This is a genomic window from Lysinibacillus sp. NPDC059133 (assembly GCF_042755925.1).
Taxonomy (GTDB): Bacteria; Bacillota; Bacilli; order Bacillales_A; family Planococcaceae; genus Lysinibacillus.
Window position 1 is genome coordinate 57,672 of record NZ_JBHZDH010000007.1, and the last position, 57,671, is coordinate 115,342.

The following is a 57,671-nucleotide window of genomic DNA, read 5'->3' on the forward strand; positions in this document are numbered from 1 at the left end:
TTACGGTTAATATCAATTCAATCGGTCCATGTGGAATACCACTTTCAATGATGGCACGCATCGCCTCGATATAGGAGGCAAGTGCTGCACGATCATCAGCCCCTAAAATCGTAGTACCATCTGAGTAAATGACCCCATCCTTTATAATTGGCTTGAGATCCTCCGTCGGTAATACTGTATCCATATGAGTAGAAAAGAATAGAGGTGGAATGGTGTCATCCGTTCCTTTATGCCAGGCTATTAAATTCCCTACTTCTCCATTGAAATTTTTATGTGCTTCATCAAACGTTAATTGAAAATCTAACTTCGTTAATTCATCCTTTAAAAATGCTGCAACTAGACTTTCCTTGCTACTCGGACCATTTATTTTTGCCATTTCTAAAAATAACTTAACTAATCTTTCCTCATTCACTTTTTCTGCTGCCCTTGACGTAAAGTTAACGTTCAATCTTACCTCTCCCTTCTAAATGAATGTGTTCTCCTTTGACCAAGTACCTTCATTTATCACGACACGACCGCGTTTGATAACCGTTTCTACAATATTCGTTCCAAGCTCATATGCTACATGCTTATAGGTTGGTACATCCCATATTTGAATATCTGCAATTTTGCCGATTTCTAACGTACCGCGATCTGTTAAATTCAATGCCCTAGCCGCTACTTTTGTCGCAGCTTTAATCGCTTCCTCTACCGTAAATTGGTAAAGTCGGCAAGCTAAATTGATGACGAAGGACATAGAACTTGTATAGCAAGCTGGACACATGTCTGTCGCTAAAGCTATTTGCATACCGCTATCTAGCATTTTACGGGCAGCAAAGGGGCGCTTATGGGCAACAGCAAAATCTAAAGCCGGCATCACTACACCGATGACACCTGCTTCCGCTAATTGTGTCATTAATGATTCTGGTGTATAGTTCAAATGATCAATCGAAACCATCTTCATTCGCGCTGCTAAATCTGAACCTCCAATATACGAATAGGCATCAGCATGAATTTTAGGTAATAATCCGTACGCTAATCCAGCTTGTAAGATGCGCTCGGATTCTTGCTCAGTGAAATAGCCTTCATCACACCAAACATCACAGAATTCCGCTAAGTTGTTTTGTGCTACTTGTGGAATCATGACTTCAATAATCTCATTGACATATTGTTTCTTCGTTAAATGATCCGGAATACCATGTGCCCCTAAAAATGTATTCACAACATCAAGAGGGGTATTCTCGTGTAATTGCCGGCCTATGCGTAAAATCTTTAATTCACTTTCAGGTGTTAGTCCATAACCACTTTTACTCTCAACGGTAGTTGTGCCATGTTTAAGCATTGTCATAATACGTTTTTTTGATTGCTCATAAAGCACTTCCTCAGCAGTATCTCGTGTAAGCTCAATCGTACGATTCGGCCCTACTGTCATCGCTAGATTTTTTAGATTTTCCTCAACGTTGCCAGATAATTTAGCAGCATACTCCTCGACCCTACTGCCATAAAAAACCAAGTGCGTGTGAGCATCGATATAACCTGGAGCAACAACTTTACCTTCTGCATCAATAATGTTTGTACCGTCCATTACATAACGTTGCTTTAGTTCCTTATCCGAACAAATATCAATTATTCGTTCACCCTCAATAACGATTGCTGTATCAGTCAAAACTTGAAAATCCTGCATCTGATCACCTGTACAAGGCAAAATTTGTGCTGCATTTTTAATAATATAGTCCGGTCTTTTTAGCACATAATCACTCCTTTACAATAATAAATAGGCGATTGGTGTAACGATAATTAAGGTTAAGACGCTACGCACAAACCATATTCCAATCATTTTTCCTAAAGAAATTGGAATTTCCGTTGATAAAATACAAGGAATAAGTGCAGAGAAAAAAAGAATAGCAGAAATAGATAAAGTACCGACAATAAAACGTGTTTCGATAGTGCTCTCAACCGCTACGAGTGATGGTAAAAACATATCTATTAAATTGACAACTGCTGCCTTTGCAACGATTAACGGCTCAGCCATTTGTAATACATACGTTAAAGGTACAAACAAATAAGCTGCATAATCAAAAATAGGTGTATGATTGACAAGCCATAAACCAATAAGACCAATCGACATAATCGTCGGCAATATCCCCATGGCCATCACTAAGCCATCTTTAACATTCTCTTTTATACTTTGCCACAGGTTTGGAGCTTTCTCTGCGGTCTGCATCGCTTCCTTCCATGCATGCTGTAAACGATTTTCTTTTACGATTTTCTCCTTATCGCCTTCAATATTGTTGTAGTATTCATTACTTATATTGCGAATTGGCCAAATGCGCACACTAATCGCTGTTACTAAAAATGTCACTATAAAAGTAATCCAAAAATAAAGATTCCAAATATCCATCAAGTTTAAAGTTTTTGCTACAACAATCATAAATGTTACAGAAACAGTGGAAAACCCTGTAGCAATAATGACGGCCTCTTTTGTGGTGTACTTCCCCTCCTTATAAATACGATTTGTAATTAATAACCCAATTGAATAACTACCGACAAAGGAAGCTACAGCGTCAATGGCAGATCTACCAGGTGTTTTCCAAATTGGGCGCATAATAGGTTGCACTAAAATTCCTACAAATTCTAGTAAGCCATAACCGACAAGCATCGCTAAAAAAATTGCGCCTATCGGAACCAAAACGCCAATTGGAGTAAGGAGTGACTTATACCAATATGGTCCCATATCTTCAGCCAATAACCAGCTCGGACCAATATTAAAAACGACAAGAACAGAAGCAATAGCACCAATTATTTTCAATGTTGAAATAACCATCTCTACTATCGATTTATTCCAGGTTTTTTGATAAATAGGATAAATAGCTCCCGCAATGACGATTATCAAAATGTAATAGACAATCACTGATGAAAACTGTGTACGGATAAACGTCACTAAATGGTCAAGCGGTATTGTCTTTTTTCCATTTAACGTAATAGAGATAAAGAACATAAAAATGCCAAATAAGCTAAAGCCAAAAAATTTGTAGACCGCCGATTTCGGATAAATATAAGGTGTTTTTTCTAAAACATTGTCAAAATCCATGACATTCCTCCTTCTTTATAGGAAAAGAGACCAGGTACTGTTTTTACTGATTGCACTGGCCTCTGATCAATTATGCCTCGGCATAATTGCGTCCGGATTCGGCTTTGTGTTTGCACAAAGAACTCCTTTCCGAATTCCGTGACATCCGCCGGGGGCTTTAACTTCTTTACACTTGTTCTTTGACTAAATCTTTAGGGCCAAAGGTTGCTGTTGGTTCCCACCATAGTGGGATTTTAATGCTTTCATCTGTTAATTCCCCTTTGCCATTCGCTACATCTTTGGCAGTCTCATAGCCTGCTTGTGCATGACGCACAACACCAATACCAGAGTCCACCGTCATTGCCACTTCCAGGCGCATATCAGATTCCTCTGTTCCATCTGCAATCATCGTTACACCTGTATGAACGGCCTCACCCATTGAATAGTTAGCTTGCAGTGCAATTAAATCGCACATTCCAACTGCATTGAGTAAGCCATTTAATATAGGCCAGTCAGAAATTAAATCCCCACCATCCTTCATATTTTCAGATTCAAATGTTGGATTAACGATAGAACCTGAGTCCAAATTATCGCGAGAGAACGCAACTGGCCCACTAAGTTCTCCTCGACGAATCATATCATTGACTTCTAATGCAAACTTTTTACGTTGTCCGAAGCCCATATAACAAATCCGGGCAGGCAAAGCTTCAATTGGGATATGCTCTTTCGCTAGTTTAATCCAGCGTGTAACTAGTAAATCATCACTAAATTTTTCTAAAATCATATCGTCAATTTTACGTAAATCTTCCGAATCTCCCGACATACAAATCCAACGGAACGGTCCACGCCCTTCGCAGAATAACGGACGTATATATTCTGCTACAAATCCTGGTAAGCGCTTCGCCTCTTTTTCGTCAAACCCAGCGTCAATACATTCTTTCCGAATACTTGTGCCATATTCAAATGAATGCACCCCTTTATCGAGGAGAGCTATTAATGCTTTTAGCTCGCGAATCATTGTTTGTCGCGCTTTTTCTAAGTATTCAAGACGATCTCGATCACGTAACTCCTCAGCTTCTTTAACCGTATAGCCTGCCGGTAGATAGGCGATCGGGTCATGTGCAGGTGTCATTGATGTCGCGATATCTGGTAAAAATCCAATTTCTAAGGCTTTCTCAAATACATCAGCTGCATTTCCAACTACAGCAATACCAAGTGCTTCACCTGCCGCCGCTTTTTCTTTAGCAAGCGCGATTGCCTCCTCTAAAGAATCTACAACTACATCGATAAAGCCCTTTTCAATTCGTCGATTAATAATTTCAATATTGGAGTCACATAAAATTGCAACACCACCATGCATTGTCATTGCACGTGTTTGGTTGCCACCCATCCCTCCGGCACCAGCTGTTAATAGAATTTTTCCGACAAGTGAATCATTGTAATGCAATCTAGCTATGGCAGATAATGTTTCAAATGTTCCTTGAATAACTCCTTGCGTGCCGATATATTCCCAAGGTGCAGCTGTATAATTGGCATACATCGTTAAATTTTTCTCTTGTAAGTCGTAAAATGTTGGCCAATCTGCCTTCATAATATTTGTTGTTGCCATGACAACAGTTGGTGCGTATTTATGTGTTTTAAAGACAGCCACAGGCATCCCTGACTGCACAACTAGTGTTTCATCATCTTCTAAATCTTTCAAGGAATCTACAATCGCATGATATGACTCCCAGTTACGAGCGGCTTTACCAATCCCACCGTAAATCACTAGCTCTTCTGGCTTTTCAGCATTTTCCATATTATTTTCTAGCATGCGTAAAATTACTTCTTGGCGCCATCCTTTACATCGCAATGTGCTTCCTCGTTGAGCTTTTACTGAATATAAGATTTCTGGTTTTGTCATTTACAATTCCTCCTTTTTATATCTACCCTTTAATAATGCAAATAGCATGCCAACTTTTAAAAATCCTATAAATATTCTTATGAAAAGCGATAAGGATAGTGTTTATGAAGTGAATTCCGAAAATAGAGAGAGACGTTAAAAATCTTAAAATGCGCAGATAAATTTTGCACCAACCATTTTTTCTGTATATTCATACTATTCAGTAAACATATATGGTACGATTTATGACAAAAGCAGAAATTTTTTGCATGCAAAATAATGTGAAAGAAGGTTTTTTGTGTGAACGAGGAATTAAGACGCTTTGCAACTATATTGGGAACTAATATCATTACATTAGATAGTTCATTTCAAGTGATTTGGTGGCATCTCAACGATAGTATTTCGTTAGATTTAAAAAAGAATATGCCTATAGATACAATCGCTGACATAGACGTCACGTTATTTCATCACCCACAACAGCTATTAACTCAGGAGCAGCATTTATCTTTTACTATTGAACCCTTCTATTTTACAGAACAATATTATTTTGTTTTAGTGGAAAATTTAGTTGATTTTCAGCACTCATTACAAAATAAAGTTTTTGTATTAGAAGAAATTATGGAACATTTAGATGAAGGGATTATTGTCAGTAACGAATATGGGGATATTGTTTATTACAATGAGGCACTTGCTAAGATGGAGGAACATAACAAGGAAGACATGATTGGAAAGAAACTTTGGAATGCTTACAACTATCAAGATCGTCGCTTATCGGAGCACAATCATATTTTAAAAACAGCTAAGCCAATCTATACGAAATATCGAGCCCATGCCTATTCAGAAAATGAGCCGAAATTTGTTGGCTATAGCTCTTTCCCTATTCAAAAGGATAATAAAACAATAGGTGTATTTTCTATTACACATACCGAAACAAGCCTACGTAATCAGTTGCGTCAAACGATGGATTCAAAACTTGAGTCTATGGAAGTACCAGAAGTTGTAAAAAGAAATAATGGCACAATTTATACATTTCAAGATTTAAAAGGGAACAGTCCAGAGCTCCTACAAACTATTGCTGAGGCTAAAAATATTGCGAGCTATAATACTGATACACTTATTATTGGTGAAACAGGTACAGGTAAAGAATTATTTGCACAGAGTATGCATAATATAAGCCCCCGAGTGGCAAAGCCCTTTGTAGCAATAAACTGTGCCGCTATCCCATCCACACTGCTAGAAAGTACACTATTTGGCTCTGTAAAAGGGGCATTCACTGGGGCTACAAATCAAGAAGGGCTTTTTGAATATGCGAAAGATGGCACACTTTTTCTTGATGAAATCAACTCTTTACCAATGGAACTTCAACCTAAATTGATGCGGGTTTTACAAGAACGAGCTGTTAGACGTGTAGGGAGTAATACACTCATTCCTATCGAGTGTACAGTCATTAGTGCTTCCAACGAAGATCCTGAGCTACTGACAGCTGGTGGCCGAATGCGTCTTGATTTATTTTATCGTATCGCACATTCGAGTATATACATCCCTCCTTTACGTGAAAGACCAAATGATATACTTTTCTTTATCCAACATTTTTTACATAAAAATGTTCTTAAGTACACGAAAGCAGATATTACAATAAAACCTGAGCTCTACCAGCTACTTTTAGATTATGATTGGCCTGGTAATGTTCGTGAATTAGAACATTTGATTGAAAACCTTGTAATTCAAGTAAGCTCAGAAAGTTGGATTACAGAAGATATGCTACCACGCTATTTAAAAAATAAACTATCAATGAAAGCCGTCCCATCTAATAAACGTCCACTAAAAGCCCTTATGCATACAAATGAGGAGCAATACATTCGCAAAGTTTTAAAGCATTGTGGCGGAAATATTTCAGCCGCTGCTAAACAATTAAATATTTCTCGTCAATCTCTACAATATCATATGAAGAAACTAGCTATTCAGAAAGAAGAGTTTATATAATTCAATTCACAAAAAAATCAAAACCACAATACGCGGTTTTGATTTTTTTGTGTGTACTTAATAACATACCATTCCTACACAAATGCCAGTTAGCACGAGTAAATAAGGTTGAATTTTCCAACGCATCAAGCACCATAAAAAAAGGGCTGCGATTACGATGTCTAGTCCATTTTGAATTGTCTGTGTAACAATTGGATGAATAAAAGCTGCAGCTAACATTCCAACAACTGCTGCATTTGCACCAGCCATCGCCCCTCTTAATCCAGCAAAACGATTAAGAGCGAGCCAAAAAGGCATTGCCCCTACTATAAGCAAAAATGCCGGTAAAAAAATCGCTATCGTCGCTATAATAGCCCCAGGCACTCCAGCAATGACCATACCTATATAGGAAGCAAACGTAAATAATGGACCAGGGACTGCCTGCGTCATTCCGTATCCTGCTAAAAATTCAGTAGAACTCATTAATCCACTTTGGACAAATTGTGCTTCTAGTAAAGGCAATACGACATGGCCTCCACCAAACACTAATGCACCTGATAGATAAAACTTTTCAATCATCGTAAACCACTCATATTGAAAAAGTGGGCTAACAATTGGTAAACCAACAAGCAGTATAACAAACAGCGCTAAAAAACATACACCAGTCATTTTTGAAATAGGGACCAACGTTTCTTTTGGGTCATCTCTTTGATTAGTCATCTTTAATAAGAGATAACCTATAGAAGAAGCAACAATAATAGTAGTTACCTGAGCAAGTGGATGGACCCATAAAAGCACTACTATAAGGGCCAATAAAGCGATGATAAAATGGCGAATACTAGGGATTAATTTTTTTGACATATCAAAAATAGCTTGCGCAACAATCGCAACAGCCACCAATTTTAAGCCATGAATCCAGCCCATACTCATCTCTGTATGTGCAGAAAAATACGCAAATGCCATAAGTAGCAAAACTGACGGTAATGTAAAACCAAGAAATGACACAATACTCCCCAACAAACCGCCTCTTAATAAGCCAATACCCATCCCTACCTGGCTCGATGCTGGCCCAGGTAAAAATTGACTGAGCGCAACAAGCTGACTGTAGTCATGATCAGATAACCATTTTCGCTTTTGAACATATTCATTTTGAAAATACCCTAAATGTGCCGTTGGACCCCCAAAAGATGTACAACCTAATTTAAGCGAAACTAGAAAAATCTCACATAACCTTCGCAATATCTTCAACTACTTTCCATTCCATATATAATCATATTACATGGGGGAATCATCCTTTTGGTTTAAGATATTGTAAAGTTTTTACTATAAAAATCAAATTTCTTTATTTATCTCCAATTTTAATAGCAGAACCAAGCTCACTTCCATTTGCAGCTATCGGAATGAGCTCATAGCTCTTCCCCGTTAAATATAATGCATCGAGGCGGACACCCCACTTCGTATACTCTTCATTCAAAGGATATGCTACGTTAAATAGCCATGATTCCCCTGTTGCTGATTGAATTTTAAAATGTATCGCCTCATTTAATAAACTTTTCTCTGAATAAAAGTAAATCGTTGTTGATATTGGTGTAGAAACAACCTTTTCTATTGTTATTTCCTGACCATCTAACAGCTGTACTTTTTTCTCAACAGGGAAAACCTTTCTATCATCTTGTAATTGCTTTTGTGAAGCTTCTACTTGAAATTCCCATGGCTCGTCAATCTTTTTTTCCCCGTTCCAGTCGTTATAACGTATATCTAAATTCAATGTTTTATCCGCTGGTAGTTCACTTAATTTCACACTACTATAAATTGTATAGGTTTTATCAGATTGTTTGATTGTCTGTCCGCCATTTCTAACCGTGAACTCATTTCCATTCACAAAAACCTGTGGAAAGAAAAAAATTTGATGGTCGAAATTTATGTCCTTTCCTGGCTTAAAGGTAGCATTCAATAATATTTGGTTATCGTCAATTATTATTTCATTTAACGTTAAACGTCCGAGACTATTTTCAGTAGTTTTACCGACAACTGTTTTGTAGGTTTCAAAATTCGAATCTTTATTAAACAAAAAATAATAAACAATGACACAAGTAGCTACCAATAAAAGCAATACTACAACAAACCATATTTTGCGTCCTCGATTTCCCTTTTGCTGATTCTCAACTAGAAGCATATCGGACATCATGTACACCTCATTTTAAGAAAGTATGTCTGCACAAATCCTTTTTATTTATTGTAGTTTTTAGTTGAACATTATATAACCTCTAACGATGTCTAGGTTTGGCTGATTTCACTATGTATCTAAAGGAATAATTTATATTCCTTTAATGTTGTTGCAAAACTTGAAGAACAAAATGGTCAAGATAATACTTGTGATTGTTGCAGCGCATTAAATTAGTGATTTCTCATGCCTGAAGATATATGCTATGTGAAGTGGTTGATTGGAGTGGAGACTGGGTGACTCCTTGGGGATCAGCGTTACAGATGAGACCCTGCAGCGAAGCGAAGCGGCTCATCGGACGCCCCCAGGAAAGCACCCAGTCGGAACGGAAATCAACCCCTCTTTTTGCCGAAGAGCTATAACCCCTTACTCTTGATGACGAGCCTTTTTAGCCACTTCCATTAAATAATCTACAAACAACTCATCTTTCACTAACCATGATTGATAATTTCTTTTTAAAAACCATTCCGCTTCATAAAAACTTGTAAAGATTTGATCTAACGGAAGTTTATTTTTTTCAATGATCCAATCAAAATCACTTATAGAATATAGAAGGAACATTTCTTCCTTAAGGTTTTTATACATTGTCCCAAAAGAAGAAAACCTAAAATTATAGCGATTTCGTTTTGCGTCCTCTGGTATTGGAGCTATATGAAATGTTTGGGTCACATACTGCTCATAAGCTTCATCTGTTAAAGAGCAACCAGCTGCTTTTTGATGCCCTCCCCCTCCGAATTCTGCTGCAATAGCCGAAACATCTATGTGATCATGAATCGTACGAAAAGAAATTCTTTTGCCACCCATATTTAATATAGCTATAAAATCAAGGTGTACATTTTCTTTCCCCAATTCATTACCAAGCTCTGAATGATAAGATTCTGCATACACTATACCTGTAAAGTATTCTCCTATTGATGTTTGTACTAGCTCCCGTTTTTTTCGGCGGATGTACCGTTCTATTTTCTCTTCTTCCATACTCAAAATTTTCTTTTCAAATTCATCAAAGTCAAAGTGTTCGCTTGTCTTTAAACGTTCAAGCATTTTTTCTTCAAATTCATCAATTGATACTAAAAAAAAGAGAGTGTTTAGCCGACGTGCTTGTTGATTATCATTCTTTTCCCATTCCCATGTATCGTACTGTCTCACTAATTCTACAAATTCTGTGACGGAATTTGTTTGTTCTAAAAATCCATGTGAAACAAGGTACTGATAAAATAAGGACGTTGCTGATGTTAAATATCCATTTTCATCTTCTATTAAAACTTTACCCCATTCATAATCGTTCAAATGATAGGCTGTTTTATGATGATCAAGAAGTTGAACATTTCCAGTTGCGGTATAATAATCATTTAATCTCTTTTCATTTTCCTCGTTTGGCGATAAGTCTGTAATAAATAAAAATGTACCTTGTTCGTTAGTGTCTAAAAAATACTCAATTTCTCGATCCAGCGATGAAATCGAATTGTACCTTACCTTCACTTGACCTTGAAAGGCAAGTTTGGCTAAAATTCCGCAACCAATTCCATCTAAATCATTATGCGATAGCAATTTATACATTTTTTCACCTCCCAATTAGTATGGTTTATCATCGAAAAAATTATCGGTATTGTTAGGAGTGTTTATGTTGAAAAAGAAAATTACTTATTTAGGATTTGGCCTATTATTCATTGTTGCTTTAGGGTTTGGTACATATACGTTCATGAATGCCAGATCCCACCAACTGTTTGGCAGTATTACTTCACATGTCGAAACACACCAGAAGGTTGTAGCATTAACATTTGATGATGGCCCCACTAAAAATGTCAGTGCCATTTTATCCTTATTAGACGACTACAACACGAAAGCAACCTTTTTTCTAATTGGGAAGGAAATTGAGGAAAATCCAGAGGAAGCTAAAAAAATTGTCCAGGCAGGTCACCAAATTGGAAATCATACGTATTCACATAGGCGAATGATATTTAAAAGCCCTACTTTTTACAAAAATGAAATCGAGAAAACCGATGAGCTAATTAGTAGTATCGGCAATATAGAAACTCCCCCTGTTCGACCGCCATATGGAAAAAAACTAATTGGTTTACCTTATTAGTTAAGTAAAAATAATCGCGATACATTACGTGGAATTTGGAGCCTGATACGTATTACTCATCGGTCAAGGAAAAAATTAATTATGTTAAAGAAAATATACAACCAGGCTCTATTATCTTAATGCATCCTATGTATGATGATACTGGAAGTGAATTACAAACGATTGAAGGAATCTTAAAGACACTTATTGCAGAAGGTTATACATTCGTCACTTTTGAAGAACTTAAGAAATTACAAAGGAAACAATCGACTAATTTTCAGGATATAGTAATTAAAAACGAAATGATATCAACCCAACATTTGCCATTCTCTTTACGCCATGCATCAGTAACACAAAAAATTTATGCAGATTCTTATGCTAAACGTAGATCAATAATTTATATATATCCCCCTATTAACAGTCTCAAAGAATTAGATATTCGCACTTTTTAATTAAATAAAAATTATAATTGTATAGTATTCCCATAAAAATTTTCACCTCCTCATAGCACTCCTCTGTCACAAACTGTGCAATAATTCATAAAAAAAGAGTCTCGAAAATCCTTTAAAATCAACACTCACAAAAATAATCTTCTACAATATTCCTTCTAATTCAGTTTACCTCAAAATAAGTTTGACTATTTAGAAATATCGGAATTCATTTTCTGGTAAAATATAAATTCATTTTTTGTTATAATATGTTATTATTATTTTAGTAAAACGACCTATTTTTATGAAATAAAAAATAGAGGAAAAATGAACTAAAAAGGATGATGAATATGAAAGAAATCCAGCAATTATTCCAAAGTGAAGATGGAAATATCGAACAAAGAGAGAATTTTTTATCCCTATTGGAGAAAATCGTTTCATCATTAGATGATTTAAAAAACCCACAAACAACAACTCTTGGACCGATGGAAGAACGCTCTGACAATTTCTATAAAGAGTTAATGCAAGAAAATCAAGTACCAACTTCAGGTGTCGGACTTGATCAAGTTGTGAATGAATTAACACAATTGATGCAAGGACATCCTTACCATACACGCAACTTTGTAACAAATGTTTTACCAATGGCTAGCATTCCCGGTATATTAGGTCAATTTACGAATGCTCTGCTTAATGGTAACAATCTATGGGATGTATACGGACCAGCTGCCGCAGAATGTGAGGTAAAGGTAGTAGCAATGATGTCGAAGTTAGTTGGCTACGACTATACTCAAAGCTTTGGTTACACAACTTGGGGTGGACAAGGGGCTGTTTTCAGTGGGCTTCGTCTTGCGATCGCTAAACAATTCCCTAATGCAAAAGAAGATGGCGTACCAAATAATTTATATTGCTTCGCTTCAGAAAATGCTCATTATAGCTTATTAAAATCAATTGAAGCAGTCGGCATCGGTAGCAAGCATTTAATTCGTATTAAAGCTGGCGAAGACCATTCAATGGATATTGATGATTTACGTGTGCGTATGACTGAGGTTATTGAAAATGGTGGTATTCCAGTGTATGTAGTTGCTACTACAGGCGCTACAGATCAATTTGCCATTGATGATGTACAAGCAATTAAAAAAGTTACAACTGACCTTGAACAAAAACATTCCTTAAAACCTATACATATTCACGCTGATTCAGCGTTAGGTGGTTTTTACGCATTTTTCAACGATTATGATTTTAAGGTAAATCCACTTCAGTTAGAGAATGATGTTTTACAAGCACTAGAACAAATTAAAGAACGTATGCAATATCTACCTATTGCAGATAGCCTTTGCTTCGACTTCCAAAAGCTTGGTCAAACACCGTATTTAACAAGCTTATTCCTAATAAAAGAAGGAAAACACCTACAGTTATTAGACATTGAGGACTTCGACACACCTTATGTTGGCAATCGAGGCTATGGTTCTTATCATACAGGCTATACATTAGAGTGCTCTCGTATGGGTAGTTCAATTGCTATTTATGCTGCATTACAGGCGTTTGGTAAAGAAGGCTACCAACAAATATTAGCAAATTATGTGCGTGTAAATTTAGCGTTCCGTGCGCAGTTAGCTGAGAAGACTCCAATGCTTCAAGTAGTCAATGAGTCTAATATTGGACCAGTTACAGCCTTTCGTTTGTATCCTGAAGGCTTTAATTGGAAATCTGAACAGTCAGGTAGCTATACACAAGATCAGATTGAATATATTAATGGCCTTAACGCTTCTTTATTTGAAATTATAGGAGAAGGTCGAGATGAAGTATTTTTCGGTGATACGACACGTGTTTGCACTGTCAGCACTAGTGATACAACACAACAAATTCCAGTCGCAGCTGCAAAATTCTTCTCAATTTCTCCTTATACAGAGACAGAACATATTAGTGATATGGTTCATTTCTTACAACAAAAGGTAAAAGTATTGGAGGCTGCTAAAGTTGAGTATAGTCAAAAAATTTAAGAGCTCTTTACTCTATAAATATATTGCGAGTTTTACTATTCCAATTGCTATTATTTCAGTAATATTTAGTATCGTATTATTTGTTACATCTTATCGGATTATCGATAATAATGTTATTACACAATTTGAGTCATCATTAGAGGTTATATCTCATACAATTTTTAATGATATAGACAAAAATGACGTCAAAGCTGTAGATGATGGCAATAAGGATAAATATGATGAAATATTAAATGAATTAAATGATACACTTAAAGAGTATGACATTGAAAATGCTTACGTTCTTTCACGTGCAAATGGCAAAGAACATATTGTGGCATTAAGTAATAAAGACGATTATCAAGAGGACTATGTTTTTAGTCAGGACATGCATGAAGCGCTAAATACTGGAACCATTCAATCTAGTGATATTTATAAAGATGAATACGGTATTCATAAATCGATTTTTATACCATTTAAAGATACTGATATTCTTTTTGGTTTAGATATGGACGCTTCCTTTATTTCTAAACTTCAAACAGAGACTCTTTGGATTTGTATCATCATGACTGTGATGTTTTTGATATTCGGTATTATTGTGGCTTATATCATTAGCAAAGGCATTATCAAACCAATTAAAAATATGACTAGCTATGTTGGTAAGGTGGCACAAGGAGAATTAGCTGTTGAACCACTTCAAATAAAGGGTTCTAATGAAATTGCACAGCTCTCTTCAGGCATTGAAAATATGACAGCAGATTTACGCTCTCTTATTCAGCAAATTGCTGAGAATGCTGAGCAAGTAGCTGCTATGTCTGAAGAGTTATCGGCAGGCTCTGAGCAAACAAGTGCATCTATTCAACAAATTACATCTTCAATGCAAGAAGTAGCTTCAGGATCAGAAAAACAAACTTCCTCTATTGAAGAAGTAGAAAATCATATTACGACAATCTCCACAAAAATGTCAGAAGTTGTATCGAGCGTTAATGACGTCACTGCTAAAGCATCTAGTGCATCTTCTATTTCAGAAAAAGGCAATACAACAATTCAAAGTGCTACAGAAAAGATGGCCATAACATCTAATGCTATTCAAGAGACTTCGGAAGTTGTGAAACGTTTAAGCACATACTCAAATGAGATCGGCGACATTGTAACCTTAATTAATGAGATTACGGATCAAACAAATTTACTCGCTTTAAATGCATCTATTGAAGCAGCACGTGCTGGTGAGCATGGTAAAGGCTTTGCAGTTGTAGCTGAAGAAGTGCGTAAACTTGCAGACCAATCTTTAGCAGCGACGAATAGTATTCGAACACGTATTGAAACAATTAAAGAAGAGTCTGTGCAAGCTGTAAAATCTATGGAAATTAGTAGTAGTAATCTTGCAGAAAGCTCTACTACCTTTAATGAATCAGGTGAAGCTTTTAAAGATATATATTCGCATGTTACTTCACTAACTCAAGAAATGGATTATGTCAATAATATCATTTCAAATATTAACGATGGGGTTAGCAGCATTGCCATTTCTGTAGAGACAGTTGGTGTAATAGCCGTTCAATCATCTGGAAACATTCAAAATGTGGCTGCTGCTTCTGAAGAACAATCAGCTAGTATTGAGGAAATTACTGCGTCTTCAAATAATTTAGCTGAGATGGCACAGCAACTTCGTAATATCATACAAAAATTCCAGCTATAAGGAACTAATAAAAAAATCCGCTATACTTTCTGTAGGTAAGTTTTTATCAACAGAAGTTTATGCGGATTTTTTCATTGACCCATCAATTATGCCTCGGCATAATTGCGTCTGGAATCGGCTTTGTACTTAGGCCTGCAGATGTTTTTTGCGCGAAAGCGTAGCGACAGCGGCAGGTCTTTTTTGCGCGAAAGCGTAGCGACAGCGGCAGATGTTTTTTGTGCGAAAGCGTAGTGCTAACGTAGCGGCAGCAACGTGTCTTAGACTGAGTTCCTCTATTTCAGCGGGTGTTTGGATACCCGCTGAAAAGCAGCTTAAATCCGCATTCATCTCACCATCTATAGAGGTGGAAGACTTCTGTACCTGTCGCTTTACTTTCGCTACAAAAAACATTTACTGAAAGAATTTAAATGTTTTTTAGTGCTCACTTGTTCATCCATGCAATCGTTTCTTCTAGCCCTACTTTATATGAAGTACTCGGCAAAGCGCCTATTTCCTTTTCAAATTTTTCCCCACTTAAAATGACCGGTTCTTCTATTAAATACAAGATTTCAACTACTTCTTTCATAGAAGGAGTAAATATTCCAATTAGTCGGATCATGCCTTTAGAAACTGTACGAACACCCTTTTTGTAACCTGTAATTTCACGTAAAATCCCCACTAGTTCTTACCCTGTAATTGGGTGAACAGCTGGCACGTTCCAATTCTGATTATATGTGTCGTCTCATAAAGCAAGCTCAACCATAGCCATTGCGCCATCAACTGTATAAGAAATTCCCTCTTCACTTGCATATTCCCTACAAAATTAGCTTTTTTATCTTGTACAACATTTTTTAATGTTTCATAGAGTATTGTATTCTCTGCATTTGGTCCATACAAATCAGGGAAATGCAACAACAGCAAAAAATAAAGTAGCTTAAAAAACAACCCCTTACTACTTAAGAGTAGGAGGTTGTTTCTACCAACATTAAATTAGGCCCTTCGCAACTTTTGAAATAACAGCGCCTTCAGCCTGACCAGTTAACAAAGGTTTTGCAATTTTCATCGCTTCCCCCATGTTCATCCCTTTTACAACGCCAGCTGCCACAAGTTTTTCTGCAATTTCTTCTTCAGTTAATTGCTCTGGTAAAAATGATTTTAGAAGAACTAATTTCGCTTCCTCTTTTTCAATTAAGTCAGCTCGTCCTGCATTTTGAGCACCCTCTAGTGCCTGATTTGTTTGCTTGACTTCACGATTTATAATAGCCATTTCCTCTTCAGCTGATAAAGCTTCTCCCTTTTCTTTTTCAGCTAAATCTAGAGCAGATTTCAAAATCGATAATACACCTTTTGCTAATACATCCTTTTCTTTCATTGCCTTTTTTAATTGTTCAAATACCTCTGTTTTTAACAATGCTTTCACTCCTTCATGACCTTTATTATACGATAAAAAAACACCGTAACCTTAAGGGATACGGTAGCGTGTGTCACGGAATTGCCGAGGCATAATTGATACTATTTTGCTTGTTTAAGCATCGATACTTCAGCTTTTGTCGTTATTAAATCCGATGATAAAATATCAAATTTTGCATCTACAAGATCAATTTTTCGACTTAAATTTTGTTCAACTTTGTCTAATCTTTTTTCCAATGCTTCGTTGTTTTCTTCTAATCTCTTTTCAACTGCTTCTATTTTTCCTTCTAATCTTTTCTCAACTGCTTCTATTTTTCCTTCTAATCTTTTCTCAACTACTTCGATTTTTCCTTCTAATCTCTTCTCAACTGCTTCGATTTTTCCTTCTAATCTCTTCTCAACTGCTTCGATTTTTCCTTCTAATCTTTTCTCAGCTGCTTCGATTTTTTCTTCTAATCTCTTCTCAACTGCTTCGATTTGTTGTTGAAGATCTGATTTCATGTCTTGCATTTGCTTCGAAAGCTCTAAAATTGCTTGAAGAATCGTATGTTGGTTGACTTCTTGTTCCATTTTTGAGTTCCTCCGCTCTTTTATAGTCATTACATTATCTATTAATTTCACAGCAATTATCTCATAAACATAAATAAGTAGAGTTACATAAGCAACTCTACTTGTCATTCTAACTACGATTTATCTTAAAGTCAAAGTATTAAGAGATGGAATTTGTCAAGTATTCATCCGTTAATTTCACTTGCTATAATTGCATCGCATTATATTCCTGTATGTGTAAACAGGTCTTTACAATCACTTCTCTAATTGCCATAGCGCGCTGTATTTAATTCCAATTAAGGAATTAAACTGACTACTTTAGCATTATTCAGCGATTTATTAATCTCTGCCATTTACCCAATAGACAAAACCAATAACGGCTCCACCAATAATATTACCAAGTGTTACAGGTAATAAATTTGAAACGGCTCCACCAAACGATACTAGTTCACCATGAGGTATGAAGAGAGCAAGGGAAAACAATGTCATATTTGCAATACAGTGCTCAAATCCAATTGTGACAAAAGGGAAAATACAGCAGAAAATCATCACTAATTTCCCAGTCTCTGTTTTCAATTTATAGGTACACCATACGGCCAAGCATACAAGCAAATTACATAAAATACCTCGACATAAAAGTTCAACGAAACTACCACTCATCTTAGCTGTAGCTAGTTTTTCAATGTAAGCTGCTATGTCTCCACCTGCTAGCCCCGAGTAAAAAAATAATGCGGCTGCTAAAAGAGACCCAAAGAAGTTTCCTATGTAACTAAACGTCCAAATGCCCAACATCTCTAATGGCGATGATTTTTTTGATAGTGTACTAACCGTTAACACTAGATTATCACCGGTAAATAAATTGGCCCCAGCCATCATGACCATACTAAGTGCCACACCAAATGCTAATCCTTGTAAGATTTTCATACTTGGTACTTCAGTTGGGCTTAATAAGCCTCCAATAGTAGTGATGAGCAAAATTCCAAACCCGATAAAAAGTCCACCAAAAATAGCTAACAATAAATAATTAGCCGGCTTCTGCTTCATCATGTTAATTTTTGTTTCAGCTGTTATACAAACTGAAGAAATTGTTTCTTTCATACTTTCATCTCCCAAACAACATCAAGCTAATTTAATAGCTCATTTTTAACATTGATCTCAAGTAGTCACCTAGTTTCCACTCTAACCAACTTTTATATAAGGGTTATATTTTAACAAATATTATTCCAAAATATCGTTAATTAACAAATTTAAAGTAAATCCCTCCAAATTAACATATATTTATGCACTTTAAAGATTTCTTTAGGACTTCTATTAGTTCATTTGAATTAAATAGGAATAGTAAATCTAAATATAATGCTGGAATTTCTTTCTGAGAAGATGGCAATTTGTGTTACAGACTACTACTTGCTTTCGCATAGACGCATTGTCAATAATAATCCATATTTCTCCCATTGCTCCAAGGAAAAATTTATTTGTAGATTGATCCATTATTTTTTTCTATCATTAGATTCAATCTTTCTATCAGTCATTTTATTGCTTATCTGGATTTATGATACAATTCCATTAATTCTTACAAAAAAAGTAAATTGAGTAAGCTATCAGTCGGAGGCTTTAGGCCAACAAATGTTTTTTGTGCGAAAGCGAAGCGACAGCAATAACACGGTTGGTCACTCAGTCGTTGCCACAGAACGTGGCGTTCTTAGACTGAGTTCCTCTATTTCAGCGGGTGTTTGGACACCCGCTGAAATAAGTTAAATTAAAGGGGTTGATTGGGATGGGTCAAATTGTAACGAATAAGATCAAACAATCTATTACAGAATTAATCGGTCATACACCACTATTAGCATTAAATCAGTATATAAAGGAGCAACAGCTAGAAGCCGAAATTATCGTAAAGCTAGAATATTTAAATCCTGCTAACAGTGTAAAGGATCGTGTTGCAAAAGCGATGATCGAGGATGCTGAAGCTCGTGGTGTATTGACAAAGGATAAAACAATAATCGAAACAACAAGTGGCAATACTGGTATTGGTCTAGCAGCAATTGCAGCTACAAAAGGCTATAAGCTCGTATTTATTGTGCGATAGCTGGTATACATCACGTACGATCATTGAAGCCGCACTCTCAAAAGGCACGCATGTCATCGGCGCACTCAAAACAGCCAGTCCCCGGTGAAATACCGCGAACTGGCTGTTTTTTTATACTAACTTCAATATAAAGGCAAGCACCTTTTCCACTTGACCCTCAACTCTATCAAAGCTTACCGCTTACTACTTATTGGCTTCATATACTTTCAATAACTTACCTTTGATTGTTGTTTTCTTCATGTTTTTTAAAACAATCGGGCCTTTATCATTTAATATTTCTACATAAGTAAAAGCATCTGTAATGGTAATAATGCCTATATCCTCGACTGTTACACCATCGATTTTGGCAATCGTCCCGACGAAATCTACAGCTCTTAGCTTCTTTTTCTTACCACCATTAAAATATAGCTTCATGATTTGCTCGTTCAGCTTTTCACTTTTCGCCTTTTTCAGGGTTGGTTCAATATCCATTTTCGCTTCAAAAGCTGCTTTCTTTTTTAAAGCATCTTCTTCAGTTGGCACTACTTTATTTGGAATTTTAAAACCAATATAGTCTTCAATTTCACTTAAAAAACGATCTTCAAACGGCGTTACAAGCGTAATTGCTTTCCCTTTTAAACCTGCTCGTCCAGTTCTTCCCGTACGATGGACGTAACTTTCTTTTTCTAGTGGCAGATCATAGTTAATGACATGTGTGATATTATCAATATCAATCCCTCGAGCCGCTACGTCTGTGGCAACTAAATATCTAAAATCGCCTCTTTTAAAATCATTCATCACTTCAAGTCGTACATCCTGTATCATACCGCCATGAATTTTATCACAACTATATCCGAAATTGATTAACTGCTCACATAACGTATCGACTCTATCCTTTGTGCGGCAAAAAATGATACAGCTATCTGGATTTTCAACAATCGTAACTTTGCGCAGCAGGGATAGTTTTAGTTCTTCATCCACTACGTAAAGGGAATGATCAATTTTATCTGTTGTTAATCCCGTAGCTTGAATTTCTACATCAGTAGGTGTTTTCATATATTTAAGAGCTAAGTCTTTTACCTTCTCTGGCAACGTAGCTGAAAATAACATCGTCACACGATTTTGAGGCACTTGTTTAATAATGGCTTCGACTTGTTCTATGAACCCCATATTCAACATTTCGTCCGCCTCATCAATGACAAGATAACGTATTTTGTCTAAGACAAGCGTGCCTCTTTCAATATGATCTAACATGCGTCCCGGCGTACCAACAACAACATGTGTTTTTTGCTTTAGCTCTGTTTTTTGAATGGCGATCGGCTGTTTTCCATAAACCGCTGTTGCTTTAATGCGCTTCAGTCTACCAATATTCGTAAAATCCTCTTTTACTTGAACAGCAAGCTCCCTTGTCGGAGTTAACACTAAGGCTTGCGGTTTGTTTTCTAGCCAATCAATGGCTTCGCAAATTGGAATCCCGTAAGATGCAGTTTTCCCACTACCTGTTTGTGATTTTACAACAAGATCTGTTTTTGCTAATGCTAACGGAATGACCTTACTCTGAACTTCTGTTGGTTGTTCATATCCTAAGCTATCCAGTGCCATTATTATTTCATTACTTAATTCATAATCTTTAAACCTTTTTTTACTCATCATTAAGCCTCATTTATGTTCAATTATTTTTACTATTGAAAGATAATTACCTAACATAGACTCCCATTATACATACGAAAGTGAATAATAACTACTCTCGGAGTTGTTGCAACTTACCGAATTATCAGTTTACCTATCCATTAGGCTTTCTCAGACATTCTCCTGCGAAAACATTTACAATTTGAACAGATGGAATGATCCAGCCCTTGCATTATGAATAGATAGATCATGACATGTATATAGTGCACTTACATGTTACCTATTCATAAAAGAAGGATGTTGTATTAGCAAATTTAATTAATTATTTTTTTCTATTACTATATTCAATCTTTCTATCTGGAATTTTATTGCTTATAAGGATTTTTCGTGATACGATTCCACCAATTCCTATAAAACAAGTTTGTTAAGTAGGCAAAAGATAAGGGGTTGATTGAGATGGGTCAAATTGTAACGAATAAGATCAAACAATCTATTACAGAATTAATCGGTCATACACCACTATTAGCATTAAATCAGTATATAAAGGAGCAACAGCTAGAAGCCGAAATTATCGTAAAGCTAGAATATTTAAATCCTGCTAACAGTGTAAAGGATCGTGTTGCAAAAGCGATGATCGAGGATGCTGAAGCTCGTGGTGTATTGACAAAGGATAAAACAATAATCGAAACAACAAGTGGCAATACTGGTATTGGTCTAGCAGCAATTGCAGCTACAAAAGGCTATAAGCTTCGAATTTACATGCAGGATGGAGTTAGTGAAGAGCGTACGAAAGTTATAAAGGCATACGGCACGGAGGTTGTCCCTTTTTCAGATGTTCCAGAAATGGTAGCTGCCTTTGAGGAAACAGAGGGTGACTTTGTTGAAACGATTAAAGTATTTCGAGAAACGGTCGTTGAACAAGAAGAAAATGTTGTGTTTTTAAATCAGCTTGATAATGATGCCAATCCAAATGTTCATAAGTTAACCACTGGTCCTGAAATTTGGGAGGATACAGACGGACATATTGATATCTTTGTGGCAACAATCGGCACAGGTGGTACGATAAGTGGTGCTGGTGCATACTTAAAATCTAGAAATCCAAATATCCAGATCATTGGTGTAGAGCCTGCTGTTAATTCCATTGCAACAGTTGATAATCCAGATATCATTGAAATCACAGGTGTTCACCGCTTCTCCGATGCAGACGAGGCTCGTGTACCATCGAATGTTCATTTAGAAATAATTGATGAAGTACTGGAGGTAGAAACTGCACAAGCTTATGAGGCGGCACGCGCAGTTGCTAAATCAGATGGTATATTAGTAGGTACTTCATCAGGTGCTGCTTTATTTGCCGCCACAGCTCTTGCAAAACGTGCAGAGAACAGAGGAAAACGAATTGTCGTTATCCTACCTGATACTGGTCTGCGATATTTATCAACAGATTTATTTTAGAAAAAAGCGTTAGTTAAGAGTAGCGCACTTGCATAGACACACTATAAAAACGAAGGGTAAAATAAATTACCCTTCGTTCATATTAATAACTTGTTAAAAAAATCTTTCCTTTAGTATTTTTAGACGATTCAACGGCCGTTATCGCGTTTTTAATGTCTAACAAATCATAATGAGAATCAAACGCCATCATTTTTAACTTACCACTATTAACTAAATGGATTAAGTGATGAAATGTATCTTGCCATCTTTCTACCGATACTTGCTTATTCCAATGACGCAAATGGAACATATTTGCCTTTACATTTGCCTCTTTAACGATTTTCTGCCAATTCACTTGTACACCTGATAAAAGGCCAATAGCTAAAAAATCCCCTCCAGATTTCAGGCAGAAAGCAAGATCATTGCCTGCTGCCCCTCCAATAGAATCAATAGCAGCATCAGCACCTCTACCATTTGTTAGTTCCATTACTGTCTCATAGAGCGGTGCTTTTGAAGTATCTATTACATAGGAAGCGCCAAGCTGAATTAAATCGTCCGTATGTCTATTATTTCTCGTTACCGCGATTAGTTGAAAACCTAACAATTTTACTAGCTGAGCAAATATATGTCCAATTGCAGACCCACAAGCATTCACTAATAAAACATCATTTGGCTGCAATTGTAATATATCCGTACAAGTTACCCAAGCTGTCATTGGGTTGATATACATTTGTGCTGCAGTAAAATCATCTATAGAATCTGGAATAGGCACTGCAAATTCTGCGCTTGTTTTTACAATCTCCTGCCAAGTTCCTTCTCCTCGTAAAGGTAATACACGCTTTCCGATAAGATTTTGAGAAACATATGGACCTACATCCTCTACAATACCGACCCCTTCATAGCCAGGAATAGTTGGTAAAGAAATTCGATGAGCATAACTCCCCCATATTGGTATTAAATCAGAAGGGTTAATAGGTCGTGTCAACATTTGAACAAGAATTTCCTGCTCTTGAGGAGGTTGAATCGTTTTATTTTCGAACTTCAAAACCTCTCGTGGACTTCCAAATTCATATAACTTAATGCTTTTTGCTTTCAAAAAATTAACTCCTTATGATTGATTAATAGCATTTTTTCAACTACTCCAAAATGAAACCTTCAGGGGAGCTTTCTTCATCCTCACCGATTATTAATTTTCACCAATCGGGATTATATGAGCTGCTTTTCTCTCGCTTAATTTCTTTGCTATCGCGAATAGTAAATATTCCCCTAATTACTTTTCGAATAAATATACAATATGTTTTTTTATTCAATGATAATTATAAGGAGACTTAATGGTCTGATGGTGTTTTTAAAGCTGTGAAATGGTAAAATCGCCATCTTCGGTCATGCATAGTTGTAGGTTTTTATTGATTTCTATCTTAATAGGACTAACAATTGCTTTTTTGTTAGAAAAATACCAAACACGTTCACTTGGTCCTAAAAGTAAATTTGCGCCATCCTCATAATTCCCCATAAACGTGAGAGCATTTGAGTGAATTTCCTTATGATTCATTGGAGTTATACCGTATTCTTTTAAACTATCGGCTACTGAATAAATAGCATCCGTCGTTAAATTCATTTCGGCAATATTTAATATATGCTCGGGTGAAAAAGACTCTACATCCTGTTTTGGATTTACTTCCTGTCTTGAAATGAGCTCAATAATATTTCCTTCTGGATCATAAAAATAACAAGAATGAGCCTTTAATGTATCAAAATATACTTCATCCTGTCCCTCCGAAAATAATAATTCTGCATATTCTTTTACCCAGCTTTTCGCTTGTTTAAATAAATTACATGGAATATTTAACGCAAAATGATATTGTTTTTTTACCAAATACGGTATTTTTTCAAAAGTGATAATACTTTCGCCAACAGCTATATCAAAAAAATTATTTGTATTCTTTATTAATGTAAATCCTAAATGATTGCAGTAAAATTCCTTCATTTTATGTACATCATACACATATAGTTTCACCTTTGTAATCTTCATCGTAAAACATCTCCTTTGCAATTGTTAGCATTTACTATACATTTACTATACTTACTAAAATAAATACAGACCTCATGCAAAAGAATGAAAATTACTTTATAGTTGGATACGATCTCCCCTACTATTTGATTGTGAAATGACCAAAAACTCTACCTCTTCCCCTGAATTATTATGCATTTGATGTGATTTAAGGGGCGGCACTTCAATTCCTTCATTTTTTTGTAATACAATTCGTTCTCCGTCGATATCGATTGTTGCTGTTCCAGATAGCACAAAAAAATTGTTGTGCATGATGCTGATAATGATTAACCTCAACTGTTTTAGCAGCCATACGCTCATGAATAATACGAAGATCTTTATTCTTCATTAAATGCCAGCCATCAAATTGATCTCCCCATATATAATGTTCTGCATGCCATTTGCTAATTTTCAAAGCTGATGTCCGCCTTCCAATTGTTAATTTCTATGGATATTTACCTGATATTTCTATAAAATATAAATAAGGGTATTAACTTTAAAAATCCTACGCAGTAAGGAGTGAGAACGTTGGATATCAAAAAACAATTGTTGGGCACTGCTCTTGGCTATATGCTGGCAATAGTAATTGCATACATCTTTTTCGATTATTTTTCTTGGTCGTTTACTCTAGGTTCTTTTATAGGTATCTGTTTATTTGCTCTAATTTTAATGTTCATAAAAAGGAAATAAATTCCCTTTTCATAATGTATTTAATAATTTTTCGAACTTGTTTGCACTCATAATTTCATGTGTAATAAACTGACCATTGTAAAATAGCCCAAAGGTTGTCCATATGATAGGTGCATTCTGTGCTTCATCTTTCGTCATTAGTTGGTATGCATGAAAAGGAATGCCCCTTTTCTCTGCTTTATTTTTCAAATCATCTATAACACCTACGGCAAACGGACATTGGGCAGTGAAGTATATCACAATACCACTGTTAGTAGATAAAGGATTTTTCTCCAGTCGTTTAAAGGAAGGATCCTCGGCACAATCGTTAAATTTATAGACAACTAGCTGAAAATAAGGTGCTGCTTGATCTACAACTTTAAATCCCAAATGTTCAAAAAAACGCTTATCACTTAAAAATGGAAACTTTTTCTCCCCTACTATATGTACGATGCCATCCATCCCTTGCGCTAATGCATCTTCCTTACACTTTTCAAACAATTGTCTAGCATGGTTTTGATTTTTGTATTTACCCGAAACCCATAGGCAATTAATATACATATAATTCGGTGCTTCGATAGGAACCCAAGCTTGATTTGCCGGTAAATATTCAATAAACACCTTTGCCCGATCATATCAATTATGCCTCGGCATAATTGCGTCCGGAATCGGCTTTGTGCTTGCACAAAGAACTCCTTTCCGATTTCGTGACATCCGCCGGAGGCTTTAACTTCTTTCAACAGGTGTTTGGACACCTGCTGAAAGAAGTTAAACGATAAAAAACTAGCCCCTCATCGATACGGTTCATTAGCCATTCTTTCTTTTCCTTTACCGCTTGCTCGTATTGCTTCGCACCGAGTGCACAACATATATGCTGCTGTTCAATATTGTTCCTGGTAATTTGAATATAATCCACTTTACTATCCGCCCCTTTACTAACCCAATTTGGTACCACTATTTTATTATATCTAAGGTAGAAAATGGATAGCAATTCCTTTTCTTTTTCATCAAGTATTACCTAGTTTTCACAGCAAAAAATGAACAATTGGAAAACTATACAGGTATCAAATCCTTGATATTCTTTGGGATAAAATTCACCATTTTAGTAGAAATTAAACTTATCGCCTCTACACATAATATAATCATTATTTTTCTCTCACTTTTTTATTAATGATGATCAAACTTTTTCCTTTATGCAACTTTTTTTCACACTTATTATTTTATAGGAATTAGGAAAGAACGTTGCTATAGACCCACTCAAAGTTTACTTGGTATCATAAGTCTATATGTATCAGGAGGTGATTTAAGGTGAATTCATCGAAGATTGCATTTTTATCCGTTATTAGTAATTTTACTGTTGTCACTTTAAAAATTATCGTTGGATTGTTCACTGGATCGGTAGCAATTTTATCCGAAGCAATCCATTCTTTTCTAGACTTACTCGCTTCATTAATTGCCTTTTTCTCCGTACGAATCTCCGGTAAACCAGCTGATAAAGAGCATCCCTACGGACACGGGAAGGTTGAAAATATTTCAGGAACAATTGAAACACTGTTAATTTTTGTTGCTGGGATTTGGATTATTTATGAATGTATTCATAAAATTATCACTCCTACCCCTATCAAACTCCCAGTTCTAGGAATACTGGTCATGTTATTTGGCGCTTTGATTAATTTTGTTGTATCAAGGATTGTTTATAGAACTGCAAAGAATATCAACTCTGTTGCCATGAAATCAAATGCACTCCATCTACTTACAGATGTCTATACATCATTAGGTGTTGCCTTGAGTTTATTGATTGTCCATTTAACTGGCTGGTATATTTTAGATCCGATCATCGGTATTATATTAGCATGTTATATTATGGTGGAAGCTTTCAAACTAATGAAAGAAGCATTTCCTCCATTATTGGATGCGCGATTATCAAAGGAAGAGGAAGAACAAATTATTCAAATTATTGAATCCTTTAAAGATGAATACATCGAATACCACGATTTTCGAACTAGACGTTCTGGTGCGGAAGAATACATCGATTTCCATTTAGTCGTAGCATCAAATAAAAGCATTGAAACTGTTCATGATTTATGTGATCGTATTGAAGAAAAGATTAATAACCTCTTTCATCAAGCCAATATTCTTATTCACTTAGAACCAGAGAATGAAAAAATAAATGAATGATTTGCAAAATGACCAGGTCTTTATTATAGTACCTGGTCATTTGTTTCGCTAAATACACCCATTTTCATGAAAAAACATTACATTTATGATAAAATAAGGATATTATACAATTACCATCATATGATTCTGAAACAAAATTTTCCATTATGAAAGTGGGGGAAAAATTTATGCAATACACCATCTCACAAGAACAAAATGATCGTAAAAAATCTTTAGTTAATAACAAGCTTTACGAATACAATTTAAAGCATTTTCCAAAAGATTTAAGAGGCCGGTATCAAGAAATCAACCTCTTCCTTACAGATAAAAATGATCAAATCTGTGGTGGTATATTGGGGGAAATTTGTTGGAATTGGTTAGAGATACATACCCTTATGATTGATGAGGATATTCGTGGTTTAGGCTATGGATCTAAATTATTAATAGAAATCGAACAAATTGCTTTACATAACAAATGCGATTTCATAAAAGTAGATACTTTGAGTTTTCAAGCTTTAGATTTTTATCAAAATCACGGATATCAAGTCTACGGTACATTGGACAATGTTGGAAGGGATTATGAACACTACTTTTTAAAGAAGAATCTTTCATTGAATAACCAAATTTCCTTCTAACAATTTTAATATTAAATCTTGATAAAAATAAATTTTTGTGAAAATTAACCAACAACCCTTATATTCAGTATTAAAAAGTTGTAATTGTAATCACTTAGTCTTCATTATTTTTACAATTGCAACTTATTCTTTTTTACAAAATATATGATTATTAATTAAATTTCTGAAAGTGTACTGAATAAATATGGTGAACTTTATTAAAAATAAACGACTCCTTTTCCTTCATAAAACCATTTTTTTCAGCCACACGAATGGATGGTCCATTTTGAGGATCAATAATACTTATTAATTTTTCTTGTCCTAAATGTGAAAATCCATATTCCACACAACCTTTAGCTGCTTCAGTTGCATATCCTTTAGACCAATATTTTTTATGAATATGGTAACCCACTTCAACTTCGGTTTTTCCATCAACTATTTGTTTAACGAGGCCACAATCTCCAATTAATTCTTTCGATTCTTTTAAACAGACAGCCCATAAACCATAACCATCTTCTTGATATCTTTGTATATTTTTTTTCAATCCAATTTTTAGTTTGTTCTAAATTAAATGGTGACGGATAATTTTTCATTGTTTCAGCATCTGAAAAAATTGGATAAAGGACAGAAATATCATCAACATTTAATTCTCGTAATTCTAACCTTTCTGTTTCCATAATTATCAATATAGTTCCCTCCTTGAATATGTAAATTGTTTTTCCTTATTCTAAGTTTATAACAATATATACCAGACTTGCTAGAATTTGTGAACGCCATTTATTTTTAAGGTTTATGTAAGAATTAAGTTTCTTAGGAATATATTTAAGGTAAGTAAGACGATGCTCTATTAACTCTCTTTCAAGTGAGGCTCATTAATTACGTACTACTTGCCATTAAAATAATAAACGGTACTGCTACATAAATTTCTCATTAAAAACAGACATTGAAAATATGCTTAGTATTTCACCAAATTTATTAATGGAGGGACAGTGAATGCAGCTACAAAGAAAATCGTCTTGGTTACTTGCATTATTAACTCTAGTAGCGGTTATTTCAGTGTATTATTTGATGAATCCAACAAAACAATCACAACAGGAGATTGCCCTAAAAGAAGATACAGATCAAAAAGCAACAATACAGAATGTGACAAAGGAAGTTTCTTCTCCAAGCCCTTTATTTGAAGAAACGCGCCTACAAGTTAGTAACGAGAGGAACCAACTTCGCCAAAAGTTAACGCAACAAATTACGTCAGATGGGTATTTTGCTGAAGAAAAAAATAAGGTATCTATTGAAATTGATACTCTCAATAAAGAAGAATCTACAGAAACGATGCTTGAGATGCAAATTAAGGCACTAGGCTATCTCGATGCTTTAGTACGCATAGAAGGCGAAGAAGTTTCTGTAACAGTGATGGCAAAGGATCTATCAAAATATCAAGCAAATGAAATTATCTATCTGGTAAAAAAAGAATACGGTGGTACAAATGTGCAAATTAAATTCGGTGCAAATAATTATTGAAAGGTTTGGAAAAGCGGGGTTCATTTTTATGAAAACAGCGTTACAAGAGATCATCCTCGTTCATCAAAATTATCAAGACAATCAGCCTTTGCTAAAATATATCAATTATTATACAAAACTTATATTATTCAGACTCATCAGCATAACGTGAGGTTGATTTCCGTTCCGACTGGGCGCTTTCTTGAGGGCGCCGGAGCATCAGATATTTTTTGTGCGAAAGCGATTCATGGATATTTTGCTTTTATCGTGCTTTATTTCTCTACATAGGGTGGATATGATGGGGAAAAATAAGACCACCACCATGAAGTGGTCTTTATAATATCCCTGTACAATTTAAACAGTCTTATTAACATCTATGTAAGGCTTTCAAATCGATTGTTCTTATAATTGATGAATAAATCTTTTTATTGTGCGTTCTGTAGATTTATTTTGTTCAATATATTTTTCGGAAACTGTTGAAAAATGCCCTTTTGCAACCCTCTAGCCTTCCCTAAATTACACACCGTCTAATACATCTTGGTTATTAAATTGCAAAAAGGCAGTTGAAAATAAGATTCAATCGAACTTTCAACTGCCAACTCAAATATTATTTTATTTGTACGCATTAAATATTACAGGGTTGTTTTTCAATTACATTTTGTTACAGTGTGAACTGCGTTTTTTATTTGTTCTGCTCCTCTAAAAACTAGAGACTAGAGACTATCAAGGACTAGTAGGAGGAGTAAGTCCTAAAAGAACAGGAGTTATTACAGTGCTACCAGCTCCAAGGCGGACTTGTTGAACTTGCAGTACTTTTACAGTTAATTCAAGCACGATTTTTTCACGTAATGTGTCGAAAGTGCCTTCTGGAGCTGCCATAATTGGTGAAAAATCAAGTTCAAAGAAGTTTGCAGCTACTAATTCGCCAAATGGTTGTTCATTGTATTTAACGAGATTTTGGAAGAAAGCCTTATCCAATCGAGCATCCATTTGCGTAGTTTCATTAAGGAAGTTCGCTTCGGCAAACTCAGAAATTCCTAAGATCGGAGAAGGACCTCCTGTTGTTTGTGGGAAAGTAAGGTCTGTAAAACCAGAAAAGTCAACATCAGCAATTCTATCTTGGAGTGCCCCGTTACATGCTGCTGAAGCATATTCTATATTTTTGCGAATATGTCCCGCTACAAATAATTTAGCTCTTGTTACTCTAAAAAAGTCAGTGCCGGCAATACGTGCAAAAGCAACCGGTACTAGTTTCACTTGATTCAGGAATACATTTTTTTTCACTCGTTTAATTTCAGTTGCAGCAGGACTAAGCGTAATATCCGCCTCTACAGCAATTTGAAGTGTTGGTTCTGCAAGTACAACTGGAACTTTAATAGTTGGAGCCGTTACCGGTGTAGCGACTAGTGGAGTAATTTCACTAGTTAATGGGATTTGTTCAGTTGATGTTACTGGACAAGGGTCGACTTGACTAACTTGATTATTTAATTGATCACTCAAAAAATTCCCTCTTTTCATTTTTTTAGTATTAGAGAGCGCTCTCTATATTGCTAGAATATGTAGCGATTAAATCTATGTATGGACGTGTATACTAGTTTTTTCTGATTTTTAAAAAGGGATTTTTGAAACTAAAAGATAAGAATGAACATCAAAATGCTAGGTACTCATCATTTTGAGCACCTGGTTTTAATTGTTTAGTTACCTTTTTTGACTGGAGAATTTCAAGAAAATGATAGTTCATTTTATAAGTATCCCTCCAACAATCCAGTAAACGGCGTGTTAGTAAATAATAAAACATTTGTTTAAAGACGATAGTTCTCCCTGGACCATCGTTTCCTGAATTGGTAGTAAATCAAAAATAGTCATTTGTTCTTGTTGCTCCATATATTCAAAATGATTCATACCAACATACTTAATACGTATTCCCTTCAACCGCTATAATTCGCTCATTGACTAAACTTGTATCACATAACTCCAAGCATTTATTGCGGTTATTTCTTTTTACCACTCCAGCCAATTCACAGATTAAGCCTATTTTGTTACTTTTCTACGTAATCCAACTTCTCCAAATTCTTTATAGGTACCAACGCTCAATTTGTGAATGATTTGGTATGTCATGTTTTTTCGCTAAAAATTTATAACCTAAAGGACCTTTCATATATTCATTAACCACATTTATTTGAATTCTTCACTGTATTTCGCCATTTTAAAAAACACCCTAAAGTTAGATTTTGACTCTAACTTTAGGGGTGCAGGACCTTTGGATTAACCAAAAGGACGATTCATCTCGTGTTACAATCTTTAGTCTTAATAGATTTTGCTAGCGTGAATTAAATTTGTTTTTCGAACCTTTTAAGAGCCTCAGACATTCTGTTAATAATCTCATCAACCTGTTGGCTTGTAATAATAAGTGGTGGAGCAAGAGCAACCGTATTTGTTCCCTTCCAATCGAAGTAACGCAATTGCAGCCCTAAGTCCATGCATATATCTGTATACAGAGCTGCGGCGTGTACCGACGGATCAAATGAGATGCCGTTTTCAGGATCTTTAACTAGCTCAATACCGGCAAGTAGACCAAGACCTCTTACATTCGTTATATGTTTATGATTGCTTTCGAGATACTTAAGTCCTTTTAATAATTCTTCACCGCGAAGTCTACTATTCTCAACAATTTGATCTCTTTCTAATATCTCAAGTGTCTTCAAGCCAACCGCGCAAGCCATTGGATGTCCACTATATGTGAATCCATGGAACATCATTTCATCTGATTGAATAAATGCTTCTCTTACATGCTCTCTCATAATTACGGCACCCAGGTGGGCGTAGCCACTTGAGATTCCTTTTGCAACACATAGAAGGTCCGGAACAATGTTCCAATTATCAACACCAAAGGTCTTTCCGGTTCTTCCAAACCCACAAATCACCTCATCTGCAATAAGCAAAATGTTGTGTTCGTCGCAAAGTTTGCGAACAGCTTGAAGGTATCCATCAGGTGGGAACCTTACCCCGCCTGCCCCTTGGATTGGCTCCAGAATGACAGCGGCTATGGTGTCGGACCCTTCTGATTCAATTATCCCACGAATAGAACGCGAGTAATTTGGATCACTTTTGTCACCAAGTTCTGCATTCAAAACATGCGCTGCAGCTGTAAGGAAGTTCGGAGCATTGGAAGTCGTAAATTTGTTGAATCCCTCGATTCCGGTAGCACTTGTAGCTCCTACTGTAACCCCATGGAATGATTGTTCAAGAGAAATAATTTTAGTTTTCTCTGGCTGACCTTTTACTTTCCAATAAAAACGGGCTAGTTTAAATGCAGTATCATTAGATTCCGAGCCTCCCGATGTGAAGAAGCATACATTCAAATCACCAGGTGCTAATGAGGCCACTTTCTGTGCTAAAAGAATAGCGGGCTCATTGGATTGTCCGCTGAATGAAGAGCTGTAAGAAAGCTTTAACATCTGCTGTTTCGCTACCTCAGCAAGCTCTTCATTCCCATAGCCAAGGTTAACATTCCAAAGCATCGAAACCCCATCAATACGCTCTTTCCCCTCTATGTCTTTCAGATAAATTCCTTTGCCTTCTGTAAAGATTGTTGAAGGCCCTGATAAATAATGAGCTCTTGGTGGTGTGGTTGGATGCAAATAATGTTTTTTATCAAGTTCTGATAATTCCAATTTGCTTAGGTTATGTCGCTTTGTAACGTATTGCATATTTTATTCCTCCTTTAATAGACAAATATAATTAAGCCTTCCTAGTGCTAGTTGCCATATCCATAAATCCTTCCAAGCGGTTAGTTTATATAGAGATATTGTTTTAAAAATTAATTATCGATTTTATGAAGTTACCCTTTCACACTCTAATAGGCTCTCAATAGGGGTATATAGATGGGGTAATGCCTATCCGATTTTCATTGTTTTTTATTTCCTTTGGTACGCCAATAATCATATGTTTCTCTCCTTGCTCTACGATATTGTCTGAGTAGGTATAAAGATTGTTATTTTATTTAACTAATATTCTGCCCTTCTATATCTGTTAAGAGTTTCTTGGATTCTTTGGAATACATGGATCGAATCGCGAAATAACAAACACCAATTCCCATCCAGGTAAATCCAACTATTTTTCCGGTTGTTGAAAGCCCCCACAAGATATAAAGACAAACTAACATCCCAATTAATGGAATAATCAAATATTTAATAATATTTTTTTGCTTATTTTTTAAATAGTAATGATTAATTACACAAATATTCACGAAAGCAAATCCTAATAATCCACCAAATGCAACTAAGTCGGATACAATTTGCAGATTCAAAGATACTGCACCAATCATTCCGATGATTGACATTAATAAAATATTATTAATCGGTGTTTTATACTTTGGATGGATATAGCTAAAAAATTTTTGAGGGATGACATTGTCACGTCCCATCCCCAAGAGCAGACGACTTGAAGCTGATTGGCTAGCTAAGGCGCTTGCAATTCCAGATGCGATAATCGTAAGTGTAATATAAGTCTGGAGAAACCCGCCCCCTATAGTCTCTAAAACGGTGAAGAAGGCTGTGTCGGGATTATCAATAGCTAAATAGTTTCCTACAAGAATCACTGCTAAATAAGTTACGGAAACATAAAATACCGTTTGAATGACACAGGTAAACAAAATGGCCAAACCAATTTTATTGCCCCCTACGTTCGTCTCTTCAGCCAAGGTTGTAATAGCATCAAAACCTAGGTATGCGACAATAACAATAGCTGCCCCGCCAATAACTGCTCCTATCGAAAATGAATCATCATCATAAATTGCCTTATAGTTTATTAAAGTTAAATCACCCATTACAATAAAGTGAATTGCGCTGGAAACGAAGGCAATCACCGCGATAATCATGAGGAGCACTAAAACTAAATTCAACTTAACTGCTATATCAATTCCAATTATATTTACAATCGTGATTGGGATAGCGAAAATGAGAACCCAACCCCAAACCGGAATGCTTGGTACAAGGGCGTTTGCAAAACTTGCACTGATCAAAAAAGTTAGCATAGGTATCAACAGATAATCAAGGAGCATTCCCCATCCAGCTATAAATCCTATTTTAGGGTGTAGCGCCTGATGGGCGTAGGTATAGGTTGAGCCTGCAACTGGGTATACTTCAACCATTTTACCGAAACTGTACGCCGTAAATAACATTGCAACAAAACCAAGAACATATGAGAGGACAGAATGGCCCTGAGATACCAACGTGATAATTCCAAACATTGACATCGCTGCAACTGGTGCCATAAAGCCAAGACCAAAAATAACTAAATCTCGCATCTTTAAACTTCTTTTTAGACTTTGCCCATCTGATAAAATTTGAATGTTCTCTACTGATTTTTGTGTTTCTATAATCCCTACCCCCGTTGGCGTTATTATAATTTTGTTATTTATACAAAGCGTTACCCTCCATACCAATTCAAAACTTTTTCATTCAAATCAACTCAGGCATGCTGTGTCTAACTGGCGCAGCTCTATAGAGCAAACGGCCATGTTTAGATGGATCCATTTCGGCCTAATGCCTTCCTAGCAGTTTTGACTGCAAGGTCCACATCTTCCGGTCCGGTCCCGGATAATACGGCATTAATTTTCCAGTTATAGGATTAATAGACTGAAATATTCCATCTGACACAACCTCAACCCGATTACCATTTATAAATAGTTGGTGTTTCGTCATTCCTCTGACTCCCCTCTTTTGTTTTGTCGATTGCCAATTTTTTCTTTGAACTGTAGTAGGAAAAATAAGCATTCTTTATATTAATTACAGATTATCAGCTTAAGATAATTTGATATTGTAAAAATTGGAACATTCTGAATTTTAATCCGAAATTCTTCAAATATGCGCATGCTGGGCGCACTTAAAAAAGCAATTACTTAAATAAGTAATTGCTTTAGCTATACAAGCATTATTTAGCTGGTTTTCAGGCAGCCTTTTTGCCCAGTTAATTGATAAGGTGTCATGCATCCAAAATTCCGAAACTCATGAATCAAATGGGCTTGGTCATAATAACCATTCTCATAAATAACATCATTTAACGTAAAGTGGGTTGTCCTCAGAAGCATATTTAGTGATGATTGAAATCTTACTATTTGGCTAAATAATTTTGGGGAAATTCCAATATGGTCTTCAAATTGTTTTCTTAAATATCTAGTTGAATATCCTACTTCTTCTGCAAGTTGAGTTATGGTAATATTACCTCTTGTCGCGTATATATTATATAATGCTTGTTTTATTAGTTTAGTTAATTTATTATTCTCAAAAATTTGACTTCCCAATATTTCAATGAATATATTGATTCTCTCCATAAAACTTTCGTCGGTTACTACCCTTTCAAAGATATTCGTATTTACAGGAAGCATTTCATTTAAGGAAATTTCTTTATCTGTAAGGTCTTTTATACCGAATTTTACTTTCTTAATATCTAGACATGGCAGAAAACGAATACCAAAGTAAGTACTGTTTGGGAGAAGGTTAATCACTCTACTTTTAGTAACGCTTCCACAAATATTACCGTAATGCTGATCACAATTAATGAGAATATCGATACACCCATCCGGGATAACAGAAATTTGACTACTTACCCCTCCCATTTTAAATTGGTAAAACAGAATAAATGGTTGATTTGGTTTAATTCTAACTTTTTGTTCAGTATAGTAATCTGTCTGAAATTCAAAGTCAGGCTGAGATGGCAAGTAACTAATTATTTTCGAATTTAAAGGACTAATCAACTTTATACCCCCTGTAATACAAATTAGTAAACGCTTACAAATTGATGCTTAATATGTGATTATTTCCTCGGTTAATCGAATAACAGCTAAATCAACGGTTTACTACTTTTCTTTACAAGGAGTTAAGATATGATGAACTTCTATCTTAATTCCTATTTTTGGCATAAAAATAGCCACCTTCATTTTAAGAAGTAGCTATTCTTCATTTAGAAATACCATGCCAGAAAATTTTCCAAGACACATCAAGCCTTAAATCAAATTTCTCTATACTTGAGTAAATCAACTCAACTAACAGTAAAATAAGTGTAATAAAAAAAGGAAGAATAATCAATAAAACTTTTAGAAAATTTAGACAATTATTCAACTTCCCTCAGTGTTACTTATTTTTCATTTGATGAAGATGGTTATTTCTTTATTGTAGATCGAAAAAAAAGATGTAGTCATTAGAGGTAGACCTATTTATCCAAGGGAATTTGAAGAAGCTTTTTATTCATACCCCTAGTTATTTTGCAAGGGGCATTGGAGTTCCTGATCCAATCATGGGCGAAAAATTAAAGGCCTTTTATTCGATAAAAATCCAATAAATCATATTGATGAAGAAGAATTAAGAAACTATTGTAAATTACATTTGCTCCATATAAAATCCCTAAAACCTTTGACAAAGTAGACGAGTTACCAATAACGAATAGCGGGAAAATTTTAAAACAGCAAGTAAGAGCGCTTTCCCATTCATAAACATTATCGGTAGCTAAGTTTAAAGCCTGTATCCCTTGCCAACTCAAGGTTACAGGCTTTTCTAACAACAGGTTTAATAACGGTTCAATGTTTTATTGAGTATTAATATCCTCGTAATTTGAATTTCCTTCAATCCTAAAACGGATAATCTAATTTACTTGTCTGTACAGATACCCATTTCGTAACAGTAAACTCATCTACAATCCATTCATATCCAAAACGCCCAATTCCACTTTGTTTCATTCCACCAAATGGAACATTTCCTTCTAGCACTGCAGGCATATCATTTATATGTGTTGTACCAGATTCGATCTCAAGGGCTAATCTTTCCCCTCTTTCTAAGTCACTAGTTATAATGGAAGAGGATAATCCATATTCCGTGTCATTAGCAAAACGAATGGCCTCTTCATCACTTTCAGCCGGAATAATTTGTGCAACAGGACCGAAGATTTCACAAGATGCAAGACTTGAATCATTAGGTACATCAACAAATACAAATGGAGAAATAACATTCCCTGTACGGTCACCTTCTACAGCAACTTTTAATCCACTTTCCTTTGCTTTATTTACTAAGTCCATGATTTTATCAGCTTGTTTTTCATTTATAACAGGTCCAATAATTGTGTGAGGGTCCTTGGGGTCTCCTACTGTTAATCCCTTTACTTTTTCTACGTATCTAGCAACAAATTCATCATAAATATCTCTATGAACAATAATTCGGTTTGTAATCGCACAGATTTGGCCACTGTGCAAAAATTTCCCGAAGATGGCTACTCTCACTGCTTGTTCAACGTCGGCATCTCTTAAAACTACTAAAGGATTATTGCCTCCAAGTTCTAATGCCATTTGTTTTAATGTTCCGCCTGTTACCTTATTAATATGTTTTCCTACTGCAGTTGATCCTGTAAAACTGATAAACGAAGAATTCGTATTTAACAGGAATTCATCTCCTGATTCTTGAAGATCGGTTAAAATTGAATTAAACACTCCAGCAGGAAGTCCTGCTTCTTCGAAAGCCTTTGCAAAAACTTGTCCACCAACTATTCCCACTTGGAGATCTGGTTTATGAACAACACTGTTCCCGAGAGCAATGGCAGGGAAAATTGTTCTTGTTGCCATGTTAAATGGAAAGTTAAAAGGGGTGATGGACGTAATAACACCTAAAGGTAATCGATATACACGGCTAACCTTTCCTGGTGTAGTAGATGCATAATTTTTGGGTGTGTATATTGCATCAACCATATTAATAGAATCTTTTATGTCACTAACCCCAAAGCCAAACTCAATATGAGCTTTAAGTAATGTTCCACCTGTTTCTCGTGTAATTAATTCCAAAATCTGCTCTTTATTTTTCTCTAAATAGTCTAATGCTTTCGTTAAAACCTCTCTTCTTTGTTCTGGAGTGGATTTAGCCCATTCCTTTTGTGCTGCTTTTGCTTTGTGATAAGCGTCTTTTATTTGCTCTACATTCGCTAATTCTACAGATGTAATAGTTGACTGATCATATGGATCCTTTATTGAATAAGTTCTTTTACTATCACCCTCTACCCATTGACCTCCAATATAACTTTTGTTTATTTCACTTGCCCATTCAATGCAGTTCACATCTAAAGCCTGATTCTTTGTCATTTAAAGTCCCCTTCCTGAAATGAAAATCTATACTTAACGCGATGTAACCTAAATTGTAAGCGGTATTAATCGTTTTTTATTGTAAAAAGCGGAACTATACTTATCAGGATGATAATCGCTAATAGAAGCAAAAAATCAAAAGAATGGGAATAAATGACACATAGAGCTAACACAGGTGCCAGACCATTTAATCAATAAAACAACAGTAATGAAGATAGTAGATTAAAAATCTAGAAAACTTCTTTTAGCCAAATTTAAAGCTATTACCTTTAACGCAGATTGACTTTCAGCCTTCTTACTTTTTAAAACGCTTATGAATATTGTTATACTTGTAAGTACCTTCCTCACTGAATTCAATCAATTCCATAGATAATGCCAGATATCGCCTAGTAAATAGATCAGCAAAATGATCCTTGATTACTTCGAATAGTTCGTCACAAGTTTCTTTCTTATTTTCAGCCGATCTTCCCGCCCCAATTTTTAATATAGCATGAACAAATGCATCATCTTCTGCCCCATCTGCTACTCGGTAATCTTGAAGTTCAACTGCTCTTGATCGAATTCCACCAGTCGGAAAAAGATTACTACGGCTAATCAAAACATCATTCACTTTTTTAAGCAAATTCGGAATGTCTGCTTCTTTCTTTATGTTATCGGTATACTCAACAATAAAATGCGGCATGTTTTCATCCCTTTCACTGACTAAAAATGGCGTTATCACTTTCAGTTCTTAAGAAATGTTTTTCACTAATAATAGTATTTACTAGTCGTCCCACTCCTTCAATTTCAGTAATGACTTCATCTCCTTCCTTTGTATCAACTAAGCCCTCAGGCGTACCAGTAAGGATAATGTCGTTTTTATTTAATGTCATAAAACTACTTAAATACTCAATTAATTGCGGAATACTAAAAATCATATCTTTCGTTGTGCCTTCCTGCGTAACTTTTCCATTTACATAAGTACGCAATGTAAGATTCATAGGATCTTCAATATCTTTTGCATCGACTAGCCATGGACCGATTGGTGTACAAGTATCTCTATTCTTTACTTTTAAGTTCGGACGATAATAGTTTTCTAAATAATCACGGATGGCATAGTCATTTGCAACGGTATATCCTGCTACATAATCATACGCATCTTCTCGTTTAATGTTAGACCCTGAACGCCCAATGACAACTGCAAGTTCACATTCATAATGCATATTGGTAGCATCAGCCGGTCGGTAAGTCTGACCTCGATGACCAATAAAAGTATTAGGACCTTTTAGAAAAACTAAAGGTTCTGTTGGTGCTTGAAAAGCAAGTTCCTTTGCATGATCTGCATAATTTAGTCCTAAAGCAAAAACGGTTCTAGGTTGGACAGGCGGTAGCCAGTCCACTTCCTCCTCAGAAACAATTTGTCCATTATCAAGTTTAAGATGACCATCATCTGTTTCAATTGCGTGATGAATGACATCCTGAAATACTACACGTGCATGTTTCATAATAATCGCGCTCCTTTACAAAACAATGAGATTCTCATTTAACTGTATTTTCTAAATAACCGATTCCATCGATTTCAATTCGTACTCGATCTCCCTTTTTAACAAGCGGAGGATTTTCAGGTACCCCAACTAGTAAAACATCTCCCTCATATAGCGTCATAAATTCCGAAATTTCAGAAATCAATCGTGATACAGGACGAATTAAATTGGCCGTTGTATTCTTTTGTTTTAATTCATCGTTAACGAATACAGTAATCGTCAACTTATTAGGGTCAGCGATTGCATCTCGTTTAATAATCCATGGACCTACAGGGCAAAAGTTATCTCTTGCTTTTTGTTTAATAGCTGGTCGATAAAAACTCTCATGTGGAATACTCACATCATTTACAATGGTGTATCCTAATACATAATCTAAAGCTTTTTCTTCTGTTACACGAGTAGCATTTTTCCCAATGACAATGCCTAATGAGGCACCTACTTGCAGATGAGATGTATCCTCGGGTAATGGAATTGAAGATTTAAATCCAGTAATGGTGTTCACCGGTTTTATATATAAGACAGGCGCTTTGGGAGGCTGTTTATAAGGTTCTTTAGTTAAAGATGAACCTAATGCCTTAAGCTCGCCACTATAATTTAATAAAGCCCCATATACTGTACCCGAAATTGGCGCCTCCAAAGAGGACTGTTCTACTGTTAAATTTCTATCACCGAGAATAATTGTATTGCTTTGAGGATCTACTTCCACTTCTTTTGTGTGAAGGGTTTCACTAAATTTAATAATTGCCTTACTCATAACTATTCACTCCTCTCATAAACTCGTAAATTCTTCTGATGCTTACTTAATCTTATTGAACTTGCAAAACGATCATTAATGATTAACTACACCTTTAACATCATTACCTATATTTGACTTAACGATAATTTCTGAAAAATTATCCTCTACATTTTTTGACTTACGGGACCCTATTAATGTACCAATATAGCAGCCTAAGAAACCTAACGGTATAGAAAGAATTCCTGGTGATGCAAGAGGGAAAATAGGCTTACCAGTAAATAAGGCTACACCTGGTTCTGGATTCCAAACATTTGGACTTAACATAACTAGACCAATAGTGCTAATTAATCCTATAAGCATCCCTAAGATTGCTCCAGTTTTGTTGAATTTTCTCCAAAAAATAGTTAATAAAATAACTGGTAAATTCGAACTCGCTGCTAATGTTAAAGCGATTGACGCTACAAAGGCAACATTAAAATTTTGAAGAAATAATGATAAGGCAATGGCGATAGCAGTGATGACAATCGATGCAAGACGTACCATAAACATTTGCTGTTTTTCGGTTGCTTTCCCGTCTTTTAAAATTTCGTTATAAAAGTCATGGGAAAATGCTGTTGCTCCCGTAACTACAATTCCAGCAACAACTGCAAGAATAGTAGCAAAAGAAACCGCAGAAATGAAAGCAAACATAAAATCTCCGCCAATATACTTTGCTAATAATGGCGCTGCCATATTCCCTGCTGGGTTAGCCTCTATAATATTCGAAGTTCCAACTAGCTTTGCTGCTCCAAACCCAAGGAAGATGACCATAATATGGAATAGTCCCATGATCCACATAAGCCAAACAACTGACTTTCTGGCAACCTTAGCATTAGGTACCGTTAAAAAGCGAACTAATACATGGGGTAGACCCGCTGTCCCAAGAATGAGCCCAAGTGTTAAAGAAGCTGCATCCCAACCGTTTTTATATTTCAAACCAGGATTTAAGAAATCAATTCCAAAAGGAGTGGCGGTTTTCATATCAGTAAAAATGCCAATAAAATTAAAATTAAATTTCCACATAACCATGACAAACATAATAAAGGTTCCACCTACTAAAAGAACGGCTTTAATAATTTGAACCCAGCTTGTTGCGGTCATTCCTCCAAACAAAACAAAAGCTAACATAGCAACACCAACAATAAGGACTGAAGTATTATATGGAATACCTAATAATAATTTAAATAAAGCTCCTGCAGCAACAAGCTGTGCAAGCATATAAAAAACCGAGATGATTATTGTATTGAAGGCAGTTACACCTCGTACTTGTTTAAACTTAAATCGAGCAGTAATCATATCACCTAACGTATATTTCCCAAGATTCCTTAATGGTTCTGCAACTAAAAATAAAATGACAAGAAAAGAAACTAGGGCACCGTACATGAGGAAAAATCCGTCATATCCCGTTAAAGAAAAGGCTCCAATTAACCCTAAAAAGGTAGATGCAGACATAAAGTCTCCAGCTAAAGCAAGTCCATTTTGCCTAGCAGTCAGACCACCTCCAGCTGTATAAAAAGAACCCGCCGTTTTTGTTTTTTTGGAAGCATAGTACGTAATGAAAAGTACCCCTATTGACATGAGTACAAAAAGAAGAATAATATCCCATCCCATATGTCTACAGCCCCTCCTTTACTATGATTTGCTTTACTTTTTCGTCAAATTCAGCAGACTTCTTTACATAAACACTGCATACCCCAAATGACATAAAGATAATTGAAATACCGTAAATCCACGCCAACGTAATGTCTCCTATTACTTGGACGTTTAATATATTTGTAAACAAGGCTAGGAATGGTAAAGCTAGTGAATAAACCAAATAAAAAATTGTGTATGAAATAATAAACTTTTTCTTATTTAAAAGTAGTTGTTTAAAATCCTCCGAAGTGGAAATTTTGTCATAATCTATTTGTTTGTTGTCTTGTTGTTCGATGTCTTTTTTTACACTACTCTGTTCTTTTACTAGCTCCAAATTGATAGCACCTCTTTCCTAATCATTTAATAGGGTTCTTAAATGCTTCTAATTCTTCGATTTTTAATTTCTATTAAAAACCACTAGTTTTAGCTCTGTCATTTCCTCTACAGCATATTTTATTCCTTCTCTTCCAACTCCACTTTCCTTCACACCACCATATGGCATGTTATCTACACGAAATGTTGGAATGTCATTAATCATTACGCCTCCAACATGAAGGTTTTCAGCTGCAGTTAACGCTGTATGAACATTATCCGTGTAGATTCCCGCTTGGAGACCATATCGCGAATCATTTACTTGCTCAATTGCTTCCTCTACTGCTTGAACTTTATTGATGATCACAATTGGAGCAAACACTTCTTGACACGAAACTTTTAAAGAAGATTCTGCATTTAATAATACTGTTGGCAATAAAATATTCCCTTTTGCGATTCCTCCAGTTGCTACTTCTGCTCCATGTTGTTTCGCCTCATGAATCCAATCTAAAGTACGTTCCACATCTCCTTTTGAAATAAGCGCTGAAACATCCGTACTTGGATCTAAAGGGTCACCAATTTTGAGTTGTTGAGTTGCTTCAACGAATTTTTGCACAAATGTTTCGTACAAACTTTCATGAATATAAATTCGTTGTAATGATATACATACTTGACCTTGGAAAGAAAAGGCTCCCTTCACACAACGGTTAATAATTGAATCAATATCGATCCCTTTATCAATAATAACGGCTGCATTTGAACCCAGTTCTAATGTCACGCGCTTCAGTCCTGCTTTGTTTCGAATACCAATGCCAACAGCTGGGCTTCCGGTAAATGTAATAGCTGCAACTCTATCATCGGTCACGATTTTATCCCCCACGACTCTTCCGCTTCCAGTAATCACATTAAGAGCTCCATTAGGTAAACCAGCCTCCTGCAACAACTCTGCTAAAAAGAAAGAAGATAGTGGAGTTTGACTTGCTGGTTTTAATACAATTGTATTTCCTGCGGCAATGGCAGGACCTACTTTATGGGCAACTAAATTCATCGGGAAATTAAATGGAGTAATCGCACCAATAACCCCAATAGGTTCACGCACCGTATATGCTACTCGTTTTTCTCCACCTGGTGCAGCATCCAATGGAAGTGTTTCTCCATGAATTCGCTTTGCTTCTTCAGCTGCAAACTTATACGTTTGTATTGTCCGTTTCACTTCATCGATTGCAGTAGCAATTGGTTTAGCTGCTTCTAAAGCGATAATTTCTGCAGCTTCATCTAAACGCTTCTCAAACAAAGCTACCAAACGTTCCAAAATAGCTGCACGTTCGTGAGCTGGCATTTTCGCCATTACTGTTTTTGCACGAACTGCAGCTTCAATTGCCTCATTGACTTCTTTTTCATTAGCCTTAGGAATATATGCAATAACATCTCCAGAGTATGGAGATGTTAGAGATGCATGTTCAGTGGCTTCTTTCCATTGACCATCAATGTATAAGTTTTTCTTTCTTGCTTGCACTTTTAAATTCATATTCTACTCCTTTCTGTTATAGCCTACTATTCATTAGATCACTAGCTCATCTTTTTTCATGTATTCATTCATTCCGTATGACTCATTCTGCTTGCCATATTTATAATCTAGCCACTTTACCTTCATCCGCTTCTTGTATGGGTATACAGAACAATCTTTTAATTGTATTAATAATGAAGGGTGTTGCTCATTTAAAGATATTTGGTGGCAGGTTCCATCATAATGATTACCATCTATTTCAACTTGAATATGGTAAATACCAGGTTTAGGCATTCGGTATCTCTTTTTTACTATTAATTTAAGAAACTGATGATTTTTGTAAAAAAGGGAACTTTGATTCACTTCTCCACTCATTTCATAAAAATCGCCAAGGTACATAGGAATCTTATGCACATGACCTTCATCAAGCAATTTTCGGATTGCTGTTGAACTAATTTTTTCATCATCATGTTGGATCTTTGGAACAGTCGTTACTTCCAAACTTCCGGGATTATACTCTGATAAGGTTTTCATATTACCGAGTCCTTTATAGCCATAATGATAATCAAAGCCTGCTACAACATGTATACATCCAAGTCCTATAATGTATTGTTCAACAAAATCGTTTGGAGAAAGACGGGCAAACTCAGGGCTAAACTCAACAACAAATAACTTCTCAACACCCAGCTTTTCAAATCGATCTTCCTTCAAAGGAAGCGGAGTTAAATAAGTCATTGGCTCCATATGAGGAAAGAGTATATCTTTTGGGTGCGGATAAAACGTCATAACACCAAAGGCGCATTGTTTTTGCACAGCCATTTGTTTTGCTGTTTCAAGAATTCTTTGATGACCGATGTGAACGCCATCAAAAAAACCAAGTGCCAAAACACAAGCTTCCATTTCAGTGAACTTTGATTTATCAATTGAACTTTTGATATAAATTGTCTCCATCTCTTGCCCTCTCCTTTTTATGTTAAGTTAACTGCGGTGCAGTGAGCTGGCCATATTTTCCTGCAAAGAATGTCAGAGGATTTCCTTCACGAAGGACAATGTCTTCTACTTCTCCAAGGAACAGCGTATGGTCACCAGCTACTTGCTTTCCATATACATTGCATATAATATTTGCCAGTGCATCCTTTACTACCGAGATTTCGTTTAGGCGGTCAAATTCTGGTTCACGCTTTTCTTTAATCTGGCCGGCGAATAACATAGAAACTTCTTGCTGGTCTTCCGATAAAATATTCACCGCAAATTTACCGGAGCGGTTAATTTTATCCAACATTTTCGCATTTTCTTTAATCGATATTAGTACGAGTTTCGGATTTAGCGACACTGACATGAAGGCATTTGCTGTCATGCCATGAGGCTCTCCATCAATGTCCGTTGTAATAACTGTTACGCCGGTTGCAAATTTACCCATGGCATCTCGAAATGTACGATCATCCATTGAAATTCCTCCATTCTTTTTATTTATATAACTAATTCTGGTTTGCGCTGTGCAAGGTTTGGTGTCGTCGATTGAATTTGTTTATTGGTTTCAATATCTAAAAAAGGAGATGTTTCATTAAACCAGCTGTCCGGTGCTTTTGCCCCCCATAATGTTTGACGACGTGGGTCATTTAAATCCCATCGAATTGGCTCGAAGTCATTGTCACTTGTTAAGTAATCTCCGTTATACAGCTCGATGCGGTATCCATCTGGATCTCTTAAATACAAGAAGAACGCATTGGATAAGCCGTGGCGTGCTGGACCTCTTTCAATGTTCTCTGAATAGCCAAGAGAAGCTAAAACATCGCAGCAGTGAATTAGAGCAAGTGGATCCGGTAGCCAGTAAGCAAAATGATGAAGTCACGGACCATCTCCGTTCATAAAGGCTTGATCATGCACGGTCTGTTTGCGGTGGAGCCACGCAGCCCAGATATTGCCATCTTCTATAGTTGTATATTCAGAACATGCAAAGCCTAGCTCGTTGATAAAGAAGTTGTAAGCTTTTTCTACATCCGGTACAGCACAGTTTACATGGTCAATCCGCTGAATTCGGGCACCACTGTATAAGTCGTAGCGCTGAAGTAAGCGCTCTGCTTTTTCAATCTTGCAGAAAAATTCAAGAGGCATCCCTGAAATATCATGTACATGCAGTGCACGCCCAAGAGCATGCTGAGTTCCTTCCTTAAGCCACTTTGTTTTTAAGCCTTTTGATTGAAACAATTCAGCCAGACGGTCAAGATCTTCTTCTTTTTCTACTTTGTAACCGAGTGCGTGTACCCCTAACGTCTCGGACTTTTTAAGAACCAGGCTGTGGTGTGTATGTTCTTCAAGCCCTCTCAAATAAACACAGTCGTCCTTTGTTTCCGTTTCAATCATGCCGAGCGCTTTTACATAAAAATCTTTTGAACGGTCTAAATCCTTCACATTAATAACAGTTCTGGCAATACGAATGATATTGAAATCCATACTCCTCATCTCCCTTAGTCGATTAATTAGTTATTTTTAACTAACGCTTCTGATCGATCCAAAAATTCTTTTACACGATCAACATATTCCTGTTTGTCATACCCGTTATAAAGCGTACTTGCCATTCTAATTGGATCACCGAAGAAGAAGCGCTCATAAAGTGTTTGGCGAGTACCGAATGAACTTATACATACATCCCATGCCAAACGATAAAGTTTCACACGATTATAAGCATCCCCAGTGGCTGATTGTAAATACTTATCAAGATCCGGACGAATATCAGAATTGAAGTCTGATTCAGATGGAATCGCCATTAAGCCACTTGCACCCATTAATTGCATAATTTCTGTAAAGCGAGGGTAAATTTTTGGGAAGTAATGACGTGCTGCATTTAACGGTGCAAATTCTGGTGTCATAGTTCCCCATCTATCCACTTTTGCATTTGCTTCGGCAGCAACGACATATGCTTTCATCGTTTCAAGTGCAATAATTACCTCAGAGATTTTCTCCTGTATATGTTGGTATTGGCCAATATTAATTGTCTCTGCCATTAATTGAAGAATACCAAGTACAAACTCTGTTTTCGCGATATTTTTTGATACAACTTGATGTGTCATATGAACAACTGCATTACTTTCATTGTAGGCCTGGTTGCACACATTAACATCACCAAGGGCAAAGACTCGATTCCATGGAACGACAACATCATCAAACACAACAATGGTATCCATTTCTTCAAAACGAGATCCTAGCGGATGGTCGAAATGAGACTTACCATAATCAAAAGATTCTCGACAAATAAATTTTAAGCCTGGTGTGTTATTAGGAATAGAAAATGCAAATGCATATGGATTTTCTTCAGCTGATTGTTTTAACAAAGTAGATGGGAATACCATGATTTCATCGGTAATACCACCTTGAGTAGCAAGTAATCTTGCCCCTTTAATAACGACCCCTTCAGATGTTTTCTCTTTAATCCGTGCTGCAATATACGGATCTGGAAGCTGTGCTGAATTTACACCCCTATTAACTTGAGGCTGAATCAACGTATGTGTTAAAGATAAATCATTTTCACGGCAATACTCGTAGTAGTTGGCCATGTTTTCAGCATAGATGGAGTCCTGTTTTCCAAACATTTCTGCAGCTGAACCATACGCCATCATCCCGACATTAATGTAATCAGGGGAACGTCCCATCATGCCACCATTATATTTCGCCCATTCTTGCATCATTTTGCGACGTGTCAGCAAATCTTCTTTTGTTTTTGGCTGAATAAAAGATGTACCTACCCGTTCACCAGTTGTTGGAGATACATATGTCATGTAATCCTTTTTGTCTGGATCATGTTGCAAATCGTAAAGTTCTGCCTGAGTTTTCATAACTCCTTTAAAAGCTGGATGCTCAGAAATCTTCCCTTCTACTCGTTTGCCATCAATCCATATATTTGCCTGTGCATGATCAACTCTTTCGATATATTGCTTTCCTGTTTTTGCTGGCATTATTGTTTCCCCCTAAAAAAATAGTTTTTACTTCCCAAATTGCGGAATATGATGATCACCTATAGCAACATGGATTACCTTTGGTTCTGTATAGAATTCAAAAATTGCGTAATGACCACCCTCTCTTCCAATTCCACTATCTTTCGTACCGCCAAATGGAATTCGAAGATCTCGTACGTTTTGAGCGTTAATCCAAAGCATACCTGCTTCAATAGCATCCGCCATACGATGTGCTCGTTTTAAATCTTTTGTCCATACAAAGCCAGCTAGTCCGTAAGATACGTCATTTGCCATATGAAGTACTTCTTCATCTGTTTCAAATTCGATTATGGCCATAACGGGACCAAAGATTTCTTCCTGACATACTCTCATGTCATTTCTTGCATTTAATAAAAGTGTCGGTGGTACAAAATTACCTGCCTTTACCTTCTCCGAAACCACTCCCTGAACTACTTCACAACCTTCTTGTTTAGCGATTTCTATATATTTTTTTACTTTGTTGTAGTGATCTTTTTCAATTAGCGGACCAAGCTGAGTCGATGAATCCATTGGGTCACCGATTTTAATGTTAGCGACACGTGCTTTTAATTTTTCAACAAATTGATCTTTAATATTTTTATGCAAGAATACTCGAGAATTGGATGTGCAACGTTCCCCATTAAAAGAGAAAATCCCCCATATTGCTGCATCTAGAGCTCGTTCAAGATCTGCATCATCAAATACAATTAAAGGTGATTTCCCACCAAGTTCCATCGATGTTTTCTTTAAAGTATCCGCAGAGTTTTTAATAATAGTGGAACCTGTAGTCGTTTCACCTGTAAATGAAATCGCTTTCACATCTGGGTGAGCAACAAGAGCAGCGCCTGCTGTTTCTCCAAAGCCATGAACGACATTAAAGACTCCATCCGGAACTTGAGCTTTATGAATAATTTCAGCTAACTTATTTGCAGTCAATGGTGAAAGTTCAGCTGGTTTTAGCACAACAGTATTTCCAGTTGCTAATGCAGGCGCTACTTTCCAAGTCTCTAACATGAATGGGGCATTCCATGGAGTAATTAACCCTATAACTCCTAATGGTTTATAAACTGTATAATTAATGAATTCATCATCCATTGGGTAAGATTCGCCATGCAATTTTGTCTCAACCATTCGTGCGTAGAAACGGAAATTTTCTGCAGCACGTGCGGTTTGATTTCTTGTTTGGCTAATTGGCAGACCTGTATCTAATGATTCTAAGAAAGCAATTTCTTCAATCTCCTCATCGATGAGATCTGCAATTCTATTAATATATTTCATTCTTTCTTTCAATTTCATCTTGCTCCACGGACCATTCTCAAACGCTTCTTTTGCTGAAAGAACTGCTTGATTTATATCCGCTTCACGCCCCTCAGCGATATAGTTGTTTATTTCATTGGTAAATGGATTTTTATTCTCAAAAGAAGCACCTGATTTACTGTCGACAAACTGTCCATTAATATAGAGTTTTACATTTTCTACTTGCTTGTGTACGTGATTTTTTTGAGTCTCAGTTACTTGAACTTGCATGTTATTACACTCCTCATTCTTCTCTTACTCCTGTAACAAGGAGTAAGAGAATTTTTTTAGATTTCGAATGATTATTTAGTTACAATCTCATTTGATAAAATACCATATTGATTTAAAACTTCACGAATTTCGTTTTGAAGTGCCTCAGATGGTAAATCCATTGGTTTGCGTAAAACTGGCGTAATTTTACCCATCATGCCCAGCGCTGCTTTTACTGGTCCAGGGTTAGTTTCTTTGAATAACACATCATTTAATGTCATTAATTCAAAATGAAGATTTAAAGCTTTTTCAGTGTCGCCTTCCTCCCAAGCATTGTGCATTTCTGCTACTTTCGCTGGTGCAATGTTTGCTGTGGCGCTAATAGAACCTTTTCCACCGATTGTTAACATTGGGTAGCAAAGAAGTTCAATTCCCGAGAATAGACTAAAATCTCTCCCACAATTTAATAGCACCCGATTGACATGTTCAAAATCTTTATTTGACTCTTTGGCACCAATAATGTTCGGGCAATCTTCAACAAGTCGAGCCATTGTTGTTACTTCCATATTCACCCCTGTTCTTCCAGGAATGTTATAGATAATAATTGGAATATCCACGGCATCGGCAATAGTTTTATAGTGTTTATATAATGCTTGCTGGGAAGGCTTGTTATAGTATGGAACAATGACCATCGCAGCATCTGCTCCCATTTCTTGAGCAGCCTTTGTTAGCCGAAGCGCTTCATTATGATTAACTGATCCCGTTGCGGGGATAAATGGAACTCGTCCGTTAATCGTTTTACTCGCTGTTTCCATCACAAGCTCTCTCTCTTCGATCGTTAGAGAACTAGGTTCCCCAGAAGTCCCGGTTACCGAAATACCATGGCTCCCACTTTCTATTTGCCAGTTAATTAAACTTTTAAATGTCTGTAAATCTAAACTTTCATCTTCCTTAAATGGTGTAATAACTGGTGCAATCGAACCTTTTATAATTTCTTTAGCTTTTCGAATTCTAGACATTTTATCTTCTCCTTCTATACCTTTTTATGGAATCGTTTTCAAGATTAATGTATCATTAAGTTTGAAATATTTAAAATATTTAAAAAGTTTGTATTGCATATAAAATAAATATGCTTTCTAAGGAGGAATTTCATGGATATAAGACAATTGCGATACTTTGCCACTATTGTTGAAGAAGGCCAAATCACTAGAGCAGCAAAAAAATTACATATGGCCCAACCCCCCCTTAGTCAACAGCTAAAAGCGCTGGAGGAAGAACTTAGTACTCTTTTGATCGTACGAAATGGAAAGAATATAGAACTAACAGCAGCAGGAAAAGTTTTGTATAAGAGAGCTACTAATCTTTTAAGTCAGATTGAGGAAACAATTATGGAAGTGAAAGAAGTAGGAGAAGGTCTTAAGGGAACCTTATCAATTGGATCTGTAAAAACATGCTTTTCTTACCTACCTGAACGCATTCGTTTTTTCCGAGAAAAGTATTCAAACGTTACATTTCGTTTATACGAAGGGGATACCTATCGATTATTACAAGATTTAAGAAATAGGCATATTGAGGTTGCTATAGTCCGGTTACCTTTAGAATCAGAATCAGATGACTTATCCTCACTGCCATTACCTCCGGACCATTTTGTAGCCGTTATCCCTGAGACTTGGAATTATGAAAATACAATACGAATAGATGAATTATCAAGTATGCCACTAATGTTGCTACAACGTTTTAAGGGTGTTGGTCAATACGAACTGGTTATAGAAGCTTGTAGAAAATATCACTATGAACCAAATATTGTCTGTCAATGTTCAGACGCTGATATGATTATGTCCCTAGTTAGAGAAGGTGTCGGTGCTTCCTTACTTCCAAGGTCTGTCCTACATTCATTTTCTATGAATGGCCTGAAAATATTGGAGCTTGAAGAACTTCGTATTCAATCAGAGTCCGCCGTTATCTGGTTGAAGGACCGTTACCTTTCAAAAAGCGCTGTTAAATTTATTGAAACTTTTAAGAGGGAATACAATTTAAATATTTCACAGAATTGAGCTTCAGGAAGCCCACTTCTTCAGAGGTGGGAGGAATGAAGTGCTTTTTCCTTTATAGAACATATGTTTATGTTATATATTGTGAATAATCAAAAAAAGAAAGGAGTGACGGGTAATGACGAAAGGGAAGAAAGATTGTTTTGTTATAGAACTCAAGTTACATAAGATACATGGCAAAAGGATATCCTATTAAATCGTTTTGAAATTGCCAGCCAATGTATATCGCAACCCAATTTTGAGCCAATTGTTAACTGAGCCAGTGAGCCACTTTACACTACCTGTCTTTTCCAGAAGAACACCTCGGCTTTATTTGGAGTGGCGGGCATGATACCCTTGTACGGGCGTTAAATTACTGATACTACGCCTTTAAAGTGCGAATTATGCCCGCAGAGGCTCCATGTAAAGCCCACCGAAAAATATGCTATGACATTTAACTTGTCCACTGAAATGGATTGCCTGTTCAATTGCGAAGTGGCTCAATTTTCATTTGCGAAATACAAGCCAATTAGCTGCATAATAAAAACTCTAACTTTAAGGGGTCACTACCAAGTCCTCTTAGACGGGTACCATTTTTAAATTTTGCTTGTATATTTCCATTTATAAATTGCTGACACAATTTTAAAGCGGTGGCAATCTCCACCCTACTGATATAAAAACGCAAAATTCAAATCCTTATAAACATTGTTATATCAACGTTACTTCGAATCATCCATCTTCAGAACAGCCATGAACGCTTCCTATAGAAATGTTGTATTCAGATGTATCTTTTTAGATTTCTATATAACCGACAATCCTATGATATATAAGGGTTTGTCGGTTGTTTTTTTATTTAATTTTATTCATGGATATTTTTATTTATCGAGCTTTATTTTCTGTGAATGGTGGGGATATGATGGGGAATATAAACAGAAAGTCCACCCATCACAGAGTGGTCTTTACTTATTCTTGTGGCCCCTATTATCAAATAACACTACCATTTTTCAACAGAATATAATACTCTTCTTCATCTGTAGACAATCTTAATGAATTACTCTCTAAACTATAATCTGTAATAACATCGCAAGTATGCTCCCATAGCTTTTCTCCACTAAAAGTAATGCATACAACTCCTAACTCACATAAAATAAGAAGAGAGGAGCCAGGTGCATTAAGAATTTCATAGACAATAGAATCAAATTCCTTCATCCATAACATTTCATAATTTTTTAATTCTACACAATAAACTTTTTCATCAATACTTATCAAAATACAATTTTCTGTTTCAACTTCCTGTAATGATGGTTCAATTCCATGTTGCCCTCCAACAATACCAATAAAAATAGAGTCTACTGTATCAGCACCTATTCCATAAAATTTCTTCTGATCTACACAATTATTATTGAGTAGAATGATTTGATTAATATATTTTTCAAATTCAGATCTTGACTCGAATTCATAGAGATTATAATTGTTGATTACTTTCATCATTTCCCTCCATAAAGTTTAACTGTTATTAATTTTTCCCTATCCCATACGGATTCAACTTTTAATACTCCATTAGGACCTGAAAGCAATGATTCTCTTATTATCCTACCATTTTCTTGTGTTTTTAGAATACTAGAAGGATTATCGAAAGCATCTGATAAATTATCAAGCACAAGTTTTCTACCTGTAGCATCATCAAAAATCCCAATGCTATTTAACTGCCTTTCCATAGCAATAGAACGATCGATATTATGCTTGTTTCCGGTTGCATTCCCAAAAATGTACTCCAATTTTTTACCGAAATAAGGTATTCCCTCACACAAATCTGAATCAATATCCATCTCTTCATCTGATATGTCACAACTTGGGTTGTTTGGTTCTTTTTCTTGATCCGGTTCTTTTTCATCAATAGTTTTACCTGTTTCGGCATCTTGCCATTTGCCATCAGGTGTTTGTATTGCTGCACGATCATCAATATATTTAACAACAGGCTTATCCCACCCTAATTTACAAATAGCACTATCTACTTGAGCTGTACCATCCTTATTTACAATCATGGCTTTACCATCAACACTTAAGAACGTACTACCCGAAATAGACATTTGTATTTTGCTACCATTAGGACAGCTTAGATACGGTCTAGGTTGAGGTGTAGCTACATCTTTAACGCCACCATTATCTATAAAATCACGCATTTTTCTAAGGTTTTCATTACTTCCACCAGATGGTGGAGGTATCTTGTTCTCTGTCTTTTTTTCTCTTACATATACAGTTGCACCTATAAAAGATAGATTAGACAACGTTCGAGATACTGTAAGAGGTCTATCACCAGGATCACCATAAATTCTTTCCCAATAACCCAAAAATTCCGAATCTGAAGTTTTAATAACGGGACCTGTATAATGTTCACGATAGTTTTCTCTGACAAAAAATTGTATTTCCGACCAATACGAATTATTAAAACCTACTTCAAGTCTTTGAGTAACAAAAGTTTTCCCACTATATGGTATTCCGACTACAATTTCATAATCATCACGAGCATGAAGCATAGAATACGCTTCGTTACCAGTAGTATATAAATAAGGCGAATAATAACCATCGTAATCAACATCATTTTTTTGAGTCTCTTCATAACCGTTAAAAAGCTTACCGAACCAATCACCAACAGTTAATAAAAACCCTGCAGGCTTTGCTACCATTTCTTTAAATCTGTCGTATGTCCAAGGTTCACTATCCCAGTTTTGCTCGTTCCACCAAAACTTTCCGTAATCTCTTATTTGATCAATTGACTTGTTAACAAAATCTTTATTATCCGTATACTGACCAGTTATAAAATTTGTTTCATCAACAATCGTTTCATACATAGCTTTACCGTAACCGTCGTACTGCATTAATGCTTCATGGTCGTATTCTTTAGATGCTCCTAAAGTCGAAGGTGGCAATATTAAAGAGCAAATTAAACAGAAAATAATAACTAAAGGTAACTTTCGCATGATTTCCTCCTCGAAAATAATAATCACATACCAAATTTACCATATTAAACCTAAACAAGAAATGCATTCTAACTAAAAATACCTTAGTCTTTTTAATCCTAATTGCTTACCATATTAATTGATTGTGGATGGTTGTCACGCTCTTTCAACCAATTGTAGAAAGGCATTGGACGTTCTCTAAATGGAGTTTCTTCTATAGATAGCGATTTATTCGACTTGTTACTTAATCGCTCTACAGCCTTACTATATGCCCCTATAAATACGGATCTTAATGTGCTTGTAACTGTCAGTACACCCTCTTTTATATCCATAGCAATTTTGAACATCACGTTCTTAGCTTTTATAAATTCATACACAGAATTTACTTGTGAAGCTAAGACACATTTATGTAATTCATCTTTTAAGTTATCTGCTAATGGAAGTGAATGCATGAAATCAAATAGCATCACCTGATACTCGTTCATGTATTCTTTTTTCTTTTCTTCTTGCAAAGCGATTTCATCCGCTAGGTTATAAATATTATTTGCTTGTTTAGAACTTAAAAGATTAAAAGAGTTTAAAGATAGGTTTTCAGATTGTGGAGGGCAAACAGCGTCATTACTAGCTTCATCGACTGTCTCTCGTTGGGACACGCTCGATGGGACATAAGGTAAAATGCGATAAATACTAGCACCTTTTATCCCGTTTAATTTTGTACTTGATACCTTTTCGATGATTCCTAACTCAACTAATTTTTTCATTGAACGATAAACAGTCTTTGTACTGATCTCCAATGATGCAGCAATTGTAGCTGCCTTTAAGTGACATACTCCCGGATACTCTAATGAATGAGAAGCAAGTTTGAAAACGATGGCACGCTCTGATTCTGTTAAATCGTAATAGTAAACCGCCATATGGTCCTCCACACTTTTATCCATATCTGCTATTGATTCAAATGTTTTGTAAGTTGCTAAGTATTCAAATGCCATCGTTTTCACCTCACTTTCTACTTCATAACTTCTACTTAAATGTTAGTTTTGTTCGTTATCACATTTTTGTTCAGGAAATTTTTCTTCTACAGCTGCTAAATCTTCGTTTATGATTCCTAGTAGCATATTTGCAAAATCGACAACTTCACTGGATTCATTGTGTTTGATAGTGCCTTTTAAGTGACCCTTTACGGTAGACAATACAAGTACTTGCTCGAATAAATATCTTGATCGTTCTTGCTCGAGCTTGAAATAATTGTTCATGGCTATCCTCCTTTTTGCTATTTAAAAACTCAATCGAGAGCACCAGCTTGATGCCCCCTGTTCAGCTTTTAAATTCCCATATAATTTGGTTCACAGTTGATACAAACATCATCTGGATAATCCACAATATTTACATCTGCTTCATTGAACGTTTTACCGCATATTGAACATGTGATTATAGAATCAAACCAATCAAGCGCTTTTTGGCACTTGGTAATTATTTTGTTAGCTTCATTTGCTCTTTTTTGATAGAAGCTATAATCAGAAATTTCCTCACTGAATTCTTTAAGCGTTATTTCTCCAGCTTGATACTTTCGCATAGATACAATAGCTGCAGGTTTTAATAGTTCAGCTTTAATTGCATATTTACTTTCCAAATCAAGGTTTAAATCTAATGCTCCTACCCAATATTCTTTTGTGTGCGATTCATATATTCGCATTTAACATTCCTCATTTCGATAAATTATTCGTTAAATACATAATAAATGATTCAAATGTACTTTACAACTATTTTATGATTTTAATGCATATTTATTTTCAAAATGTGCTATAATATGTTTAATAATAATATTAAATGAGGTGAATACATGGAGATTACAAAGAAGGTAAAAAGATTGCTGGTTGAATCTGATATGAATGCAACTCAGTTAGCAGAAAAGATTGAAACAACGCAATCAAACCTTTCTCGCAAAATGAAGAACGAATCTTATTCAGTAACAGATTTAATAAAGATTGCAGAAGCTACAGGTGTTAAATTGGAGATTAATTTCATAATGGAAGATGGGACGAAAATTTAATTTGTGGTGGGCAACGAAATGTACGATATTACTCAAGAAGAATTAGAAGATAATATTTCTAAAAGCAAAGATTTTAAAGACTACAAAATATACGCAACAGTTGTTCATGACATCAAAAAGAATTCGCATAAACCATTTTGTAGAAAAGAAGAATTTGTTTTTAATGACAACGGTTCAAAACAAAGCATCAGTTTTCACATTTATCGAGATGTAGTTGAAGTTTCGTCTTGGGATATCAGTATTCCAAGTTACGCTCAATCGATATCACGAAATGAAGATTGGAGAAAGGAATTAACATCTTCGCAAAGGATTAATGAAGCAACTAGCCTATACTTAAGAAAAGTTTATAAATAAACCCTTTTAAACAGATAACTAACATTGGTTGTCTGTCTTTTTTTATATGTACTTTTCCCTCCAAATTTCCTAGAATGGTAATTGGAAATGTAAAGGGAGGAATTTTAAAATGAAAAGATTATTCTACATAGGAGCCATGTCTGCATTATTACTTACTGCCTGTGGTGAGGAAAAAGCTGCTCCTAAAGAGGAAGCTCCAGCTAGTGAACCTGTCGAAGTAAAAGAAGAGCCTGTATCTGCAAAAACAGAAGTAGAAACACAAGAAAATGAGGATGTCAAAGAGAGTGAAAGTACAGACGAAAAAATCAAGAGAGAACTAGAAGGTATCGTTTCCAAGGATTTAAACAGCACTTCAATAACAGAAATTGCAGTGAATAACTATCAAGGCGAAGCTGATAAATATATCGTGTTACCTCATCTAGTTTGGGATGTACCGAATAGTAAAGAAACAACAGTTGAAATGCTCGAAATGTACAGTGATCATATTGCAGCTAATCTTTATGAGCAAGAGGGCATTGAGGAAATAACAGTTTTTTGGGAAGTTCCCTATCATTTAGAAGGTGAAAATATTGCTAAATTTAATTACATGCGT

46 protein-coding genes and 7 pseudogenes (2 of these 53 cut by a window edge) are annotated in these 57,671 nt (G+C 35.8%); 13 read left to right on the forward strand and 40 right to left on the reverse strand.

Annotation, left to right across the window (positions count from 1 at the left end):
* From ACFXN8_RS05790 to hutU, 4 genes are all read right to left on the reverse strand, one after another.
* Positions 1 to 448, reverse strand: partial view of a M20/M25/M40 family metallo-hydrolase gene (locus ACFXN8_RS05790; protein ID WP_386843523.1) — the 5' end (the start) only. Its footprint begins 719 nt before the window's first position; the window shows 448 of its 1,167 coding nt (coding positions 1–448); its start codon is at positions 446 to 448; its stop codon lies off the left edge, out of view.
* Positions 449 to 463: 15 nt separating this feature from the next.
* Positions 464 to 1,729 carry an imidazolonepropionase gene (hutI, locus tag ACFXN8_RS05795; RefSeq protein ID WP_386843525.1) on the reverse strand — a complete coding sequence of 422 codons (1,266 nt, stop codon included), beginning with the start codon at positions 1,727 to 1,729 and terminating at the stop codon, positions 464 to 466.
* Positions 1,730 to 1,741: 12 nt separating this feature from the next.
* Positions 1,742 to 3,070 (reverse strand): YjiH family protein, encoded by a 1,329-nt coding sequence (locus tag ACFXN8_RS05800; protein WP_386843527.1) that lies wholly within the window; start codon positions 3,068 to 3,070, stop codon positions 1,742 to 1,744.
* Positions 3,071 to 3,236: 166 nt separating this feature from the next.
* On the reverse strand, positions 3,237 to 4,952 hold the full coding sequence (hutU, locus tag ACFXN8_RS05805) for a urocanate hydratase (protein ID WP_386843529.1): 1,716 nt from the start codon (positions 4,950 to 4,952) through the stop codon (positions 3,237 to 3,239).
* A 279-nt stretch (positions 4,953 to 5,231) separates the two neighbouring features.
* On the opposite strand from hutU, the gene ACFXN8_RS05810 reads away from it, so the two are divergent.
* Positions 5,232 to 6,914, forward strand: a complete 1,683-nt coding sequence (locus ACFXN8_RS05810) for a sigma-54 interaction domain-containing protein (RefSeq protein WP_386843531.1) — start codon at positions 5,232 to 5,234, stop codon at positions 6,912 to 6,914.
* A gap of 57 nt (positions 6,915 to 6,971) precedes the next feature.
* Here ACFXN8_RS05810 and chrA read toward each other — a convergent pair whose 3' ends face one another.
* From chrA to ACFXN8_RS05825, 3 genes are all read right to left on the reverse strand, one after another.
* Positions 6,972 to 8,132, reverse strand: a complete 1,161-nt coding sequence (chrA, locus tag ACFXN8_RS05815; RefSeq protein ID WP_386843533.1) for a chromate efflux transporter — start codon at positions 8,130 to 8,132, stop codon at positions 6,972 to 6,974.
* Positions 8,133 to 8,235: 103 nt separating this feature from the next.
* Positions 8,236 to 9,081 carry a DUF4179 domain-containing protein gene (locus tag ACFXN8_RS05820; protein WP_386843535.1) on the reverse strand — a complete coding sequence of 282 codons (846 nt, stop codon included), beginning with the start codon at positions 9,079 to 9,081 and terminating at the stop codon, positions 8,236 to 8,238.
* A 402-nt stretch (positions 9,082 to 9,483) separates the two neighbouring features.
* The gene (locus ACFXN8_RS05825; protein WP_386843537.1) at positions 9,484 to 10,674 is read right to left on the reverse strand and encodes a DHH family phosphoesterase; all 1,191 of its coding nucleotides are present in this window, start codon (positions 10,672 to 10,674) and stop codon (positions 9,484 to 9,486) included.
* Between the two features lie 67 nt (positions 10,675 to 10,741).
* On the opposite strand from ACFXN8_RS05825, the pseudogene ACFXN8_RS05830 reads away from it, so the two are divergent.
* The 3 genes and pseudogenes from ACFXN8_RS05830 to ACFXN8_RS05840 all read left to right on the forward strand — a co-directional run.
* A pseudogene (locus ACFXN8_RS05830) lies at positions 10,742 to 11,436 on the forward strand (polysaccharide deacetylase family protein); the annotation flags it as partial.
* Between the two features lie 524 nt (positions 11,437 to 11,960).
* Positions 11,961 to 13,610, forward strand: a complete 1,650-nt coding sequence (locus tag ACFXN8_RS05835; protein WP_386843539.1) for a pyridoxal phosphate-dependent decarboxylase family protein — start codon at positions 11,961 to 11,963, stop codon at positions 13,608 to 13,610.
* The gene (locus tag ACFXN8_RS05840) at positions 13,588 to 15,285 is read left to right on the forward strand and encodes a methyl-accepting chemotaxis protein (RefSeq protein ID WP_386843541.1); all 1,698 of its coding nucleotides are present in this window, start codon (positions 13,588 to 13,590) and stop codon (positions 15,283 to 15,285) included. Before ACFXN8_RS05835 ends, ACFXN8_RS05840 begins: the two co-directional genes overlap by 23 nt.
* Positions 15,286 to 15,706: 421 nt before the next feature.
* Here the strand turns inward: ACFXN8_RS05840 and ACFXN8_RS05845 are convergent, their stop codons facing one another.
* From ACFXN8_RS05845 to ACFXN8_RS05860, 4 genes are all read right to left on the reverse strand, one after another.
* Entirely contained in the window at positions 15,707 to 15,943 is a 237-nt protein-coding gene (locus tag ACFXN8_RS05845) for a Rossmann-fold NAD(P)-binding domain-containing protein (protein WP_386843543.1), read from the reverse strand.
* A 306-nt stretch (positions 15,944 to 16,249) separates the two neighbouring features.
* Positions 16,250 to 16,675 (reverse strand): GatB/YqeY domain-containing protein, encoded by a 426-nt coding sequence (locus ACFXN8_RS05850; protein WP_386843545.1) that lies wholly within the window; start codon positions 16,673 to 16,675, stop codon positions 16,250 to 16,252.
* Positions 16,676 to 16,776: 101 nt separating this feature from the next.
* The gene (locus tag ACFXN8_RS05855; RefSeq protein ID WP_386843547.1) at positions 16,777 to 17,244 is read right to left on the reverse strand and encodes a hypothetical protein; all 468 of its coding nucleotides are present in this window, start codon (positions 17,242 to 17,244) and stop codon (positions 16,777 to 16,779) included.
* Positions 17,245 to 17,562: 318 nt separating this feature from the next.
* A complete protein-coding gene (locus ACFXN8_RS05860) occupies positions 17,563 to 18,321 on the reverse strand; it encodes a formate/nitrite transporter family protein (protein ID WP_376076449.1) in 759 nt (252 codons plus the stop codon).
* Between the two features lie 676 nt (positions 18,322 to 18,997).
* Here ACFXN8_RS05860 and ACFXN8_RS05865 point away from each other — a divergent pair.
* Positions 18,998 to 19,294, forward strand: a pseudogene (locus ACFXN8_RS05865) (pyridoxal-phosphate dependent enzyme); the annotation flags it as partial.
* A gap of 198 nt (positions 19,295 to 19,492) precedes the next feature.
* Here ACFXN8_RS05865 and ACFXN8_RS05870 read toward each other — a convergent pair.
* On the reverse strand, positions 19,493 to 20,938 hold the full coding sequence (locus ACFXN8_RS05870; protein WP_376076445.1) for a DEAD/DEAH box helicase: 1,446 nt from the start codon (positions 20,936 to 20,938) through the stop codon (positions 19,493 to 19,495).
* Positions 20,939 to 21,373: 435 nt separating this feature from the next.
* Here ACFXN8_RS05870 and ACFXN8_RS05875 point away from each other — a divergent pair, with 435 nt between their 5' ends.
* The gene (locus tag ACFXN8_RS05875; RefSeq protein ID WP_386843552.1) at positions 21,374 to 22,369 is read left to right on the forward strand and encodes a PLP-dependent cysteine synthase family protein; all 996 of its coding nucleotides are present in this window, start codon (positions 21,374 to 21,376) and stop codon (positions 22,367 to 22,369) included.
* A gap of 82 nt (positions 22,370 to 22,451) precedes the next feature.
* Here the strand turns inward: ACFXN8_RS05875 and ACFXN8_RS05880 are convergent, their stop codons facing one another.
* From ACFXN8_RS05880 to ACFXN8_RS05900, 5 genes and pseudogenes are all read right to left on the reverse strand, one after another.
* Positions 22,452 to 23,444: a zinc-dependent alcohol dehydrogenase family protein gene (locus ACFXN8_RS05880; protein WP_386843554.1), complete on the reverse strand. Its 993-nt coding sequence runs from the start codon at positions 23,442 to 23,444 to the stop codon at positions 22,452 to 22,454.
* Positions 23,445 to 23,696: 252 nt separating this feature from the next.
* Positions 23,697 to 24,380, reverse strand: coding sequence for a VOC family protein (locus tag ACFXN8_RS05885; RefSeq protein ID WP_386843556.1), 684 nt, complete (start codon positions 24,378 to 24,380; stop codon positions 23,697 to 23,699).
* A 96-nt stretch (positions 24,381 to 24,476) separates the two neighbouring features.
* Positions 24,477 to 24,813, reverse strand: a pseudogene (locus ACFXN8_RS05890) (cupin domain-containing protein).
* Positions 24,814 to 25,097: 284 nt separating this feature from the next.
* A pseudogene (locus ACFXN8_RS05895) lies at positions 25,098 to 25,705 on the reverse strand (YoaP domain-containing protein); the annotation flags it as partial.
* 131 nt (positions 25,706 to 25,836) lie between these two features.
* Positions 25,837 to 25,983: pseudogene (locus ACFXN8_RS05900) on the reverse strand (GNAT family N-acetyltransferase); the annotation flags it as partial.
* A gap of 392 nt (positions 25,984 to 26,375) precedes the next feature.
* On the opposite strand from ACFXN8_RS05900, the gene ACFXN8_RS05905 reads away from it, so the two are divergent.
* A complete protein-coding gene (locus ACFXN8_RS05905) occupies positions 26,376 to 27,245 on the forward strand; it encodes a cation diffusion facilitator family transporter (RefSeq protein ID WP_376073691.1) in 870 nt (289 codons plus the stop codon).
* Between the two features lie 167 nt (positions 27,246 to 27,412).
* Entirely contained in the window at positions 27,413 to 27,859 is a 447-nt protein-coding gene (locus ACFXN8_RS05910; RefSeq protein ID WP_386843558.1) for a GNAT family N-acetyltransferase, read from the forward strand.
* A gap of 151 nt (positions 27,860 to 28,010) precedes the next feature.
* Here the strand turns inward: ACFXN8_RS05910 and ACFXN8_RS05915 are convergent.
* Positions 28,011 to 28,515, reverse strand: a pseudogene (locus ACFXN8_RS05915) (GNAT family N-acetyltransferase).
* A 316-nt stretch (positions 28,516 to 28,831) separates the two neighbouring features.
* Between ACFXN8_RS05915 and ACFXN8_RS05920 the strand changes: the two are divergent.
* Positions 28,832 to 29,356: a SpoIIIAH-like family protein gene (locus tag ACFXN8_RS05920; protein ID WP_386843560.1), complete on the forward strand. Its 525-nt coding sequence runs from the start codon at positions 28,832 to 28,834 to the stop codon at positions 29,354 to 29,356.
* 702 nt (positions 29,357 to 30,058) lie between these two features.
* Here ACFXN8_RS05920 and ACFXN8_RS05925 read toward each other — a convergent pair.
* From ACFXN8_RS05925 to hpaI, 17 genes and pseudogenes are all read right to left on the reverse strand, one after another.
* Positions 30,059 to 30,835: a CsxC family protein gene (locus ACFXN8_RS05925; protein WP_376073694.1), complete on the reverse strand. Its 777-nt coding sequence runs from the start codon at positions 30,833 to 30,835 to the stop codon at positions 30,059 to 30,061.
* Between the two features lie 830 nt (positions 30,836 to 31,665).
* Positions 31,666 to 33,045 (reverse strand): aminotransferase family protein, encoded by a 1,380-nt coding sequence (locus ACFXN8_RS05930; RefSeq protein WP_386843562.1) that lies wholly within the window; start codon positions 33,043 to 33,045, stop codon positions 31,666 to 31,668.
* A 293-nt stretch (positions 33,046 to 33,338) separates the two neighbouring features.
* Positions 33,339 to 34,643 (reverse strand): APC family permease, encoded by a 1,305-nt coding sequence (locus ACFXN8_RS05935; RefSeq protein ID WP_386843564.1) that lies wholly within the window; start codon positions 34,641 to 34,643, stop codon positions 33,339 to 33,341.
* Between the two features lie 630 nt (positions 34,644 to 35,273).
* Positions 35,274 to 36,092 carry a helix-turn-helix domain-containing protein gene (locus ACFXN8_RS05940; RefSeq protein ID WP_386843566.1) on the reverse strand — a complete coding sequence of 273 codons (819 nt, stop codon included), beginning with the start codon at positions 36,090 to 36,092 and terminating at the stop codon, positions 35,274 to 35,276.
* Between the two features lie 870 nt (positions 36,093 to 36,962).
* Positions 36,963 to 38,456: an aldehyde dehydrogenase family protein gene (locus tag ACFXN8_RS05945; protein WP_386843568.1), complete on the reverse strand. Its 1,494-nt coding sequence runs from the start codon at positions 38,454 to 38,456 to the stop codon at positions 36,963 to 36,965.
* A gap of 295 nt (positions 38,457 to 38,751) precedes the next feature.
* Positions 38,752 to 39,138, reverse strand: coding sequence for a 5-carboxymethyl-2-hydroxymuconate Delta-isomerase (locus ACFXN8_RS05950; RefSeq protein WP_376073703.1), 387 nt, complete (start codon positions 39,136 to 39,138; stop codon positions 38,752 to 38,754).
* Between the two features lie 13 nt (positions 39,139 to 39,151).
* The gene (locus ACFXN8_RS05955; protein WP_386843570.1) at positions 39,152 to 39,940 is read right to left on the reverse strand and encodes a fumarylacetoacetate hydrolase family protein; all 789 of its coding nucleotides are present in this window, start codon (positions 39,938 to 39,940) and stop codon (positions 39,152 to 39,154) included.
* Positions 39,941 to 39,974: 34 nt separating this feature from the next.
* Positions 39,975 to 40,733, reverse strand: a complete 759-nt coding sequence (locus ACFXN8_RS05960; protein WP_386843572.1) for a fumarylacetoacetate hydrolase family protein — start codon at positions 40,731 to 40,733, stop codon at positions 39,975 to 39,977.
* A 75-nt stretch (positions 40,734 to 40,808) separates the two neighbouring features.
* Positions 40,809 to 42,365, reverse strand: a complete 1,557-nt coding sequence (locus ACFXN8_RS05965; protein ID WP_386843574.1) for a solute symporter family protein — start codon at positions 42,363 to 42,365, stop codon at positions 40,809 to 40,811.
* Between the two features lie 4 nt (positions 42,366 to 42,369).
* Entirely contained in the window at positions 42,370 to 42,723 is a 354-nt protein-coding gene (locus ACFXN8_RS05970) for a DUF485 domain-containing protein (protein WP_386843576.1), read from the reverse strand.
* 63 nt (positions 42,724 to 42,786) lie between these two features.
* Positions 42,787 to 44,229 carry an aldehyde dehydrogenase family protein gene (locus ACFXN8_RS05975; protein ID WP_386843578.1) on the reverse strand — a complete coding sequence of 481 codons (1,443 nt, stop codon included), beginning with the start codon at positions 44,227 to 44,229 and terminating at the stop codon, positions 42,787 to 42,789.
* Between the two features lie 33 nt (positions 44,230 to 44,262).
* A complete protein-coding gene (locus ACFXN8_RS05980) occupies positions 44,263 to 45,159 on the reverse strand; it encodes a cytidyltransferase (RefSeq protein ID WP_386843580.1) in 897 nt (298 codons plus the stop codon).
* Positions 45,160 to 45,181: 22 nt separating this feature from the next.
* Positions 45,182 to 45,655, reverse strand: a complete 474-nt coding sequence (locus ACFXN8_RS05985; protein ID WP_386843582.1) for a flavin reductase family protein — start codon at positions 45,653 to 45,655, stop codon at positions 45,182 to 45,184.
* A 23-nt stretch (positions 45,656 to 45,678) separates the two neighbouring features.
* Positions 45,679 to 46,662, reverse strand: a pseudogene (hpaD, locus tag ACFXN8_RS05990) (3,4-dihydroxyphenylacetate 2,3-dioxygenase).
* Positions 46,663 to 46,688: 26 nt separating this feature from the next.
* Entirely contained in the window at positions 46,689 to 48,161 is a 1,473-nt protein-coding gene (hpaB, locus tag ACFXN8_RS05995; RefSeq protein ID WP_386843584.1) for a 4-hydroxyphenylacetate 3-monooxygenase, oxygenase component, read from the reverse strand.
* A 27-nt stretch (positions 48,162 to 48,188) separates the two neighbouring features.
* Entirely contained in the window at positions 48,189 to 49,706 is a 1,518-nt protein-coding gene (gene hpaE / locus ACFXN8_RS06000) for a 5-carboxymethyl-2-hydroxymuconate semialdehyde dehydrogenase (RefSeq protein ID WP_386843586.1), read from the reverse strand.
* A gap of 71 nt (positions 49,707 to 49,777) precedes the next feature.
* Positions 49,778 to 50,704: a 2,4-dihydroxyhept-2-ene-1,7-dioic acid aldolase gene (gene hpaI, locus ACFXN8_RS06005; RefSeq protein ID WP_386843588.1), complete on the reverse strand. Its 927-nt coding sequence runs from the start codon at positions 50,702 to 50,704 to the stop codon at positions 49,778 to 49,780.
* Positions 50,705 to 50,836: 132 nt separating this feature from the next.
* On the opposite strand from hpaI, the gene ACFXN8_RS06010 reads away from it, so the two are divergent.
* Complete coding sequence (locus ACFXN8_RS06010; RefSeq protein ID WP_386843590.1) at positions 50,837 to 51,739, forward strand: LysR family transcriptional regulator; 903 nt, start codon at positions 50,837 to 50,839, stop codon at positions 51,737 to 51,739.
* Positions 51,740 to 52,699: 960 nt separating this feature from the next.
* Here ACFXN8_RS06010 and ACFXN8_RS06015 read toward each other — a convergent pair.
* The 5 genes from ACFXN8_RS06015 to ACFXN8_RS06035 form a co-directional block, all read right to left on the reverse strand.
* The gene (locus ACFXN8_RS06015) at positions 52,700 to 53,206 is read right to left on the reverse strand and encodes a hypothetical protein (protein ID WP_386843592.1); all 507 of its coding nucleotides are present in this window, start codon (positions 53,204 to 53,206) and stop codon (positions 52,700 to 52,702) included.
* On the reverse strand, positions 53,203 to 54,696 hold the full coding sequence (locus tag ACFXN8_RS06020; protein ID WP_386843594.1) for a hypothetical protein: 1,494 nt from the start codon (positions 54,694 to 54,696) through the stop codon (positions 53,203 to 53,205). The genes ACFXN8_RS06015 and ACFXN8_RS06020 overlap by 4 nt, the downstream gene beginning before the upstream one ends.
* Before the next feature lie 98 nt (positions 54,697 to 54,794).
* Positions 54,795 to 55,664: a helix-turn-helix domain-containing protein gene (locus ACFXN8_RS06025; RefSeq protein WP_386843596.1), complete on the reverse strand. Its 870-nt coding sequence runs from the start codon at positions 55,662 to 55,664 to the stop codon at positions 54,795 to 54,797.
* A 42-nt stretch (positions 55,665 to 55,706) separates the two neighbouring features.
* A complete protein-coding gene (locus ACFXN8_RS06030) occupies positions 55,707 to 55,928 on the reverse strand; it encodes a hypothetical protein (RefSeq protein ID WP_386843598.1) in 222 nt (73 codons plus the stop codon).
* Between the two features lie 68 nt (positions 55,929 to 55,996).
* Positions 55,997 to 56,368: a hypothetical protein gene (locus ACFXN8_RS06035; RefSeq protein ID WP_386843600.1), complete on the reverse strand. Its 372-nt coding sequence runs from the start codon at positions 56,366 to 56,368 to the stop codon at positions 55,997 to 55,999.
* A gap of 147 nt (positions 56,369 to 56,515) precedes the next feature.
* Here ACFXN8_RS06035 and ACFXN8_RS06040 point away from each other — a divergent pair, with 147 nt between their 5' ends.
* From ACFXN8_RS06040 to ACFXN8_RS06050, 3 genes are all read left to right on the forward strand, one after another.
* A complete protein-coding gene (locus ACFXN8_RS06040) occupies positions 56,516 to 56,725 on the forward strand; it encodes a helix-turn-helix domain-containing protein (protein WP_386843602.1) in 210 nt (69 codons plus the stop codon).
* Between the two features lie 18 nt (positions 56,726 to 56,743).
* A complete protein-coding gene (locus ACFXN8_RS06045) occupies positions 56,744 to 57,079 on the forward strand; it encodes a hypothetical protein (RefSeq protein WP_386843604.1) in 336 nt (111 codons plus the stop codon).
* Positions 57,080 to 57,188: 109 nt separating this feature from the next.
* A protein-coding gene (locus ACFXN8_RS06050) for a hypothetical protein (RefSeq protein WP_386843606.1) crosses the window boundary here: on the forward strand, positions 57,189 to 57,671 show its 5' portion. Its footprint extends 54 nt past the window's final position; 483 of the gene's 537 nt are visible here — the first part of the coding sequence; the start codon lies at positions 57,189 to 57,191; the stop codon falls past the right edge of the window.

What these genes read in the sequence shown, in the direction of transcription:
- ACFXN8_RS05800 (WP_386843527.1), bottom strand. Translation starts at nt 3,070, where the DNA reads ATGGATTTTGACAATGTTTTAGAAAAAACACCTTATATTTATCCGAAA.
- hutU (WP_386843529.1), bottom strand. Translation starts at nt 4,952, where the DNA reads ATGACAAAACCAGAAATCTTATATTCAGTAAAAGCTCAACGAGGAAGC.
- ACFXN8_RS05820 (WP_386843535.1), bottom strand. Translation starts at nt 9,081, where the DNA reads ATGATGTCCGATATGCTTCTAGTTGAGAATCAGCAAAAGGGAAATCGA.
- ACFXN8_RS05825 (WP_386843537.1), bottom strand. Translation starts at nt 10,674, where the DNA reads ATGTATAAATTGCTATCGCATAATGATTTAGATGGAATTGGTTGCGGA.
- ACFXN8_RS05835 (WP_386843539.1), top strand. Translation starts at nt 11,961, where the DNA reads ATGAAAGAAATCCAGCAATTATTCCAAAGTGAAGATGGAAATATCGAA.
- ACFXN8_RS05855 (WP_386843547.1), bottom strand. Translation starts at nt 17,244, where the DNA reads ATGGAACAAGAAGTCAACCAACATACGATTCTTCAAGCAATTTTAGAG.
- ACFXN8_RS05860 (WP_376076449.1), bottom strand. Translation starts at nt 18,321, where the DNA reads ATGAAAGAAACAATTTCTTCAGTTTGTATAACAGCTGAAACAAAAATT.
- ACFXN8_RS05870 (WP_376076445.1), bottom strand. Translation starts at nt 20,938, where the DNA reads ATGAGTAAAAAAAGGTTTAAAGATTATGAATTAAGTAATGAAATAATA.
- ACFXN8_RS05875 (WP_386843552.1), top strand. Translation starts at nt 21,374, where the DNA reads ATGGGTCAAATTGTAACGAATAAGATCAAACAATCTATTACAGAATTA.
- ACFXN8_RS05885 (WP_386843556.1), bottom strand. Translation starts at nt 24,380, where the DNA reads ATGAAGATTACAAAGGTGAAACTATATGTGTATGATGTACATAAAATG.
- ACFXN8_RS05910 (WP_386843558.1), top strand. Translation starts at nt 27,413, where the DNA reads ATGCAATACACCATCTCACAAGAACAAAATGATCGTAAAAAATCTTTA.
- ACFXN8_RS05920 (WP_386843560.1), top strand. Translation starts at nt 28,832, where the DNA reads ATGCAGCTACAAAGAAAATCGTCTTGGTTACTTGCATTATTAACTCTA.
- ACFXN8_RS05930 (WP_386843562.1), bottom strand. Translation starts at nt 33,045, where the DNA reads ATGCAATACGTTACAAAGCGACATAACCTAAGCAAATTGGAATTATCA.
- ACFXN8_RS05935 (WP_386843564.1), bottom strand. Translation starts at nt 34,643, where the DNA reads ATGCGAGATTTAGTTATTTTTGGTCTTGGCTTTATGGCACCAGTTGCA.
- ACFXN8_RS05945 (WP_386843568.1), bottom strand. Translation starts at nt 38,456, where the DNA reads ATGACAAAGAATCAGGCTTTAGATGTGAACTGCATTGAATGGGCAAGT.
- ACFXN8_RS05950 (WP_376073703.1), bottom strand. Translation starts at nt 39,138, where the DNA reads ATGCCGCATTTTATTGTTGAGTATACCGATAACATAAAGAAAGAAGCA.
- ACFXN8_RS05955 (WP_386843570.1), bottom strand. Translation starts at nt 39,940, where the DNA reads ATGAAACATGCACGTGTAGTATTTCAGGATGTCATTCATCACGCAATT.
- ACFXN8_RS05960 (WP_386843572.1), bottom strand. Translation starts at nt 40,733, where the DNA reads ATGAGTAAGGCAATTATTAAATTTAGTGAAACCCTTCACACAAAAGAA.
- ACFXN8_RS05965 (WP_386843574.1), bottom strand. Translation starts at nt 42,365, where the DNA reads ATGGGATGGGATATTATTCTTCTTTTTGTACTCATGTCAATAGGGGTA.
- ACFXN8_RS05975 (WP_386843578.1), bottom strand. Translation starts at nt 44,229, where the DNA reads ATGAATTTAAAAGTGCAAGCAAGAAAGAAAAACTTATACATTGATGGT.
- ACFXN8_RS05980 (WP_386843580.1), bottom strand. Translation starts at nt 45,159, where the DNA reads ATGGAGACAATTTATATCAAAAGTTCAATTGATAAATCAAAGTTCACT.
- ACFXN8_RS05985 (WP_386843582.1), bottom strand. Translation starts at nt 45,655, where the DNA reads ATGGATGATCGTACATTTCGAGATGCCATGGGTAAATTTGCAACCGGC.
- hpaB (WP_386843584.1), bottom strand. Translation starts at nt 48,161, where the DNA reads ATGCCAGCAAAAACAGGAAAGCAATATATCGAAAGAGTTGATCATGCA.
- hpaE (WP_386843586.1), bottom strand. Translation starts at nt 49,706, where the DNA reads ATGCAAGTTCAAGTAACTGAGACTCAAAAAAATCACGTACACAAGCAA.
- hpaI (WP_386843588.1), bottom strand. Translation starts at nt 50,704, where the DNA reads ATGTCTAGAATTCGAAAAGCTAAAGAAATTATAAAAGGTTCGATTGCA.
- ACFXN8_RS06010 (WP_386843590.1), top strand. Translation starts at nt 50,837, where the DNA reads ATGGATATAAGACAATTGCGATACTTTGCCACTATTGTTGAAGAAGGC.
- ACFXN8_RS06015 (WP_386843592.1), bottom strand. Translation starts at nt 53,206, where the DNA reads ATGATGAAAGTAATCAACAATTATAATCTCTATGAATTCGAGTCAAGA.
- ACFXN8_RS06020 (WP_386843594.1), bottom strand. Translation starts at nt 54,696, where the DNA reads ATGCGAAAGTTACCTTTAGTTATTATTTTCTGTTTAATTTGCTCTTTA.
- ACFXN8_RS06025 (WP_386843596.1), bottom strand. Translation starts at nt 55,664, where the DNA reads ATGGCATTTGAATACTTAGCAACTTACAAAACATTTGAATCAATAGCA.
- ACFXN8_RS06030 (WP_386843598.1), bottom strand. Translation starts at nt 55,928, where the DNA reads ATGAACAATTATTTCAAGCTCGAGCAAGAACGATCAAGATATTTATTC.
- ACFXN8_RS06035 (WP_386843600.1), bottom strand. Translation starts at nt 56,368, where the DNA reads ATGCGAATATATGAATCGCACACAAAAGAATATTGGGTAGGAGCATTA.
- ACFXN8_RS06040 (WP_386843602.1), top strand. Translation starts at nt 56,516, where the DNA reads ATGGAGATTACAAAGAAGGTAAAAAGATTGCTGGTTGAATCTGATATG.
- ACFXN8_RS06045 (WP_386843604.1), top strand. Translation starts at nt 56,744, where the DNA reads ATGTACGATATTACTCAAGAAGAATTAGAAGATAATATTTCTAAAAGC.